The organism is Actinosynnema pretiosum, from assembly GCF_024171695.1.
Taxonomy (GTDB): domain Bacteria; phylum Actinomycetota; class Actinomycetes; order Mycobacteriales; family Pseudonocardiaceae; genus Actinosynnema; species Actinosynnema pretiosum.
The window spans coordinates 230,404-288,074 of sequence record NZ_JAMTCF010000001.1; the positions used below are offsets into that span (position 1 = coordinate 230,404).

The 57,671-nt window shown below is 73.7% G+C and carries 29 protein-coding genes and 1 riboswitch (2 of these 30 only partly in view); of the genes, 12 read left to right on the forward strand and 17 right to left on the reverse strand.

Annotated elements, in window-relative coordinates:
- A protein-coding gene (locus LV78_RS41445) for a TetR/AcrR family transcriptional regulator (protein ID WP_253842596.1) crosses the window boundary here: on the forward strand, positions 1–507 show its 3' portion. 96 nt of this gene lie to the left of the window's left edge; the window shows 507 of its 603 coding nt (coding positions 97–603); its start codon lies off the left edge, out of view; its stop codon occupies positions 505–507.
- An 18-nt stretch (positions 508–525) separates the two neighbouring features.
- Here LV78_RS41445 and LV78_RS00950 read toward each other — a convergent pair whose 3' ends face one another.
- From LV78_RS00950 to LV78_RS00960, 3 genes are read right to left on the reverse strand one after another with little or no spacing between them, the layout of a single operon-like run.
- Positions 526–1,302, reverse strand: coding sequence for an ABC transporter ATP-binding protein (locus tag LV78_RS00950; RefSeq protein ID WP_253842597.1), 777 nt, complete (start codon positions 1,300–1,302; stop codon positions 526–528).
- Positions 1,299–2,321, reverse strand: a complete 1,023-nt coding sequence (locus tag LV78_RS00955; RefSeq protein WP_253842598.1) for a FecCD family ABC transporter permease — start codon at positions 2,319–2,321, stop codon at positions 1,299–1,301. The genes LV78_RS00950 and LV78_RS00955 overlap by 4 nt, the downstream gene beginning before the upstream one ends.
- Positions 2,318–3,421 (reverse strand): ABC transporter substrate-binding protein, encoded by a 1,104-nt coding sequence (locus LV78_RS00960; protein WP_253842599.1) that lies wholly within the window; start codon positions 3,419–3,421, stop codon positions 2,318–2,320. Before LV78_RS00960 ends, LV78_RS00955 begins: the two co-directional genes overlap by 4 nt.
- Before the next feature lie 78 nt (positions 3,422–3,499).
- Positions 3,500–3,580, reverse strand: a riboswitch (cobalamin riboswitch).
- A gap of 136 nt (positions 3,581–3,716) precedes the next feature.
- On the opposite strand from LV78_RS00960, the gene LV78_RS00965 reads away from it, so the two are divergent.
- Positions 3,717–5,255, forward strand: a complete 1,539-nt coding sequence (locus LV78_RS00965; protein ID WP_253842600.1) for a hypothetical protein — start codon at positions 3,717–3,719, stop codon at positions 5,253–5,255.
- Positions 5,252–5,932, forward strand: a complete 681-nt coding sequence (locus tag LV78_RS00970) for an O-methyltransferase (protein WP_253842601.1) — start codon at positions 5,252–5,254, stop codon at positions 5,930–5,932. The genes LV78_RS00965 and LV78_RS00970 overlap by 4 nt, the downstream gene beginning before the upstream one ends.
- A 130-nt stretch (positions 5,933–6,062) precedes the next feature.
- On the opposite strand, the gene LV78_RS40475 is transcribed toward LV78_RS00970, so the two are convergent.
- The 6 genes from LV78_RS40475 to LV78_RS01010 form a co-directional block, all read right to left on the reverse strand.
- Positions 6,063–7,685: an SdrD B-like domain-containing protein gene (locus tag LV78_RS40475; protein ID WP_301305614.1), complete on the reverse strand. Its 1,623-nt coding sequence runs from the start codon at positions 7,683–7,685 to the stop codon at positions 6,063–6,065.
- 94 nt (positions 7,686–7,779) lie between these two features.
- Positions 7,780–8,835 carry a glycoside hydrolase family 43 protein gene (locus LV78_RS00990; protein ID WP_253842602.1) on the reverse strand — a complete coding sequence of 352 codons (1,056 nt, stop codon included), beginning with the start codon at positions 8,833–8,835 and terminating at the stop codon, positions 7,780–7,782.
- Positions 8,836–9,249: 414 nt separating this feature from the next.
- Positions 9,250–9,663: a hypothetical protein gene (locus LV78_RS00995; RefSeq protein ID WP_253842603.1), complete on the reverse strand. Its 414-nt coding sequence runs from the start codon at positions 9,661–9,663 to the stop codon at positions 9,250–9,252.
- 29 nt (positions 9,664–9,692) lie between these two features.
- Positions 9,693–9,830 (reverse strand): hypothetical protein, encoded by a 138-nt coding sequence (locus LV78_RS01000; RefSeq protein WP_253842604.1) that lies wholly within the window; start codon positions 9,828–9,830, stop codon positions 9,693–9,695.
- Between the two features lie 155 nt (positions 9,831–9,985).
- Complete coding sequence (locus LV78_RS01005) at positions 9,986–10,432, reverse strand: DcrB-related protein (protein WP_253842605.1); 447 nt, start codon at positions 10,430–10,432, stop codon at positions 9,986–9,988.
- The gene (locus tag LV78_RS01010) at positions 10,432–14,880 is read right to left on the reverse strand and encodes an FHIPEP family type III secretion protein (RefSeq protein ID WP_253842606.1); all 4,449 of its coding nucleotides are present in this window, start codon (positions 14,878–14,880) and stop codon (positions 10,432–10,434) included. Before LV78_RS01010 ends, LV78_RS01005 begins: the two co-directional genes overlap by 1 nt.
- Positions 14,881–15,153: 273 nt before the next feature.
- Here LV78_RS01010 and LV78_RS01015 point away from each other — a divergent pair, with 273 nt between their 5' ends.
- The 3 genes from LV78_RS01015 to LV78_RS01025 are packed head-to-tail and all read left to right on the forward strand — an operon-like array spanning position 15,154 to position 17,294.
- A complete protein-coding gene (locus LV78_RS01015) occupies positions 15,154–16,263 on the forward strand; it encodes a hypothetical protein (RefSeq protein WP_253842607.1) in 1,110 nt (369 codons plus the stop codon).
- Between the two features lie 9 nt (positions 16,264–16,272).
- A complete protein-coding gene (locus LV78_RS01020) occupies positions 16,273–16,590 on the forward strand; it encodes a WXG100 family type VII secretion target (RefSeq protein ID WP_253842608.1) in 318 nt (105 codons plus the stop codon).
- Positions 16,587–17,294: an ESX secretion-associated protein EspG gene (locus tag LV78_RS01025; protein ID WP_253842609.1), complete on the forward strand. Its 708-nt coding sequence runs from the start codon at positions 16,587–16,589 to the stop codon at positions 17,292–17,294. Before LV78_RS01020 ends, LV78_RS01025 begins: the two co-directional genes overlap by 4 nt.
- 36 nt (positions 17,295–17,330) lie before the next feature.
- Here the strand turns inward: LV78_RS01025 and LV78_RS01030 are convergent, their stop codons facing one another.
- Positions 17,331–18,383: a GDSL-type esterase/lipase family protein gene (locus LV78_RS01030; RefSeq protein ID WP_253842610.1), complete on the reverse strand. Its 1,053-nt coding sequence runs from the start codon at positions 18,381–18,383 to the stop codon at positions 17,331–17,333.
- 194 nt (positions 18,384–18,577) lie between these two features.
- Here LV78_RS01030 and LV78_RS01035 point away from each other — a divergent pair, with 194 nt between their 5' ends.
- Together LV78_RS01035 and LV78_RS01040 are read left to right on the forward strand one after the other, a co-directional pair.
- The gene (locus tag LV78_RS01035) at positions 18,578–19,879 is read left to right on the forward strand and encodes a sensor histidine kinase (RefSeq protein ID WP_253842611.1); all 1,302 of its coding nucleotides are present in this window, start codon (positions 18,578–18,580) and stop codon (positions 19,877–19,879) included.
- Positions 19,843–20,523: a response regulator transcription factor gene (locus tag LV78_RS01040; RefSeq protein WP_253842612.1), complete on the forward strand. Its 681-nt coding sequence runs from the start codon at positions 19,843–19,845 to the stop codon at positions 20,521–20,523. The genes LV78_RS01035 and LV78_RS01040 overlap by 37 nt, the downstream gene beginning before the upstream one ends.
- Positions 20,524–20,987: 464 nt before the next feature.
- Here LV78_RS01040 and LV78_RS01045 read toward each other — a convergent pair whose 3' ends face one another.
- The 6 genes from LV78_RS01045 to LV78_RS01070 all read right to left on the reverse strand — a co-directional run bounded on the left by LV78_RS01045 (position 20,988) and on the right by LV78_RS01070 (position 50,673).
- A complete protein-coding gene (locus LV78_RS01045) occupies positions 20,988–23,555 on the reverse strand; it encodes an FtsX-like permease family protein (RefSeq protein WP_253842613.1) in 2,568 nt (855 codons plus the stop codon).
- A complete protein-coding gene (locus LV78_RS01050; protein ID WP_253842614.1) occupies positions 23,555–24,394 on the reverse strand; it encodes an ABC transporter ATP-binding protein in 840 nt (279 codons plus the stop codon). The genes LV78_RS01045 and LV78_RS01050 overlap by 1 nt, the downstream gene beginning before the upstream one ends.
- A gap of 279 nt (positions 24,395–24,673) precedes the next feature.
- Positions 24,674–27,472, reverse strand: a complete 2,799-nt coding sequence (locus tag LV78_RS01055; RefSeq protein ID WP_253842615.1) for a helix-turn-helix transcriptional regulator — start codon at positions 27,470–27,472, stop codon at positions 24,674–24,676.
- Positions 27,473–27,849: 377 nt separating this feature from the next.
- On the reverse strand, positions 27,850–49,146 hold the full coding sequence (locus LV78_RS01060) for a type I polyketide synthase (RefSeq protein ID WP_253842616.1): 21,297 nt from the start codon (positions 49,144–49,146) through the stop codon (positions 27,850–27,852).
- Between the two features lie 100 nt (positions 49,147–49,246).
- The gene (locus LV78_RS01065) at positions 49,247–49,489 is read right to left on the reverse strand and encodes a ferredoxin (RefSeq protein WP_253842617.1); all 243 of its coding nucleotides are present in this window, start codon (positions 49,487–49,489) and stop codon (positions 49,247–49,249) included.
- The gene (locus tag LV78_RS01070; protein WP_253842618.1) at positions 49,486–50,673 is read right to left on the reverse strand and encodes a cytochrome P450; all 1,188 of its coding nucleotides are present in this window, start codon (positions 50,671–50,673) and stop codon (positions 49,486–49,488) included. The genes LV78_RS01065 and LV78_RS01070 overlap by 4 nt, the downstream gene beginning before the upstream one ends.
- Positions 50,674–51,231: 558 nt before the next feature.
- On the opposite strand from LV78_RS01070, the gene LV78_RS01075 reads away from it, so the two are divergent.
- The 4 genes from LV78_RS01075 to LV78_RS01090 all read left to right on the forward strand — a co-directional run bounded on the left by LV78_RS01075 (position 51,232) and on the right by LV78_RS01090 (position 56,555).
- The gene (locus LV78_RS01075) at positions 51,232–52,584 is read left to right on the forward strand and encodes a KamA family radical SAM protein (protein ID WP_253842619.1); all 1,353 of its coding nucleotides are present in this window, start codon (positions 51,232–51,234) and stop codon (positions 52,582–52,584) included.
- 100 nt (positions 52,585–52,684) lie between these two features.
- Complete coding sequence (locus LV78_RS01080; protein WP_253842620.1) at positions 52,685–53,944, forward strand: pyridoxal phosphate-dependent aminotransferase; 1,260 nt, start codon at positions 52,685–52,687, stop codon at positions 53,942–53,944.
- Between the two features lie 11 nt (positions 53,945–53,955).
- Positions 53,956–54,882, forward strand: coding sequence for an ACP S-malonyltransferase (locus tag LV78_RS01085; protein ID WP_253842621.1), 927 nt, complete (start codon positions 53,956–53,958; stop codon positions 54,880–54,882).
- 149 nt (positions 54,883–55,031) lie between these two features.
- Complete coding sequence (locus tag LV78_RS01090; RefSeq protein ID WP_253842622.1) at positions 55,032–56,555, forward strand: AMP-binding protein; 1,524 nt, start codon at positions 55,032–55,034, stop codon at positions 56,553–56,555.
- 82 nt (positions 56,556–56,637) lie between these two features.
- On the opposite strand, the gene LV78_RS01095 is transcribed toward LV78_RS01090, so the two are convergent.
- A protein-coding gene (locus LV78_RS01095; RefSeq protein WP_253842623.1) for an AMP-binding protein crosses the window boundary here: on the reverse strand, positions 56,638–57,671 show its 3' portion. Its footprint extends 556 nt past the window's final position; 1,034 of the gene's 1,590 nt are visible here — the last part of the coding sequence; the start codon falls outside the window, past its right edge; it ends in the stop codon at positions 56,638–56,640.

Consider the following 57,671-nt stretch of genomic DNA (forward strand, 5'->3'; position numbering starts at 1 on the left):
GTCGCCGAGCGGGTCGGGGTGCGGGCGCCGTCGCTCTACAAGCGCGTGCGCAACCGCGAGGAGCTCGTCGTCCTGATCACCGAGGCCACGGCGGACGAGCTCGGGGAGCTGCTCGCCTCCGCCGCCGGGGACCTCGCGGGCGCGGACGCGCTGGCCGCGATGGCGCGCGCGATCCGCGTCTTCGCGCACGAGCGGCCGGTCGGGTTCGCGCTGGTCTTCAGCTCCGGGGGCGCGATGTCACAACCGGTGCTGGCACGGGTGGCGGCGCCCGTGCTGCGGGCCTCGGCGGCGCTCGTGGGGCAGGAGCGGGCGCTGGACGCGGCGCGCACGTTCACCGCGTGGGCGCACGGGTTCCTGACCATGGAGCTGGGCGGCGGGTTCAACCTGGGCGGCGACGTCGACCGGGCCTACGAGTACGGCGTCTCCCTGCTCACCGACGCGCTGCGCGAGCGGGGCGCGGGCCCGGCCGACGGTGGACCTGCTGACGGTGGCCCGGTCGACGGTTGAGGGCCCAGGACCGAGGGCCTACCCCCGCCCGACCCCCAGGTACCGCACGTGCGGCCGCCCGTCCACGCCGGTCGGCGTCACCTCCGCGCGCACCCGGTACACCTCGCCGATCAGCTCCGCCGTCAGCACCTCCTCCGGCCGCCCCGCCGCGACCACCGACCCGGCCCGCAGCACCACCAGCCGGTCGCAGTGCATCGCCGCCAGGTTCAGGTCGTGCAGCGCGATCACCGCCGTCACCGGCAGCGACACCACCAGTCCCAGCAGCTCAAGCTGGTGCTGGATGTCCAGGTGGTTGGTCGGCTCGTCGAGCAGCAGCTCCTTCGGCTCCTGCGCCAGCGCCCGCGCGATCTGCACCCGCTGCCGCTCCCCGCCCGACAGCGTGTGCCACGACTGCCCGGCGTGCCCGGTCAGCCCGGTCCGCTCCAGCGCCTGCGCGACCGCCTCCTCGTCCCGCGCGGTCGGCCCGGCCAGCAGCTTGCGGTGCGGCACGCGCCCGAGCCGCACGACCTCGGCCACGGTCAGCTCGACCTGCGTCTCCGCCTGCTGCGCCACCACCGCGAGCCGCCGCGCCAGCTCGCGCCGGGAGCGGCCCAGCGGCTCGCCGTCGAGGGTCACCACGCCCGAGGTGGGCGCGAGGACCCCGCACAGCAGCCGCAGCAGCGTCGACTTCCCGGCGCCGTTCGGGCCGAGCAGCCCGGTCGTGGTGCCCGGTTCCAGCTCCAGGGTCACCCCGTCGACGATGACCTTGCCCCCGGTGACGCGCCGCACCGAACCGGCGGCCAGACCCGCGCTCACGACGTCCTCCCCGCGCGCGCCAGCACCACGATGAACGCGGGCACCCCGATCAGCGAGGTCAGCACCCCCACCGGCACCTCCTGCGGTTCCAGCACGGTCCGCGCCGCCGTGTCCACCCACACCAGGAACACCGCACCGGTCAGCGCCGTCACCGGCAGCAGCCGGGTGTGCGCGGAGCCGATGAGCGCGCGCGTCGCGTGCGGCAGCACCAGTCCGACGAACCCGATCGCGCCCGCGACGCTCACCAGCGCGGCGGTCAGCAGCGCGGTCACGCACAGCAGCACCACCCTGGTCCGCCCGACCCGGACGCCGAGCGAGGCGGCGGCGTCCTCGCCGAACGCGAACGCGTCGAGCGTGCGCCCGTGGCCCACGCACACCGCCAGCGAGAACGCCAGCACCACCGCGCACACCGCGACGTCGGTCCACGACGCCCCGGCCAGCGACCCGAGCAGCCAGAACAGCACGCCCTTGGTGGTCTCGGCGTCGGCGGCGGTGAGCACGATGAACGAGGTCAGCGCGGAGAACAGCTGCATCGCCGCGACCCCGCACAGCACGACCCGGTCCACCCGCCCGCCGAGCGCCTGGCTGAGCAGCAGCACCAGCGCGAACGAGCACACCGCGCCCACGAAAGCCCCGGCGGACAGCGTCACCGCGCCGCCGCCGACGCCGAGCACGACGACGACCACGGCGCCGGTGGACGCGCCCGAGGACACCCCGAGCACGAACGGGTCGGCCAGCGGGTTGCGCAGCAGCGACTGGAGCACCACCCCGCACACCGCGAGCCCGGCCCCGCAGACGGCGGCGAGCAGGGTCCTGGGCACGCGCAGGTGCCACACGATGCCGTCGCGCAGCGGCGACAGCGAGGAGGTCCCCCAGCCGAGGTGGGCGAGCACGGTGGTCCAGACGTCGGACACCCCGATGCCCGCCGGTCCGAACGTGACCGCGAGCGCGACGGACACCAGCAGCAGCGCCAGCCCGCCGACGACCGCGAGCCACAGGGGCGCGCGGCGCGCGGTCACCCGCCGAGCCCGAAGCCGCGCAGCGCCTCGGCGACGGTCTCGACCGCGCCGACGGTGCGCATGGTCGGGTTCATGGCCTGGCCGGTGAGCTGGACGTACCGCTTCTGCTTGACGGCGGTCATCTGCGCGGTGACCGGGTTCGACTCGAGGAACGCGATCTTGGCGGCGCCGGTCTCGGCGGTCTGCGAGCGGCGGGTCAGGTCGCCGATGACGAGCACGTCCGGGTCGCGCTCGGCGACGGCCTCCCAGTTGATCTGGGGCCACTCCTCGCGGGTGTCCTGGAAGGAGTTGTTCGCGCCGAGTGCCGTGACGACCACGCCGGGCGCGCCGCAGCAGCCGCCCATGTACGGGGACTCGGAGTTGGCGAACCAGAACATGAGGTCGACGCCCTGGGCCTTGAGGCCGTCGGTGGCGGCGGTCATGCGCTGCTGGAGGGAGGCGACGAGCTCGTCGCCGCGCTGGGCGACGCCGAAGACCTTCGCCAGGTCGCGGATCTCGCCGTAGACGTCGTCCATGGTGAGCGGGGTGGTGCGGACGCCGTCGCCGTCGCCGCTGTTGTCCTTCGCGCCGCAGTCGGTGGGCGAGAGGTAGGTGGGCACGCCGAGCTGCTCGAACTGCTCGCGGCTCGCGACGCCGCCGGTGCCGAGGACGGACTCGAAGGAGGCGGCGACGAAGTCGGGCTCGGCCTCCAGGACGCGCTCGAACGAGGGCGCGTTGTCGGCGAGGCGGGGGACCTTCTCGTTCGCTGCGGCGTGCTCGGGCAGGACCGGGTCGGTCCAGGTGGCGGTGCCGACCATGCGGTCCTCGAGGCCGAGGGCGTACATGATCTCGGCGCTGCCCTGGTTGAGCGCGACGGCCCGCTGCGGGGGCTTGGCGACGGTGACCTTCCGGCCGCAGTTGTCCAGGGTGACGGCGGCGTCGGCGGTGCTCGCGGCGGGGGCGTCCTGCTCGGGGGTCGAGGAGCAGGCCGTGACGGTCGCGGCGAGCGCGACGAGCAGGGCGGTCGAGCGCAGGCGGGCCCGGCTCGGGGCGCTGGAGCGCAGGGTGGTGCGGCTCGGGGTGATCGAGCGCAGGGTGGTGCGGCGGCGTGCTGGGCGCACAGCGGTTCCTCACGTCGAGGGCTCGGTCGCGGAGCCCGTCCGTACGGTGTCCCCCGCCGCTGGGGCGGGGAGCTGGTCGGGTACTCGGACTCGGCGCCGGCTCTCCCGCCGGACCACCTCACCGCTGCGCGTCAGTCCCGGATTCGCACCGGGTTCCCCCGCCCGGTCCACAGCGGACCGGCTCCAGCCGGTGGAGAAGCTAACACAACCGGGTGAAAACCGACCTTTGCAACGTTGCAGGGGAAACTGCCCGAAGTCGCGGCGCGCGAGGGGCTTGACCAGGTATCAAGGGGTCATGACCGAGGGAGTGCCGGACACCGGGGAAGCGCCGAGACCCGCGCGGGGCGGTGGTGAGTCGGAGACCACACCCCGGCGCCCGTTCGCGGACCCGATCGGGTTCGCCGCGCCGGACTACACGGTGCTCCCCCGTCGCTCGGAGGCGCCCGTGGCGGGTGGGCGCCCCGTCGCGCCCGCGGAGCCGGAACCGGTCGTGGAGTCCGGCGCGCCCGGTGGCCTCCCAGCGCCGGAACCGGTCGTGGAGTCCGGCGCGCCCGGTGGCCTCCCAGCGCCGGAACCGGTCGTGGAGTCCGGCGCGCCCGGTGGCCTCCCGGCGCCGGGAGCGGTCGTGGAGTCCGCCGCGCCGGAACCGCTCCCCCGGCCCACCCCGCCCGCCGCGCCGGACCCGCCCCGTCCACCCACCACCGCGCCGGAGGTCCCCACCGCTGCGGAGCCCCCGCCGCCCGAGCCCCCGACCTGGGCGGTCTGGGTGGCGCGGGTGATCGCGGTCGGGGTGGTCGTGCCGGTGCAGCTCGTCCGGGAGTGGCTGAGGCTGGTCCTGCGGGGCGCCCGCGCCGCCGTGCTCCGCCCGCTCGCCGCGCTGGCCCGCCTGCTCGGGCGCCACTTCGGCCGGGGCGGGCGGTTCCTGCGCGACCGCGCCCTGCGCCCGCTCGGGCGGGCCGTCGCGGTGGTGCTCCGGCAGCTGGTCGCCCGGCCGGTGCGCGCCGCGCTGCGCGGGCTGGGCAGGGTGCGGGCCGCGCTGTGGCGGGTGCTCCTGAGCTTGTTCACCGCCCTCGGCCGGGGCCTCGGGTCCGTCGGGCGGGGGTTGCTGCGCTGGGTGCTGCGCCCGGTCGGGACCGCGCTGCGGTTCGTGGCCACCGGGGTGCTCAGGGTGCTGGAGGTCGGCTTCGACGGTGCGGTGAGGGGCGTCGAGCGGGTCTGCGGTGTGCTCTACCGCCTGGCGCTGCGCCCGTTCGGTCACGGCGTCAGGTGGGGTTACCGCAGGTCGCGGGTGGTGCTGCTGGCGATCGGCCGGGGGCTGCGGTTGGTGGTGGCGCGACCGCTGGGGTGGTTGTGGGACGAGGTCGTCGTGCGACTGGCGCGGGGCGGGCGCGACGGGGTGCTGGCGCTGTTCCGGGGGCTGGGGCGGGTCGTTCGGGGGACCTGGCGGGGTGTCGCGTGGGTGTTCCGGCGGGTTGGCCTGGGGGTGCGGTGGGTGCTGCGCCGGGTGGTGCGGACCGCGCTGGTGGCGCTGGCCGACGGGGTGGTGTGGGCGTACCGGCGGGTGGCGGCGCCGGTCGTGCGCTGGCTCGGGGCGGTGGGGCGGGTGCTGGTCGTGACGCCCGCGCGGTGGGTGTACCGGGAGGTGCTGACGCCGGTCGGGCGCGGGGTGCGCGCGGTCGCGCGGGAGGTCGGGCGCGGGGTGCGGGCGGTGTGGCGGTCGGCGGTGGTCGGGCCCGCGCGGTGGGTGCGGGAGTCGGTGGTCGGGCCGGTGCGGGTGGCCGGGCGGCGGGTGCGGGCGCAGTTGCGGGCGGCCTTCGGCAGGAAGCGGGTGTGAGGGTGTACGGGTCCGAGCAGCGGTGGCGGGACGTCGACGGGTACTTCGCGGCGGAGCTGGCGGTGGAGGACGAGGTGTTGGCGCGGGCCCGCGAGGCCGGGCGGGCGGCCGGGTTGCCGGAGCACGAGGTCGCGCCGAACCAGGGGCGGTTCCTGGAGCTGGTGTGCCTGATGGCGGGGGTGCGGCGGGTGCTGGAGTTCGGGACGCTCGCCGGGTACAGCACGATCCGGTTCGCTCGGGCGGTCGGCGCGGGTGGCGCGGTGGTCACGCTGGAGGTGGACGAGCGGTGCGCCGGGGTGGCGCGGGCGAACTTCGCGGCGGCGGGGGTGGCGGACCGGGTGGAGCTGCTGCTCGGTCCGGCGGCGGACAGCGCGCGCGGGCTGGTCGAGGCCGGGGTGGCGCCGTTCGACGTGGTGTTCATCGACGCGGACAAGCCGAACAACCCGGTGTACCTGGAGGCGGCGCTGCGGTTGTCGCGGTCGGGGACGGTGATCGTCGCGGACAACGTGGTGCGCGACGGGGCGGTGGTGGACGCGGGCAGCGCGGACGCTCGGGTTCAGGGGAGCCGGGCACTGGTCGAGGCGTTGGGGCGGGACGAGCGGGTGGCGGCGGCGACGGCGTTGCAGACCGTGGGTGTGAAGGGGTGGGACGGGTTCGCGCTGGCGGTGGTGAAGTAGCGGCGGGGTTGAGTAGCGGCGGGTCCGGCCTAGTGGGGCCGGGCGTGCCGGGTTCGAGGTCTGGGCTGCCGGAGCCGAGGTCAGGGCCTGCCGGGTCCGGGGTCAGACCTGCCGGATCAGCTCTGCCAGGTCAGGCGCGGCGGCGGCCTCGCCGGAGGCCGGTGACGCCGTAGCCGACCAGGCCGAGTCCGAGCAGCGCGACGGCGACCGGCAGCAGGGCGCCCCACCTGAGGCCGGTCCAGGCCAGGTCGCCCAGGTCCGGGAGGAGGCCTCCGCCCGCTTGCGGGTCCGAGGCGGTGGGCATCGGCACGACCATCGTGGACGCGGGCGCGTCGCTGGGGGCGATCACCGGTCCGCCCGGTGCGGGGGCGGTGTCGGCCAACCCGGCGTCCAGGCCGGTCACCCGCGCGCCGGACGCGGCGCCGGTGTCCAGCACCGGGACCGTGGTCGAGCGGCTGCCCTGGTCGAACGCGCCGGAGACGAGGACCGTGCCGTCCGGCGGGGTGATCACCAGCTCGTGCTCGCCCACCGCGAGCCCGTCGAACAGGTAGCCGCCGTCCGGGCCGGTGGTGGTGCTCCCGGCGCCGACCAGGTCGACGCGCACCCCCGGCGCGCCCGGCTCACCTCGGTCGTGCTCGCCGTCCCGGTCCGCGTCGAGCCACACCACGCCGGAGGCTGACCCGAGCAGGTCGCCGAAGTCTCGGGTGGCCCCGCGCCCGGCGGTCACGGTCAGGTTCACCTGGTTGGGGGTGCTGGAGCCGTAGCCCTCGGGTTGTTCCTCCACCAGCGTGTAGTCACCGGCTGGCACCCCCACGAACAGGTAACCCCCGCTCGGGTCGGTGACGGTGCGCTGCTCACTGCCGTCGACGCCGCTGAGCAGCACCCCGACGCCGGGGGCGCGCGCCTCGTCCTGGTCGGGGACGCCGTCCGCGTCGTCGTCGTGGAACACCACCCCGCCCACCGCGTCACCGCGCTCGCCGAACCCGTTGTAGCGGCTGGTGGCCCCGGCGCCGAGCACGATCCCGGCCAGGGTGTCCGGTGGGACGGCCGCGCCGCCGGCGGTGCCTGGGGTGTCGACGCCGTCGGCGTAGTCGGGGGGCTGGCGCTCGGTGACCGCGTACGAGCCGGAGGGCAGGTCGCGGAACAGGAAGTACCCGTCCGGGTTGGTGGTGGCCACGGCGTGCGCCGCGCCGGAGAGCACCAGCGAGGTCGAGGCGACGCCGGGTTCGGCGGGGTACTCGCGCTGGCCGTTGTTGTTGTCGTCCCGGTAGACCGCCCCGTCGAGCACGCCGCCGACCTGCCCGAACGCGTACCCGGAGGCGCGGTCGCCGTCCGCGAGCACGACCCCGTCGACAGCGCCGGGGGTGGCGTCGCCGCCCGCGTCACCGGCGGTGGCGCGGGCGGGGCGGTAGCGGGAGGCGTCGACCTCCAGCCGGTAGGTCCCGGCGGGCAGCCCGGTGAACCGGAACGCGCCGGTGGCGTCGCTGGTGGTGGTGATCCGGGTGGTCGGATCGGCGGCGACGAGGGTGACGGGGACGCCGCCGAGGCCCGGTTCGCCGGGGTCGCGGACGCCGTTGGTGGTCTGGGCGGGGTCGTGCGGGTCGTACCGGTCGCTGTAGACGGCGCCGGTGAGCTCGGCGGTGGGTTCGGCGAGCGCGGGGGTGGGGGCGGGTGCGGCGGGCAGCGCGGCGCAGGCGGCGACCAGGGCGATGATCGGCAGGGTGCGGCGCGAGCGGCCGGTGCTGGCGCGCATGGGGTGTTGGGCTCTCCCTGCCGGGCAACGGGGGTCAGCACGGACTATGCGCCACGCTGACCGGGGTGACCAGGAAGTCGCCCGGATCGAGTGATCATCCGTTGGGGTGGGCCGCGCGGACCCGGCGCAGTTCGTCGGCGGTCACCGGGAGGACCGAGCCGTGCCTGCTGCCGGTGGGCAGGTCGGCTGCGGCGGAGGGCGTCCAGCGGCCGGAGGCCAGGTCGTCGGTCTCGAACGGGACGTAGCCGCGCCCGAGGAACTCGTCGACGAACATGTGCCAGCGCCCGGAGTCGTTGTCCTGGAACAGGGTCGCCCCCTCCCCCATGGCGATGTCGCCCCGGCCGAGGCAGTCGGCGACCTTGCCGTAGGGGCCGAAGAACGAGCGGCCTCGCTCCTGGAACACGAACTTCCCGCACGGCGCCTGGGACTGCTCGCGCTCGTCCTTGGTGAACCGGAAGAACTGGCCCCGGTCGGTGACGACGGTGGTGTCGATGACGGCGTGGCCGGGGTCGATCCAGACGCGCTGGGGGCTGAAGGTCCGGAAGTCGGTGGTGGTGGCGTAGAGGACGCGGTTGTAGCTGGGGCCGGTGTGCTGGGGGTCGGTGCGGGGGTAGAGGTTCGAGGCCCAGAAGACGACGTAGCGCCGGGTGGCGGGGTCGTAGAAGGCCTCGGGCGCCCAGACGTTGCCGACCGTGTCGTCCCCGACCTCGGCCAATCGGGGGGCCGACCAGGTGACGAGGTCGGGTGACTCCCAGATGACGATGTTGCGGCTGCCGTGGCGCTGGGCGTGGTCCCAGGAGGGGCCGTCGTGCATCTTGGCGTCGGTGGTGATGAGGAGGAAGCCGCCGTCGCGCTTGCGCATGAGGAACGGGTCGCGGGCGCCGGTGGTGCCGGTGGTGGAGGTGAGGACGGGGGCGCCGTTGTTGAGGGTGTCGTAGCGGACGGGGTCGTTTCCTCGGCTGGTGGCGAGGTAGACGCGTTCGCCGGTGGGGCTGCCCTCGCCGAGGAAGTAGGCGAAGAGGTAGCCGGTGTAGGTCTGGGCGGCGGAGGAGGGGGAGGCGGCGGAGGGGGCGGGGGCGGCGAGGAGGGAGAGGGCGAGGCCGACGAGCGTGGCGAGGGCGGTCCTGCGGAACGCGGGGCGGTGGGTCATCGGCATCTCCGCACGCCGGGGCCGGACGACCCCGTCGCCGCCCAGCCGGGTCCCCGAGCGTCGGGGCGGGCGGGGGCCGGTGTCAACGCCGGGCGGGGGCGCTTCACCCCTGGCGGGCGGGGCCGTTCGGGCGGGGGGCATGTTCGTGGTCATAGCCCTCAAAAGCAGCAGCGGGTGGAACTCACGACGCTGCAGTTGGAGGCACTGGTCGTCTCGGACGCCCAGTTGGGCATGCGCATGCGAGCCAGGAGGAGTTGTGCGATCCGCTCGCCGAAACCGACCGACTGCGCCAGCCGCAGGAGCCGTCCGACATGAGGTGGACCACCAGAGCTGCAACGAGGTTCAGACGATCGGGAGGTACACCTGGCAACGAATTCACTTCGACCCGTTCAGCAGTGTCACCGACAACAGGCTCTACTTGAGTCCCGCCTCGCGCAGGGCGCTAGCCAGTTTCCAGCACTGCTCGCAGTGAATTTCATCTTTTTTGAGAGGTTTGGCAGCAGCTGCGAGGAAGTGCTCCACCCGCTTGCAGACATCATGCGCCCGCAGTGGCACGAGAAAGCCTTGCAACAGGTGCAGGAGAATCAAACGCGCGCACATCACAGCACTCGATCGCTTCGGCACCCACACATCGCTCAGCCGTAGCGGGAGCAGCGGCTCCTCACGGACTCGAACGACTTCGGATTCCTGCCACTGCGCCGCGTCCAGGCTCCTCTCGACCTTCCAGCGATCATACTTCTCACGGCCAGCGTGCCAATAGGCCCCGTCGTACTCGACGACAAGCAGCACCTTGCGCGAGTAGGCGGGGATCAGGTTGTCGACCTCCAACTCGAAAGCCATATCGGCCCGAAGGCGGTTCAGCCCACTGACGACGACCCGCTCTTACCGGGACCGAGGATCATGGAGAGCACGGTGAACAGCTCCTGCTCGATCCTGGACGTGCCGGGTGGTGGCGCACCTTCATCGCCTCCCGAGTGCGTGCGCGAGATGATCACGCCCTAAAGGTAGCGACGATCACTGACAACCACGCGCTCTCACGCCTGCCACAACTTCCAGCGCAGAGGCCTGGCTCGACCTTTGACACCTCGCACACTGCGATGAGGGCACGGAGGAGCAGGGCGCTTGATCAGCCGCGTTCGCTCAGTCCGCTTCAGACCTCGAACGCGTCGGCAGGACGACCTTCGTCGACGAATCGCATGCCGCCCACGAGCTGCTCCATCGCTTGGACGTGCTCCTCGAAGCGGTCCGAGGTATCGCTGTACGTGAAGCAGTACGCCCGCTCACCCCGGAACACGAGGAACTGGCGCTGCCGGTACCGCAGACCGTCCGAGGTGAAGTCGTAGTCCAGAAGCTGTCCCTCGTGGGCGCCCAACTTCACCGGTTCCTCCAACCGCACGGAGAGGTGGGCGAAAGTGGCCGCCAGCGTTTCCAGGTGGCCCTCGACGAAGTCCTTCTCGCTGCGTCCGGACAGGTCCTCCACCACAACGAGCAGGTTGCGCCGGAACCCCTCCCCCGCGACCGCCAGGATGAGCTGGGACCGGTCCTCCCAACCCTGGGGAACGGGCAGCAGAAGACTCGGGATCCCCGCGTAGCGCATCACGTCCCCTCTCCGGCAGAGGCCTGTTCGCGCAGCAGGGCGAGGACTTCCGCAGCGGACAGCGCATCCACCTCCGGGTTGAACGCGGGCGCCGGTTCAGGGGCGGACAAGAGTGCTCGGTGGTCAGCCACCGCAGCGCGTAGCGCGACCACCACCGCACCCACGCGGTCACCCAGCAGCGCTTCGTCCGCAACACCTTCGACGACCGGTTCTCCCCACAGGTTGATCACGAACCGCGCCGTGGGCAGGTCGAGGGCTTGCGTAACGAGCACTTCCGGCACCGTCCACCCCGTTTCGGCGCGCACGTCACCCCGCACAGCTTCGACAGCGGCCAAGAACCGGCCGCCCCTTGCGGGATCGACGCACGGGGCCAAGTCAGGTGCCACCGCTATCAACAGCGGTTGTGCGCGGGCGCGGGCGCGCACGGCTTCCTCGCGCGCTCCCTCTTCGGTCGTCGCCATGTCCAGCAGCACCTGTTCCTCGTCGAGTCCGGACGGCGCGATCCTGGTGAGCCTTCGAGCCAGGAGCAGCACCTCCCCTGCGTGGTCCGGACGCAGCGCGGCGATCGCGCGCAACGTCCGGGCGGCGGCTGCACACGCCCCGACCTGGAGCCGCTGCGACGCGGCGACCCACAGGTGGTGTTCCGCCTCGTCCGCACGGCCCGCTCCCCTGGCCGCCTCGGACAGGCATTCGCGGACCTCTGCGGCGTTCTCGCGGAAACCGTGCTGCTCGTAGTGCCCCAAAGCGGTCATGAGCGCTTGGCGGGCTTCGGCGAAGCGCTCCGCCCGCAGCAGCAACACGCCGAGGCGTTTCGCGTACGGCGCCCCACCGCCACCGCTCGCACCGAGCAGTTCGAGCATCCGGCGCAGCGGGCCCTCCAGGTCGGTTTCCGGCACCTCTGCCCCGGCGCAGTGGTCGAAGTAGACCTGCCATGCCCGGAGCTCACGGTCGGGCAGGTGGACAGCAGCGGCGATCGCGGCGGCTTCGCTCGCCCTTTCGACCCTCGTCCGAACACCCACGGAGTCGAGCTCACGCGGATCGAGCAGAGCGCTGATCAGCGCCGTGGGATCTTTCAGCTCGTTCACAAGCCGTTTCTGGGCACGTCTGATCCTGTCGGCCTCCTCGCGGTCACCCATGCCTGCGAACACCCGAAGCAGACCATCCAGCGCATCGAGCTGGTGCCCCAGGTGCCCGATCTCCCGTGCTTTCTCACGCACGACCTTGAAGTGGAAGCGAGCATGAACCAGGTCGCCAGCCAGGTACGCGATCCCCCCGCGCAGGAGGTGCAGGCCTGTCTTGACACGTGGAACGGCACTGCGGGACGCCGCGTCGTCCGCCCAGCGGACAGCGAGGTCCGCTCGTCCACGCACCAGTGCCGCGTTGGCCATCGCCAGCAGTGTGATGGCCTGGTGCGCGCTGCTGCCCTTCGCCTCCTCAATGGCCAGGGCGGTGTCCAGGTCCTTGAGCGCATCGGCGACCGCACCGTTCGGGAGGTGCTGGGCGATAGCGCGGTCCACCAGCACGGCGGCGTGGTGGAGACCGTCACTCGGAACCAGGTCGAGCGCTTCGGCGATCAGCGCGGGCACCTCGGCGGTCCACCCCGGCGGGCGGGCGGCGTCGAGCGCCCTGGCCCTGCAGCGCAGGGCGAACGCCAGCACGATCGGCGCTTCGTGCTCACGAGCCAGATCAACCGCTGTCCTCAGATCGGACAACGCGTGCTCGGGCGAGTGCCCGGTGGACCAGAATCCCCTGGTCGCCAGGATCTCAGCGCGGTCGGCGCCCGCTTCCTGCGGGCACTCCTCCAACGCCCGGTCCAGGAACACGGTCGATTGGGGCTCCCCCAACTCCAGCTGGACCTGCCCCATGATCAGGTACAGCGCGTGGTGCTCCCGACCGTGTTCGTGAAGCCGGGCCAAGGTCGCCATGCAGAGGTGACGCGCCTCGGTGAACCGCTGGCGGAACAGCAGGTGGTCCGCCAGCGCGACAGCGGACTCCACCTCCAGTACCAGACTCGCGCCCAGTTGGGAAAGCCGGTGGACCTCCAGCAGCGCGGCCACGTCCACCTCGGTCAAGTCCTCCACCGCTACCGTTCGTGCCGAGCACGCCGCGAGTTCACGAGCGCAGGCCGCATATCGGGCGCGCAGTGCCTCGGGGTCGTCATCGGAGGCGTGCCGGGACCGCAGCACACCGGGGAGCACGAACCGGTCCACCTCCCCCGCCCGGTGCTCCAGCAGACCGAGGTCGGTCAACCGCCACACGACTTCCCGAGCGTCATCACCGGTCAACCTGGTCAGCACGTCGACGGGCACGGGGATGCGAAAGGGGGAAGCGGCCTCCAGCACACGTGCGTCTCCAACACCGATCCTGCTCAGCAGCATGGGCGCGAAGACGTCTTGCTCCAGGAAGTCCATCCGGTTGTCGCGCAGGACGGCGCGGAGCGCGTCCGGTTCGATCCTGGTCTCGCGCAGCGCAGTGCTCACCAACCACTCGGTCAACCGAGTGTTGCCACCCGCGATGGAGATGACAGCGTCGACCCGGTCAGCGGACAGCGCGGCGAGACCTCCCACCCGTCGTGCGACCACGCGCTCCAGGTCGAGTCGGCTGAGCGCACCGAGCCTGGTGACCTTAAGGTGCCGCGTGCACGGCAAATCGGGCGGGTAGCGGGTGGTCATGATGATCCGGTACGGCCCGTACCCGCAGTTCCGCACGGCGGTGACCAGCGCGGTCAGCACCATCGCGGCTTCCGGCGTGGTCGTCGGACGTCCGGCGGTGAGGGTGATCGCCCGCGTGCCGCCGGGTTCGACCTCGAATGAGTGCTCGAACGCGTCCAGCTCGAACAGCAGGAGCTTCACCCGCGACATCGCCCACCCGCGCAGGAACCGGGTGAGGCGGTCGACGAGGGGAAGCGCGGCGTCCACCTGCTGCAGGTGGACGTCGCGCTCGATGTCGGCGGCGATGGCGTCCACGAGCTTGCGCTTGGTCAAGTCGCCTTCAACCCGCACCACCTCGTAGTCCGCGGTGAGCCGTTGCTGGACGCGGCGGGCGAGCCGGGTCTTGCCAAGCCCTCCCATCCCGCACAGGACAAGTCCGACCGGGTCCGGTGCACCGGTGACGCCGAGCAAGCGAACGGCGTCCTGGAGTTCCCGCCTGCGGCCGACGAATCCGGTCCCTTCGGCGCTACGCCCCTCATCGCCTGGTCCGGGCAGGACTCGCGCGAGGCGGGCGCCGCCCGCTCTCGGCGCGGTGACCAGGGCGCCGGAGGGCTCGCCCGCGACGAAGACCCTCAGGCAGTGCCAGTCGCTCCCACCGTCGATGAGCATGGCGCGGTAGGTGGTGGCGAGGGCTTCGACCAGCGTTCGTCCTCTCGCCAGGACCTGGTAGAAGGCGGTCACCGCTTTGGACGCGCGGGCATCGGATCTTCGCCTGTCCCATCCGATGACGACGGGAACGCAGGTTCCCACCAGTCTCGCCGCGAGCGAGCCGGTGGGGAAGCCGTCGGCTTCGTCGCTCATGGACCTCCCGGAGAGGAACAGCACGGAAGGTCCACTGGCCCGAACGGCCTCGCGCAGCGCGGTCGCGTCGGCGTCGACCCGCTCACCACGGACTCCTTCGGTGGCGAGCACCGCCTCCCCTCGGACGAACTCGACGTGGCCGTCCAGGTGGATCACGTCGAAGTGGTGGCACTCGTACTCGCCCAACCGGTTCTCGAGGTCGACGAGGCTGCCGCTATCGTCGAAGTGCGGCTCCAGCGAGTGCGTGCGGGCCAATGAGATGATCGCGTCGTGCTCGGCGTCGTAGTCGAGCCCCGGCAAACCGCCCAACGGCGCGCAGGCCATGAAGAGCAGCCTCAGGCCACGCTTGGCCGCCGGGCGGGGACGCCCGCCGGACGCGACCACTCGGACCGGGATGACGGGGTCGGGAGCGGCGACGAGGAAGACCTCGCCATCGTGCAAGAGCTCCCAGGGCAGACGTGCGATCTCCTCCTCGGCATCGATCGCGAGCAGCAGCGTCGGCCAAGCCCCTCGAGTGCGCTCGCGGTATTCGCTCAGCACCCGCTCCGCGGTGTCGAGCAAGGCGTGAAGCCGAGCTCCGCAGTTCACGAGCATGGCTGCGCGAGCGCGCGGTGCTGCGTTCGCCGCGTCCCGGTGCAGCGCCCGGACGTGGTGGAGCGCGTCCGCCACCTCGGCCGCAGGCACAACGACCACGCGGTCCGCAGCGTTCTCGAACCGGTAGCGGACCTGCGTGCCACCCACGACCTGCCGGATCTCCACACCGATGCGGTGCCGCTGCTCCGGACCGGCCGAATCGGCGCCGTCGCCCTTGCGCAGGTGAATTCCACCGTTGATGGTTCCGGCCATCACCACCGCGCCATCGACGGACCCCTGATGGCCGTTAAGCACGTTGACGTCGACCACCTTGCCCTGTCCGCGCCAATCATCTCCTGCCACCAGCGCCACCTTCCAGGTCGCCGGTCCGCCGAGGTCGACCAGCCGGTGGGGATTCTTGCACCCGAATCCCCCAAGAACAACGAGAACAAGCGTCGAGAAAATCGCATTTTTGCGTAGACAAAGAACCCGTTCCGCGATAGATAAAAACGAAACCCTTCAGTGTTGAATAATTTTCGCATGTGAAAGAGCAAAACGAAGAGCAGCGCATCACACCATCAGGGGCAGCTTTTCGGGCATCATGAACACGAGATCGAAACGGCACAGGAGGCCGCTTTGGAAGAGCTCGAGGGCAGCGCAGCGCGCGAGGGGAAGCGAACCCCCCTCCCAGCGAGCTCGGAAACCGAGGCGCTCACGACGGACCGGTACGTCGCAGGCGGTGTGCCTTGGGAGAACTACAGCCATCGGCAGCTGTTCGACATGCTCCACGAGCACGCCGACCTGTCCGCGACGTACGAGGGCGCGATCCGGTGGAGGGACCACGGTGAGGCCATCGAGTTCCTCAGCGGCCAGTTCAACCGGCTCCTGACTTCGCTCGCACACTCGTGGACGGGCAAGAGCGCCGACAACGCGCTCGAACTGCTGGGGCAGAACGCCGCTTGGCTGGCAGACCTGGCGCACACAGCTGCGGACATGGGGACCACCGTCAGCACAGCAGCGGATCAACTCGCAGCGGCCCAGCGTGCGATGCCCGTTCCTCGCGATCAAGCGACTGGCGCTTCCTTGGGCGCGGGCTTCGGAAGCGACGCGACAGGAGGAGAGTCGGATCTCCTGGCCTCAGTGATCGGGACCGTGCTCGGTGGCACCACCAGCGTGCTGGGAGACATGCTCGATGAGAGGTCCCACAAGGACTGGGCCGTGCAGGTCATGCGCGACCACGAGCAGGGCGCCATGGAGATCGACGACAGCACGCCCCAGTTCGCTGGAACCCTGTCGACGATCACGTCCCTGGTGGCCGCGCCCACGATCGCAACTGCGCTGAACCGAACACCCTCTCAGGCCACGGCCGGTCGATCCCCGCAGGAGAGGACTCACGACACGCAGCAGGCCCAACTCGGCGATCGCTCTTCAGGGTTGGACACGACTCAACTTTCCACCGCGCCGTCCTGGTCGGCAGTGGGGCCCGAGGCCAGGTGGCAGGCGATGACCGCCGCGTCGAGCGGCCTCACGGCGGGAAACCACCCCGCAGGTAGATCGCCCGCAGCTCAGGCCGCGGTGGGCGGGCTGGCTGCCGGAGGTGACGTCACGGCGCAGGGAAGAGCCCAGGAGGAGAGCGCAGGCGCTGCGGGCAGCAGTTCAGAGACCTCCAAACGAAGGCGCTCCCCCTATGAGTACGACCTGTTCGGGGACTTGGACCGTTCAGCGCCTGCAGTGATCGGCGAGTAGGAGGGACAAGTGGTGCACGGGAACAGAAAAATTCTGAATGTCGATGTCGGGGAATTGCGGTCGACCTGCCTCGGCGTCCTGGAACTCTCCAGGGCGATCGAGGAGATGCGGGCGCACGTGGAGGCCATGTCCACCCCCTTGCCCATGGGGTCCAGCCCGCAAGCGCACGCGCTCAGCCAGAAGTTCAACGACCGGGCGGCCGAGTTCCGGGAACTTCTACACACGATGGAGTTGCAATTGGCCGCCATCGCACACGAGCTCGATTCGACCAGCGACACCTATCGTGAAATAGATTCAAAAAATCTGTCCGATTTCCTCAAGCAATGATCGGGAACCTGCTGGACGGATGGGAACTGCGCCTGCTGTGCGAGTTCGCCGAACGACCATGGCCGCTGCCGCTCACGGAACCATCGAGCGGAGCGGGCCACCTCGGGCGTCCTCTGGAGAACTACAACGCCGCCAGAGCGCTGGAGTCGCGCGGGCTGGCCGACGAACGCGGGCCGCTGGGCGCGGCAGCCGATGTGGTGGCAGCGTTGCGGGAGGGCATTCTCGCGCACTTGGTCCTGGGAGGACCGGTGCCGGTAGCCGCGTCGGTACTCCGTCATCGAGGAGCCTGCGTCGTCCTCGTGCAGCGCGCAAGCTGGATCGAGGTGCTGGGAGTGGCGCGGGACCCGTTGCCGAACACCCTGCTGTCTCTGATTCCCAAGGTGGATGCCGCATCCACTTTGCCCATGAGTTTGCCGCGCGAAGCAGTCGACGCGGTCAAGTGCCTGCGCGAGCAGCACCTCATCGAACGGGTGCTGGCGGATCACGGTGTCGGCCCAGCAGCCCAGCAGCACTGGGTCACGGCCCTGCACCCGGTGTTGTCCAATGGGCAGTTCGGCACGAGGCCGGATAACGAGGTGCGCTGGGTGGACAGCGGTCTTGGCAGGTTGCGGCTGACCGAGAGCGATGGGTGGATCAGCGCCAACCCGATGACCGAAGGGGCGCTCCGCTCCAGTTTCCGGGAAATCCTGCACCGAGCGCGGTGAGCCGATCGGCGCGTCACAGGCTGCGGGAGGCTTCGGTCAGCCTTCCGACAGGCGGAGGCCGTCGCCGTCGGGCACGCACATCGCGGTTCTGCGGGTGGTGGGTGCGAACTCCGCCACGCAGGCGGCCATGTGGGTGTAGGCCTCCGCGGTGGGGTGGAAGGACTGCTGGGCTGCTCGTAGGACCGCGTCCTCGGCGCCTTCGGTCAGCTCGCGGAGTGCTTCCGGTTCCACGGTGAGCCTGCGCTGCCACTCGCCGGTCGGGTCGTCGCCCCGGCTGCACGCCTCGCGGCCTTCGGTTGCCCTGGAGAGGTCCAGGAAGCGGGTTCCCGTGCGTTCGGCTGCGCCTCTCAGGGCTTCGGACAGCTGGGGGACCGCCTCCAGCCTGCCGTAGGCGGCGTCCTCGGGTTTGATCGGGCAGCCCTGGGCGACGCTGCGGAAGCGGTCGATCTTCTCGGTCACCGGGGAGGCGTAGGACAGGAGGATCAGGGTGTAGTCGGTCGGGGTGTAGCCGGCTTCCGACATCGCGGTTCGGATGTCGTTCAGCGCGGTTTCGACCTTGGGGGACATCGCGCGGAGGCGGGCGGGCCAGGACTCGCGGAGGGGGTCGCGGCAGCCCTTGCCGAAGGGGTTGAGCCAGGCCAGGACGCAGGAGACCACGGTTTTCGCGAACTCCGGGTCGTCGTTCGCGCCCACTTGGACGAGGACGGTGGTCACCCGGTGGGTGCGGGCCAGGTCGGTGAGCCTGCGGGACTGGGAGGACTCGGTGTTGTGGGTGGTGTCGGAGGAGGAGACGTTCGTCGAGTCCGCGCCTGAGCAGGCCAGGTTGAACGAGTGGGTGGCCAGGGCGGTGTGGTGGACCAGGGCGTGCGGTGAGCGGTGGCACCAGTTGCCGTTCTGGCCGTTGGTGTCGGGGGTGTGGTCGCCTGCTCCCTCGCCTGCCATGGCGCTGTCGCCCAGGGAGACCACTGCGGTTTCTCGGGTGTCGAGGAGGGTGGGGGTGGTGGAGGTGGTCAGGTAGGCGGTCAGGAGGGCGGTCAGCAGGAGGAGGGTCGCGGCTGCGGCTGACAGGGTGAGGGTTTTGCGGGTCACGGCGCCCCCAGGGGGTGGTGGTCCTGGGTGATGATCCCGGCGGTGGGTGGAGTGGCCAAGCCCCTGTGCCCCTAGGCAGGTTCAGGGGTCCCCCCTGAAACGGACAGCAGCCCTTCCGGGGGACTCCGGACGGTGCTCGGGTCGCTACGCTTGGCGTGTTGACCCCTTCGGCGGACGGCGGAGCGCTGGTTCGGATGGACAGCCCCTGGGACAGCCCGTGGAGTGAGCAGCCCCGCCTGGCGTCGCGCGCCACGGTGCAGGGGCTGCTGCTCGTGGCCAGCGCGTTCGCCTCGCTGGTCGTGGTGATCCTGACGGTGCTGTCGGTCGCGTTCCTGGTGCTGGGCGTGGGTGTGCTGCTGGTGCCGGTCTCGGTGACCGCGCTGCGGTGGACCGCCAACCAGAGCAGGCGGCTCGCCAGCGCGGCCGGGGTGGAGATCGTTCGGCCCTACCTGCCTCGGCCTGAGCCGCCCGAGGGCGTGCTGGACGTGGTGCACCGAACGTACTGGCTGCTCCGGGACCCGGCCACCTGGCGGGACCTCGGGTGGGCGGTCGGGAACACGTTCCTGGGGTTCCTGGCCGGGTTGTTCCCGGTCACGACGCTCGCGTACGCGGTGCAGTGCACGGTGGTGACGGGGGCCGCGTGGGCGTTCTTCGGGGAGGCCGGGGAGCGGTTCCTGGAGATCTTCATGCCGTTCGGGGGGACGGCGGGGCTCGCGCTGTCGATGACCATCGGGGGCGTGTCGCTGGCCACGTGGCTGTTCGGGTCGCACTGGGTGGTGCGGGGGCACGCGCTGCTGACGAACGCGCTGCTGTCGCCGACCCGGCGGGCGCTGCTGGCGGACCGGGTGCAGGAGTTGTCGGAGACCCGGACCGAGATCATCGACGTGCAGGCGGCGGAGCTGCGGCGGATCGAGCGGGACCTGCACGACGGGGCGCAGGCGCGGCTGGTGGCGATCGGGATGAAGCTGGGGGCGGCGGACCGGTACCTGGAGTCCGATGTGGACGCGGTGCGGACGTTGCTGCTGGAGGCGCGCGAGGCTTCGGTGAAGGCGTTGGAGGAGTTGCGGAACCTGGTCAGGGGCATCCACCCGCCGCTGTTGTCGGAGCGGGGGTTGGCGGCGGCGATCGAGGCTCTGGCGCTGGAGAGCCCGTTGGACGTTGAGCTGGCGGTGGATCTGCCGAGGCGGTTGTACGCGCCGTTGGAATCGGCGGCGTACTTCGCGGTGTCGGAGCTGTTGACCAACGCGGCCAAGCACTCGGACGCGCGGCACGTGGGGATCGTGGCCCGGTTGACCGAGGAGAAGTTGATCATCTCGGTGAGCGATGACGGGTGCGGTGGGGCGAGCGTGAACGGGGGCACCGGGCTGCGGGGGATCGCACGCCGGTGCGCGTCGTTCGACGGTAGCCTTGATGTTCGGAGTCCGGTCGGGGGACCAACTGTCGCGATCTTGGAGCTGCCGTGCGCGTCGTCCTCGCCGAGGACCTCTACCTACTGAGGCAAGGTCTGGTCCAACTGCTGGAGTCCCACGGGTTCGAGGTGGTGGCGGCGGTGGACAACGGGCCGGAGTTGTTGGCTGTGCTGGTGAAGGAGCGGCCGGACGTGGCGGTGGTGGATGTGCGGTTGCCGCCTACGTTTACCGATGAGGGTATCCAGGCCGCGTTGGAGGCTCGGAGGCAGGTTCCTGGGCTTCCGGTGCTGGTGTTGTCGCAGCACGTGGAGAGCTTGTACGCGCGGGAGTTGTTGGCGGACGGGGCTGGGGGGATCGGGTACCTGTTGAAGGACCGGGTGTTCAACAGCGATCAGTTCGTGGACGCGGTTCGGCGGGTTGCCGACGGTGGGACTTCGATGGATCCGCAGGTGATCTCGCGGTTGTTGGCGGGGAACGCTCGGCGTGGGCCGATGGCGATGTTGACGCAGCGGGAGCGGGAAGTGCTGGCGTTGATGGCCGAGGGGTTCTCGAACGCGGCGGTCGGGCAGCAGTTGGTGATCAGCCAGGGGGCTGTTGCGAAGCATACGACGAGCATTTTCACGAAGTTGGGGTTGAACCAGTCTGATGATCACAATCGGCGGGTTCGGGCGGTTTTGGCTTATTTGAACGATAAGAACCCCAGCCCGAGTGGGGAGCAGCCTCGGAGGTAGGGGGGTGCGGTGGGTTTTGGGAGGTTGGGGGAAGGTCAAGGTCAAGAGCTGAAGGGCTCGCCTCGCCGGCGGGGCAGACCTCCAAAAAAGAGGGGGACGAGCTCTGCCGGCCGGTGGCGCTTTCGGGGGTGGTGCTGTTTACCACTGCGGTGGGTGGGGTCCCTCTTCTCCGTTTGGCCTCCTTTCAGGCAAGCACACTCGTCAAGACGCCGTATGACACCCCGGTCTTCCGGGCAGTGCGGCGGCATCTTGACGAGCGCGCTCGGGCTGCGCCAGGCCAAACGGAGAAGAGGGACGCGGGATGGGGCGGCTGCGGGCTCGCTGCGCTCGCCCCGCAGCCCGCGACGCGGTTTGGCTTGCAGCTTGTGCGGTGACGTGGGTTGTGGGTTGTGGGGTGTGGCATGGGTGGGACCCGGAGCCAGGGGGAGAGGCTCCGGGTCCCTTGGGGGTGTGGAGAGTGGTCTTTAGTCGGCGGCCTTCGCTGCTTCCGCCGGGGGGATGCGGAGGAGTTTGCGGGCCGGCAGCAGGGTTGCGCCCAGGGTTAGGGCGAAGGCGCCTACTGCCACGCCCAGGAAGATGAGGATTGAGCCTGAGGGGAACGGGCTTTCCAGGACCACGATGCTGAACGGCATCAGGGTGGCGATGGAGGCCACCGTGCCCAGGATGATGCCGATGGTGGCGATCACCGAGGCTTCGATGCCGAGCATCCACATGACCTGGCGCGGGGTTGAGCCGATCAGGCGTTGGACGCCCAGTTCTCGCTTGCGGGACGCCGTTGCGGTCACCAGGGTGTTCGCCACGGAGATCAGGGCGTAGCCGCTGACCAGGCCCACCAGGAGGTAGTTGACCCAGGTCTGGGTCTTGCTGCCCTCCGCCGGGGTGATGATGGTGTCTCGGTCGCCCACCACGGCGCCGGGGACGTTGGCCACCTTTTCGGTCAGTGCCGTTGCCAGGGCATCGGTTCCGGTGCCGTCCTTCGCGGCCACCAGGATTTGGCGGATCATGCCGGTGGTGCTGTGCTTCGCGGCCAGGGTTGCCGGGACGACGATGCTCTCGTAGCCGCTCTTCGCCTCGTACAGGGCGACGATGGTGACCTCGGCGGGTTCGCGGTCGCCCATGCGGAGGGTGACCTTGTCTCCGATGCCCACGTTCATGTCCGCCGCCTGCTCGACGGGGAGGACCGCGGTGTCGCCGGTCAGCTTGGCCAGGTCGCCTTCCACCGGGGTGATCCCGGTGATCAGGGACGCGTTCTGGGCGTCCACGCCCTGGATGGGCCAGGGGCTCTCCACGTGGGAGCCGTCGTAGGGCTTGTCGATCCAGCCCGCGCTGGTGGTGTAGTGGGAGGCCGCTTCGACGCCTTCGACCTGGCGGACCTGGTCGACCACGCTCGGGTCGAAGCCGCCGGTGGTGGAGGAGACGACCGCGTCGGCGCGGAGGTCCTCCGCGTACCACTTGACGGCTGCCGCTTCCTGGGTGGTGGAGGTGTAGAAGTTCGCCAGGGCGATGCCCACCGCGAGCATCACGGGGGTGACGGCGGCGGCCATGCGGATCGAGCGGAGCTTCATGTTGTTGTTCGCCAGGTAGCCCTCGATGCCGGTGAAGGCCCTGACCGGGATGGACAGGAGCTTGCCGAGGACCTTGGTGAGGCCGGGGCTGATCAGGGCCAGGGCCAGTGCCCAGGCCATGACCGCGGGGCCTGCGGTGGCGGAGGCGACCGGGCCGGTCATGACGGTGCCGGTGACGATGAACAGGGCGATGCCCATCGCGAAGAAGATCACCGCGAAGAAGACCCTGGGGAAGGTGACCCACTTGCGCTGCACGGCCGCTTCCGCGAGGGCCTCGGCCGGGTTGACCTTGGACGCGCGGGAGCTGGTGATGCGGGCTGCCACCAGGGCGGTGACCAGTGCCACCAGGGGGCCGATGAGGTAGGCGAGGAAGCCCTGGTGGTGTTCGACGACGGGCGAGATGACGCCCGCGTCGGAGACCAGGGAGAACAGGAGCGGGCCGATGAGCCAGCCGGGGACGCAGCCGAGGAGGGCGGCGACGGTGGAGATGAAGAACGCCTCGCCGACGATCATGCGGCGGACCTGCTTGGGGGTGGCGCCGATCGCCCTGAGGGTCGCCACCTCGCGCTGGCGCTGCTGGATGGACAGGCTCAGGGTTCCGCTGACCACGAACATGGCGATGAAGACCGCCATGCCGCCGAAGACGCCGGCGAGGGGGATCAGCTGGGCTCGGCCGCCTACGGCTTCCGGATGTTCCGCGACGCCTCGGTCGCGGTCGGCGAGGACGATGTAGGGCTGGCCCGCCAGCTTGTCCTCGACGGTCTCCAGGACGGTGTCGACGTCGGCGCCGGGCTTGAGGAACAGGCCGTAGGCGCTGATGTCGCCGCCGTGCAGGCCCAGGGAGGAGATGGCGTCGGAGGAGAAGAACAGCAGGGACTGGGGGTCCTCGCGGGCGGGCGAGGTCAGGCCGGAGACGGTGAAGGTGCTCGGCTTGCCCTTGATGAGGACGTCCACCTGGTCGCCGACCTTGACGCCCGCCAGTTGGGCGGTCGCGGTGTCCAGGGCGACGTCGCGGTCGTCGGTGGGCTCGGCGCCGTCGGTGATGCGGTACGGGGCCAGCTCGGCGGAGGCCCAGTCGTGGCCGAGGGACTGGGCGCCGACCTGGACGGGCTTGCCGTCGCGGACGACGGTGGCGGCGATGTTGGTCTCGCCCACGACGCGCTCGACGCCGGTGACGGACTCCAGCTCACCGGCCAGGTCCTCGGGCAGCCACTGGCGCTCGGCCAGCGCGACGGTCTTCATGTTCTTGAGGTCGTTCGGGTCCTCGTTGGGCACGAGGTAGGCCTGCCTGCCGCTGACCACGACGGGCGCGGCGGCGGTGCGCTCCGCCGGGACGGCGATGCGGATGGCGGTCTCCATCAGGCCCGCGCTGGCGATGACCAGGCCGGAGCCGAGCATGACCGCGATGAAGGTGGCGACGAACGCGCTCTTGCGGAAGCGCAGGGTGCGCAGGGCCAGACCCCACATCAGTACTCACCCCTGGGACCGCGCTGGTTCGAGCTGGAGCTGAGGTCGAAGGAGCGGCGGGGCTGCTCGACGAGCGCGGTGAGGTGCGTCATCCGGTCGGCGACGGCCTCGGGGGTGGGGTTGTGGATGTCGCTGATGACCTGGCCGTCGATGAGGAACACGACGTTGTCGGCGTGCGAGGCGGCGACCGGGTCGTGGGTGACCATGATGATGGTCTGGCCGGTGACCATGACGGACTCGCGCAGCAGGTCCAGGACCTCCAGCGCGGTGCGGGTGTCGAGGGCGCCGGTGGGCTCGTCGGCGAACACGACGGGCGGCTCGGCCACCAGGGCGCGGGCGATCGCGACGCGCTGCTGCTGACCGCCGGACAGCTCGCTCGGCAGGTGGCCGCGGCGCTGGTCGAGGCCGACCCGGCGGATGACGTCGGCGACGCGGCCGTGGTCGATGCGGCGCCCGGCGAGCTTGAGCGGGAGCGTGATGTTCTGCTCCACGGTCAGCGCGGGCAGGAGGTTGAAGCTCTGGAAGATGAAGCCGACGCGCTCGCGGCGCAGCTCGGTCAGGGCGACCTCGTTCTTGCCGGTGAGGTCGACGCCGTCCAGGATCACCGCGCCGGTGGTGGGGACGTCGAGACCGGCAGCGCACTGCAGCAGGGTGCTCTTGCCCGAGCCGGACGGGCCCATGACGGCGGTGAAGCTGCCGTAGCCGAACGAGATGTCGACCCCGCGCAACGCCTCGACGGCGTTCTCGCCCTTGCCGTAGGTCTTGCGGACGGAGTCCAGGCGCACGGCCGCCCTGGCGCTCCCGCCGCCCTGTGGTTCCCTGCGCCTGTTGCCGAACATGGTCACTCTCCCAGCGCTCGTTTCTCTTCGATCCCGTTGTGGTGTTGCGGACAACGCTATTGGCGAGATCGTTTGTCTGCCATGGACTTAGCGGCCCGGTTGGGTGGGCCTAGGAGGGTGGGTCTAGACCCACCCCTTCGGGTGAAATCGCGGGATGACACCGTCGGGTGAACCTGCGGTTCGGGTGGTCGTGAGGGCGGCTCACGAGCCCGAGCTGCGGGCGGGGAACGGGGTGGGGCGGGGAACGGGTGGGGCGGGGAACGGGTGGGGCGGACCGCGTCACGCGCGGTGCGTGGCGCCCGGTCTGACCGCGCCGACCGCCGTCTCCGCGCCCCACGCGGAGAGCGCTTCCAAGGGCAGGCCGGTGGGCAGGTCGGCGCGGCGGCGGACCTTGAGCTTGCGGTAGACCCTGGTCAGGTGCTGCTCGACGGTGCTGATGGTGATGTAGAGCTTGCGGCCGATCTCGCGGTTGGTGTGGCCCATCGCGGCCAGCGCGGCGACCCTGCGCTCGGCGGTGCTGAGCGTGGCCAGGTCGTCGGGCTCGGTCGTGGGGGCGGTCTCGGTGGTGGTCTCGGTCTCGGGGGTGGTGGTGGGCGTGCCGTCCAGGACCAGGCCTGCGGGCAGCGCGGCGCGGCACAGGGCGCCCGCGCCGCAGGCCTCGGCGGTGCGCACGGCGCGCTTGGCCACGACCTCGGCGGCGCCGAACTCGCCCAGCGCGTGGTGCGTGGAGCCCAGGGCGGCCAGGGCCAGGGAGAGCTCCACCTGGTCGCCGCAGCCCTGGAGCAGCGCCACGGACTCGCGCAGCATGGGCAGCCGCTGCTTGAGCTCGGCGGACCGGGACAGGGCGCGCAGCGAGGCGCCGCGCACCCTCGGCAGGTCGGCGGTGGGGCGGTCGAGCTGGGCCAGGACCAGCTCGGCGGAGCGCTCGCCCCGGCCGAGCGCGAACTGGGCCAGGACGACGTCCGAGCGCCACGGCAGCAGCGCGGGCAGGTCCAGGTCCCAGTGCACGACCAGCTCGCCGCACTCCTCGAAGTCGGCGAGCGCGGCGTGCGGGCGACCGGCGGCCAGGTGGGCGTGGCCCCTGGCCCGCAGGTACACCGCCCAGTGCCAGGTGTCGCGCACGGTCACCGGGACGCTGCGCTTGAGCTGCGCCTCGGCCTCGTCGTGCTTGCCCGCCGTTGAGGTGGCGAGCACGAGGGCGGCGAGCGGGGAGGCGATGGCCTGGCCCCAGTTGCGCGGGGACAGGGTGGCCAGCGCGAGGCGGGCCTGCCGCTCCGCGCCCGCGAGGTCGCCCTCCAGCAGGGCGATGTGGGCGCGGGCGTCGGCGAGGGTGGCCTTCCAGGTGGTGTTCTGGCCGGTGCCGAGCTCCTCGCGCAGCGCGTCGTGCCAGTGCTTGGCGCGGCCGAGGGCGCCGCACGCGGCGAGGGTCATGAGGGCGTGCACGACCAGTTCCGGGGCGCTGTCGGGCATCCACCGGTTGCGCAGGACCCACTCGGCGGCGGCGAGCAGGTCCTCCTGGTGGTCGCGGGCCAGCGCGGAGCGGCGGTCGCCGGTGGCGGGCCGCACGGCGGCGGCCACGGTCGGGTGCTGCCAGCGGACCCAGTCGCGCAGGACGCGGTGCTCGGCGAGGACGGGGCTGCCGGGCCTGGCGGCGGCCTCCTCCATGCGGCGCAGGGTGGTCTCGGCCTCGGCGCGGCGGCCGTGCCAGAGCTGGTAGCGCAGCAGGGCCCCGGTGTCGCGCGGGTCGAGGTGGCCCTGCTCGGCCGCTTCGGCGAGCGCGGGCAGGTGCCTGGCGACCACGGACGGTGTTGTTCGCCACTGGACGGCGGCGAGCGCGGCGAGCAGGGCGGCCTGGCCGGGCTCGTCGTCGGCGGGGCAGGCGGTGCGGGCGAGCTTGAGGCAGTCGGTGGCGTGGTCGAGCCGCTGCTCGACCAGGGCGCTGTCGGCGGCGTCGCGGAGCACGGACACCGACCACGGGGCGGTGGCCGCGCCCGCCGCGACCAGGTGGGTGGCGATGTCGCCGCTGGGCAGGCCCTCGACGTAGAGCAGCTCGGCGGCGCGCTGGTGCAGCTCGGTCAGCTCGTCGGCGCCGATGTCGCCGAGCACGGCGGCGCGCACGGCGGGGTGCCGGAAGCGGCCGTCGTCGAGCAGGCCCGCGCTGTTGAGGGAGGTGACGGCCTCGGTGGCGGCGGTGGTGAGCTCGGGGAAGCGGCAGAGCAGCTCGGGGGTGGCGTTCTCGCCGAGGACGGCGACGGCGCGCACGACCTCCAGCAGTTCCGGGTCCCAGCGGTGCAGGCAGGCCAGGACGGCCCTGCGGAACGCCTCGCCGATGACGACGGCGTCGTCGGCGGTGTGCTCGGGGCCGCCGAGGGAGGCCGCGCGGTGGTCCTGGAGCAGGGCCTTGACCAGCAGCGGGTTGCCGCCGCTGACGGCGTGGACGGTGAGGGCGGAGGCGGTGGCGGCGGTGGCCGGGTCCAGCTCCCTGGTGATGACCTGGGCGACGCCGCGCGGGGACAGCGGGGACAGCCTCATGCCGGTGAAGCGGGACATGCGGGTGAGCTCGGCGCGGAACAGGGCGTTGACCCGGCGCGAGTGGTCGGACTCGGTGAGCACGACGATCATTCGGGCGGTGTCGATCCGGCGCAGCAGGTACAGCAGCGCCTGGAGGCTGAGCGGGTCGGCGTGCTCGACGTCGTCCACGGTGATGGCGACGGGACGGCGGCGGGCGATCTCCAGGAGTTGTTCGCAGGCCTCGCGGATCGCCTGCGGGGAGTCCTGGGCGGACGGGTCGTCGGGCTGGTCGAGGTCCAGGCGCAGGGGGCGCTCGGACTGGCCTTCGGGCAGGCCCGCGGCGAGCTGGGCGAGCACGCCGCCGCGCAGGGTCCGCTCGGCGCGCGAGCAGGTGGCGCCGAGCAGGAGCGGGTCGTCGGGGGCGCGGTCGGCGAACGCCCTGAGCAGGGTGGTCTTCCCACTGGCGCCGGGGCCGCTGATGTGCACGACCTGACCCCGACCACGAGCGCTCTCGGCTAACAGCGCGAGGGCTCGATCCAGTAGGTGCTCGCTCTCAACGAGGCTCATGGTGGTCCCCCAAGATCAGCAGTCCGCACGTGCGACCGAGGCAACGCTGCGCAATCGAATCGCCACTCATTGCAACCAGATCGAGCTATACGACTGTACAATACGTTCGTATATACACCAGGGGAAAGTGATATGAAAAACCGTCACGTTGTCCACCGTGGGCATTTACCGGCGGGTAGCTACTACTGCGTTCGTGCTAATTAGCGTCTCTTTCAGGCAAGATTTCGTCCTGGTGAAACGCGCTCGCAACGTGACGCGACCTGGGCGGACATCTTCTTGCCCTCGAACGAGCGAACGCCGCCACGGCAACCCGAAGTGACGGGAATGACGTGACGGCGTTCACACTGCTCGGTCATAACTCGGTCATGTCGAGCGGATCAATCGGTCGCTTCGAGCTCCTCGTCCAGGATGTCGAACAGCTCGTCGGCGGTCACCGCGTCGAGCACGTCGGCCGCCCCGTCCACCGCCCTACCTGCGCCTGCCCAGCGCGCCACGAGCGCGCGCAGCCTGCTCTCGACCCGGACGCGCTCCTCCTCGTCCGGCGCGGCGGACTCCAGCGCGGACTCCAACCGGGCAAGCTCCGCCTCCAGGGAGGGCGCGGACTCCTCGGCGCCGCCCAGTCCGGACAGCAGCAGCTCCGCCACGGCGGCGGGCGTCGGGTGGTCGTAGACCAGCGTCGCGGACAACCGGACACCGACCACTTCGGCCACCCGGTTGCGCAGTTCCACCGCGGCGAGCGAGTCGAACCCGAGTTCCAGGAACCCCTTCCCCGCGTCGACCGCGTGCGCCCCGTCGTGGCCGAGCACGCCCGCCACCAGGGAGCGCACCAGCTCCACGAGGTGGTCGCGCCTGCGCGCCGGGGGCAGCGCGGCGACCTGCTCGGCCACCGACGGCCCCGAGGTGGGCGCGCCGGTCCCGGCGACCCGCCTGACCGCCCCGCGCACCAGCGCCCGGAACACCGGGGGCACCGCGCCGGACGCCTGCCGCACGGCCGCCAGGTCCAGCCTGGCCGCCACGAGGTCGGCCCGGTCCGAGGCCACCGCCGCGTCGAGCAGCGCCAGGCCTTCGGCGGGCCGCAGGCCGAGCACCCCGGAGGACGCCATCCGCCTGAGGTCCCGCTCCCCCAGCTCCCCGGTCATCGCGCTGGCCACCCCGGTCCACAGGCCCCAGGCCACCGAGGTGGCGGGCAGGCCGAGGGACCGGCGGTGCGCGGCGAGCGCGTCCAGGAAGCCGTTGGCGGCGGCGTAGGCGGACTGGCCCGCGCCGCCGACGACCGAGACCAGCGAGGAGAACAGCACGAACGCGGTCAGGTCGTGGCCCCGCGTCAGCTCGTGCAGGTGCCAGGCGGCCTCGGCCTTGGGCCGCCAGACCGCCGCCACCTGCTCGGGGGTGAGCCCGGACAGCAGCGCGTCGTCCACCACGCCCGCCGAGTGCACGACCGCCGAGAGCGACCGGCCGGTGAGCAGGGCCGCGACGGCGTCCCGGTCGGCGACGTCGCACGCGGCGACCTCGACCGCCGCGCCGAGGCCGGTCAGCTCGGCCACGAGGTCGGCCGCGCCGGGCGCGTCCTGGCCTCGACGGCTGGTGAGCAGCAGATCGGTGACGCCGTGCGCGGTGACCAGGTGCCTGGCAACGGTCGCGCCGACACCGCTCAGGCCGCCGGTCACCAGGACCTGGCCGGAGCCGAAGTCGGGGCGTTCGGCGGGCAGCCCGGCCCGGACCAGCCTGGGCACGAACGCCCGGCCGCCGCGCACCGCGAGCTGCGGTTCCCCTGCGGTCAGGGCGGCGGGCAGTGCCAGGTCGGAGGCCGGGTCGCCGTCCACGTCGACCACGCTCACCAGGTCCGGGTGCTCGACCTGCGCCGAGCGCAGCAGCCCCCACAGGGCGGCGTGCGCCAGGCCCGGCGAGTCCTCGCCGTCCACCGACACCGCGCCGGTGGTGACGACCACGAGCCGCTTGCCCGCGAGCCGGTCGTCCTCGGCCCAGCGCCGCAGCAGCGGCAGCAGCCCTTCGACCGCCGCCCGTCCGGCCGTGGCCGGGTCGTCGCCGGTGGTGCGCAGGGGCACCAGGACCGAGGCCGGTCCCTGCGGGCCCGCCGCCGCCACCGCGTCCAGGTCGGGGTGGGCGACCTCGGCCGGGAAGCGGCCGGGGGCGCCGAGCACGGCGAGCCTGGCCGGGGTGTCGGCCGCGCCGAGCACCGGGGTCCAGTCGAGCCGGAACAGCGCGTCGCCGACCGAGGGGCCCTCGGCTGCGGGCAGCGGGCGCACCGCCAGCGCGCCCACCTCGGCGACCGGCGCGCCGTCCGGGTCGGCCAGCGCGACCGCGTAGGCGGTGGGTCCGGTGCGGGTCAGCCGGACCCGCAGCGCGGACGCCCCGGTGGCCCGCAGCACCACGTCCTTCCAGGCGAACGGCACGGTCAGCTCGCCGGGCCCGTCCTCCAGCAGCTCGGCGGTGTGCAGGGTGGCGTCCAGCAGGGCCGGGTGCAGGCCGTAACCGGAGGCGTCGACCTCCTCGGGCAGGGCGACCTCGGCGAACACCTCGTCGCCGCGCCGCCAGGCCGCGCGCAGGCCCTGGAACGCCGGGCCGTAGCCGTAGCCGCGCGCGGCCAGCTCCGCGTAGTGCCCGGTGAGGTCCAGCTCGGTGGCGTCCTGCGGCGCCCACCGGCCGGGCTCGCCGGTCAGGTCGGCGTCGGTGGTGGCGGTCGTGGTGTCCGGGACGAGCGAGCCGGTGGCGTGCCTGGTCCACTGCGCGCCCTCGGCGTCGGGCCGGGAGTGCGCGGTGACCGCGCGGCGACCGGACTCGTCCGCCGCGCCCACGGCGACCTGGAGCACGACGCCGCCGCGCTCGGGGAGCACGAGCGGGGACTGGAGGGTCAGCTCCTCGACCCGGCCGCAGCCGACCTGGTCGCCCGCCTGGACGGCCAGCTCCACGAACGCCGTGCCGGGCAGCAGGACCTCGCCCGAGACGGTGTGGTCGGCCAGCCAGGCGTGGGTGCGCGGCGAGATCCGGCCGGTGAGCAGGACGCCGTCGCCCTCGGCGGTGGTGAGCACGTCCCCGGCCAGCGGGTGGCCGGTGCCCGAGCCCGTGCCGCCGACGGCGGCGTCGAGCCAGTAGCGGCGGCGCTGGAACGGGTAGGTGGGCAGGTCGACCCGGCGGGCGCCCGCACCGGCGAACAGCGCGGCCCAGTCCGGGGTCGCGCCCCGGACGAAGAGCGCGCCCACGGCGGCGGCGAGCGCGGTGGTCTCCGGGTGGTCGGCGCGCTGGGTGGCGGTCAGCAGCGCGGCGGCCTCGTCGCGCAGGCAGTCGCGGCCGAGGGCGGTGAGCACCGCGTCCGGGCCGACCTCCAGGAACGTGGTGGCGCCCCTGGACTCCAGCTCGCGCACGGCGTCGTGGAAGCGCACCGCGCCGCGCACGTGCCGCACCCAGTACTCGGGGTCGGTCAGCTCGCCCGGTTCGGCGAGGCGGCCGGTGAGGGTGGAGACCACGGGGGTGGTCGGCTCGGCGTAGGCGATGGTCGTGGCGACCTCGCGGAACGCGCCCAGCACCTCGTCGGTGTGCGGGGAGTGGAAGGCGTGGGACACCGCGAGGGCGCGGGTCTTGAGGCCGTCGGCCTTCCAGGTCGCCACCAGGTCGGCCAGCGCGTCGGCGTCGCCGGAGACGACGGTCGAGGCAGGACCGTTCACGGCGGCGACGTCGACCCGGCCCTCCAGGCCCACGAGGTCGGCGCGGACGCGCTCCTCGGTGGCCAGGACCGAGACCATGCCGCCGTCGGGGCGCATGGACTGCATGAGCCTGCCGCGCGCGGCGACCAGCCTGGCCGCGTCGGCGAGGGAGAAGACCCCGGCGACGTGGGCGGCGGCCAGCTCGCCGATCGAGTGGCCGGCGAGGAGGTCCGCCCGCACGCCCCAGGACTGGAGCAGGCGGTGCAGGGCGACCTCGAAGGCGAACAGGGCGGGCTGGCTGTAGCGGGTCTGCTGCACCAGGTCCGGGTCGTCGCCGTCCAGGACCTGCGCGAGCGGGGTGTCCAGCTCGGCGTCGAGCAGCGCGCACGCCTCGTCGAACGCCTCGGCGAACACCGGCCAGGCGGCGCGCAGCTCGCGTCCCATGCCCGCGCGCTGCGCGCCCTGCCCGGTGAACAGCAGGGCGAGCGCCCCGGTGGAGCGGGCGCCGCGCACGACGCCGGGGCCGGAACCGGTGGTGGCCAGGGCTTCCAGGGACTTGAGCACCTCGGCGGGGTCGCCGGGGACGATCGCCGCGCGGTGCTCCAGTGCCGCGCGGGTGGTGGCGGTGGCGTGGGCCAGGTCGGTCCGGTCGACGCCGTCCGCGAGCAGCGCCAGCAGGTTCCCCGCCTGGGCGCGCAGGGCGCCCTCGTCGGCGGCGGCCAGCACGATCGGGGCGGGCACGGCCCTGGTCGGCGCGTCCTGGCCGGAGGTGGCCGGGGCGGGCGCGGTCGGGGCCTGCTCGACGATGACGTGCGCGTTGGTGCCGCTGATGCCGAAGGAGGAGACGCCCGCGCGGCGCGGGTGGTCGGTCTGCGGCCACGGCCGGGACTCGGTCAGCAGCTCGACCGCGCCCTCGCTCCAGTCGACCCGGTCGGTGCGCCGGTCGGCGTGCAGCGTGCGGGGCAGCACGCCCGCCCGGATCGCCATGATCATCTTGATGACGCCCGCGACGCCCGCCGCCGCCTGGGTGTGGCCGATGTTGGACTTGATCGAGCCCAGCCACAGCGGCTCGGCGCGGTCCTGGCCGTAGGTGGAGAGCACGGCCTGGGCCTCGATCGGGTCGCCGAGCACCGTGCCGGTGCCGTGCGCCTCGACGGCGTCCACCTCGGACGGTCGCAGGCCCGCGACGGACAGCGCGGCCCGCATGACCCGCTGCTGCGACGGGCCGTTGGGCGCGGTGAGGCCGTTGGACGCGCCGTCCTGGTTCACCGCGCTGCCGCGCAGCACGGCCAGCACCTCGTGCCCGTTCGCCTGGGCGTCGGAGAGGCGCTCCAGGACCAGCATCCCGACGCCCTCGGACATCGCGGTGCCGTCCGCGTCGGCGGAGAACGACTTCGCCCGCCCGCCCGGCGCCAGGCCGCGCTGGAGGCTGAAGTCGACGAACGTGTCCGGGGTGGCCATGACGCTCACGCCGCCCGCCAGCGCCAGCGAGCACTCCCCCGCCCTGAGCGCCTGCGCGGCCAGGTGGAGGGAGACCAGCGAGGAGGAGCACGCGGTGTCGACCGAGACGGCCGGGCCCTCCAGACCCAGCACGTAGGACACCCGGCCGGACGCGACGCTGCCCAGGCTGCCGTTGCCGACGTAGCCGGCCAGGTCCTCGGGCACCGACCGCAGGCGGGTCGCGTAGTCGTTGTACATCACGCCCGCGAACACGCCGGTCGCGCTGCCGCGCAGCGACACCGGGTCGATCCCGGCCCGCTCCAGGGCCTCCCAGGCGGTCTCCAGCAGCAGGCGCTGCTGCGGGTCGGTGGCCAGGGCCTCGCGCGGGCTGATGCCGAAGAACCCGGCGTCGAAGTCGGCCGCGTCGTGCAGGAAGCCGCCTTCCAGGGAGCAGGACTTGCCGACCTTGCCGGGCTCCGGGTCGAACAGGGCGTCCAGGTCCCAGCCGCGATCGGTCGGGAACGCGCTGATGGCGTCGACGCCGCCGTCGAGCAGCCGCCACAGGTCCTCGGGCGTGCTGACGTCGCCGGGGAAGCGGCAGCCGATGCCGACGACCGCGATCGGGTCGTCGTCCACCGCGCGGGCGGGCGCGGCGGGCAGCTCGGCGGCGGGCTCGGCGTCGCCGACCAGCTCGGTCTCCAGCAGGGCCGCCAGCAGCTCGGGGTTCGGGTGGTCGAACACCAGGGTCGCGGGCAGCCGCAGGCCGGTGGCCGCGACCAGGCGGTTGCGCAGCTCGACCGCCGCGAGCGAGTCGAAGCCCAGGTCGCGGAACGCGCGGCGCGGGTCGACGGACGCCGCGCCGTCGTGGCCGAGGACGGCCGCGACGTGCGAGCGCACCAGGTCCAGCACCACGCGGGTCCGGTCGGTCGGGGGCAGCGCGCGGAGCCTGCGGGCCAGCGCGGAGCCGCCGTCCTCGTCGCCGGTGACGCCGGAGCGGCGGACCTGCTTGCGCACCAGGGACTTCAGCAGCGCGGGCAGCGCGTCGCGCTCGCGCAGCGCGGCCAGGTCCAGGCGCATCGGGACCAGCAGCGGCTCGGCCGAGGCGAGGCTGGCGTCGAACAGCGCCAGGCCCTCCTCGGTGGTCAGGCCGGTGACGCCGGAGCGGCCCATGCGGGCCAAGTCGACGTCGGACAGGTGGTCGGTCATGCCGCTGCGCTGGGACCAGAAGCCCCAGGCGAGCGAGACGCCCGGCAGCCCCGCGGCGCGGCGGGCCTGCGCGAGGCCGTCGACGTAGGTGTTGGCGGCGGCGTAGTTGCCCTGGGCCGCGCCGTCGTAGACGCCCGCGGCGGAGGAGAACAGCACGAACGCCCGCAGGTCGCCGGTCAGCTCGTGCAGGTGCCGCGCGCCCTCGGCCTTGGGGTTCCAGGCCGCGTCCAGGCGCTCGGGGGTCAGGCCGGTGACCAGGCCGTCGTCGAGCACGGCTGCGGTGTGCACGACGGCGGTGAGGCCGTCGACGCCCGCGAGGAGGGCGGCGACCGAGTCGCGGTCGGCGACGTCGCAGGCGACGACGCGGGCGGTGGCGCCCAGGTCGGCCAGCTCGGCCACCAGCTCGGTCGCGCCGGGGGCGTCGGGGCCGCGACGGCTGGTGAGGACCAGCTCGCGCACGCCCCGCTCCACCAGGTGCCTGGCCAGCACCGCGCCGAGGCCGCCGGTGCCGCCGGTGACCAGGACGGTGTCCTCGGCGGTCCAGGCGAACGCGGGGCCGTCGGGGGCAGCGCGGACCAGGCGCGGGGCGAGCAGGTCGTCGCCGCGCACCGCGACCTCCGGCTCACCCGAGCCGAGGGCGGCGAGCAGGCCGTCCCAGTGCACCGGCCAGCCGTCGGTGTCCACCAGCGCGAACCGGTCGGGGTTCTCGGCGGCGGCGGCCCGGATCAGGCCGTGCGCGGCGGTGACGGCCGGGTCGACCGGCACGTCGCCGACCGCCGCGCCGCCCCTGGTGAGCACCACGAGCTTGGCGGAGGCGAACCTGGTGTCCGCCAACCACTCCTGCGCGGTGGACAGGGCCAGGTCGACGGCGGAGCGGGAGGACTCGGCCGAGCCGATCGGCAGCACGACCCACTCCGGGACGTCCGCGCCGATCGAGGCCAGGTCGGGGACCTTGGGCACGTACTTGCCCAGCGCGTCGCCGAGCACGAGCAGCTTGCCGGTGGTCGGCGCGGCCTCGATCTTGGTCCAGTCGATCCGGAACAGGGCGTCCGGCACACCGGCCGAGGGGACGACGACCTCGCGGGAGAGCAGGTCGGCGACCTGGGCGACGGGGTTGCCCGCCTGGTCCGCGACCCGGATGGCCAGGCCGTCGCCGCCGGTCGGGGTGAGCCGCACCCGCAGGGCGCGGGCGCCCTCGGCGAACAGCGACACGCCCGTCCAGGAGAACGGCAGCTGCGGCGGCTTGTCCTCGCCGGACTCCACGACCAGCACCGGGTGCAGCGCCGCGTCGAGCAGCGCGGGGTGCAGGCCGTACCCGGCCGGGTCGACGTCCTCGGGCAGCTCGACCTCGGCGAACACCTCGTCGCCGAGGCGCCAGGCGGCGCGCAGGCCCTGGAACGCGGGGCCGTAGCCGTAGCCCTGGGCGTCGAGCGCCGGGTAGGCGCCGTCCAGGTCCACCGGCTGCGCGCCGGGCGGCGGCCAGGCGACCAGGTCGAAGTCCGGGGTGGTCTCGGAGCGGACCAGGCGGCCGGTGGCGTGCCTGGTCCACGGGGCCTCGGAGCCCTCGGCGCGGGAGTGCGCGGTCAGCTCCCGGCCGCCGTCCCGGTCGGGGTCGCCGATGCGGAGCTGGACGTGCACGCCGCCGCGCTCGGGCAGCGCGAGCGGGGCCTCCAGGGTCAGCTCGTCCACGCGGTCGCAGCCGACCTGGTCGCCCGCCCGGATCGCCAGCTCCACGAACGCGGTGCCGGGGAGCAGGGTCGTGCCCGCGAAGGCGTGGTGCGCCAGCCACGGGTGGGTGTCGGCGGCGAGGCGGCCGGTGAGCAGGACCTCGTCCGCGCCCGCCACCGCGATGGTCGCGCCGAGCAGCGGGTGGGCGGTCGCGGCCAGGCCCGCCGAGGTGACGTCGCCGGTCGCCGAGGTGGCGTCGAGCCAGTAGCGGCGGTGCTGGAAGGCGTAGGTGGGCAGGGCGGTCCGGCGCGGGGTCGCCTTGGACTGGGCGACGAGCAGGCCGGTCCAGTCCACGTCGACGCCGCGCGTCCACGCCTGGGCCAGGGACAGCAGCACCCGGCGGGGGCCGCCGTCGTCGCGGCGCAGGGAGCCGATCGCGGCGACCTCGCGGCCGTCCTCCTCGGCGGTCTCCAGGACCGCCGAGGTGAGCACCGCGTGCGGGCTGCACTCGACGAACACGGCGTGCCCGGTGGCGAGCAGGGTCCGGGTGGCGCCGACGAAGTCGACCGTCTCGCGCAGGTTCGTGTACCAGTACCCGGCGTCAAGTGCGGCGGTGTCGGTGAACTCGGCGGTGACGGTGGAGCAGAACGGGGTGGTGGAGGTGCGCGGGGACAGGTCCGCGAGCACGTCGAGCAGGCGCTCGCGGATCGACTCCACGTGGGCGGAGTGCGAGGCGTAGTCCACCGGGACCCGCTTGGCCCGCGCGCCCTCGGCGCGCAGCTCGGCCTGGAGCGCGTCCAGCCCGGCCGGGTCGCCGGAGACGACCACGGAGCGGGTTCCGTTGACCACGGCGATCGACAGGCCCTCGGCGAGCCGGGGGCGGACCTCGTCCACGGGCAGCTGCACGGACAGCATCCCGCCCTTGCCCGCCAGGTCCTCGGCGATGGCGAGGCTGCGCAGCGCCACGATCGCGGCGCCGTCGCGGGTGGACAGCGCGCCGGACGCGACGGCGGCGGCGATCTCGCCCTGCGAGTGGCCGACGACCGCGTCGGGGCGCACGCCGTTCGCGCGCCACAGCTCGGCCAGCGACACCATCATCGCCCACAGCACCGGCTGCACCACGTCGACCCGCTCCAGCGAGGGGGCGTCCTCGTCGCCTCGGGCCACGGCGATCAGGTCCCAGTCCACGAACTCGGACAGGGCCCGCGCGCACTCGGCCATGCGGGCGGCGAAGACCGGGGAGGCGTCGAGCAGCTCGGCGGCCATGCCGACCCACTGCGAGCCCTGGCCGGGGAAGACGAACACGACCCTCGGGTCGGACAGCACCGCACCATCCACGATGGACGCCGCCGCTTCGCCGGAGGCCAGCGCGGACAGCCCGGCGGTGAGCCGCTCCAGGTCCTCGCCGACCACGACGGCGCGCTGCTCCAGCGCGGCGCGGGTGGTGACCAGGGAGTGCGCGACGTCGAGCGGCGCGAGGTCGGGGTGGGCGGCCAGGTGGGCGGCGAGCAGCCCGGCCTGGGCGCGCACCGCGTCCGCGCCGCGACCGGAGACCAGCAGGGGCAGCAGCGCCCCGGTGGGCTCGACCGCCTCGACCGCTTCCGGCGCGGCGGTTTCCGGCCCGGTGGTGGCTCGGGCGGCGGTCTCGGCGACCGGCTCGGGGGCCTGCTCCAGGACGATGTGCGCGTTGGTGCCGCTGATGCCGAACGACGAGACACCGGCGCGGCGCGGGCGGCCGGTCTCCGGCCAGGGCCGGGACTCGGTGATCAGCTCGACCGCGCCCTCGGTCCAGTCGACCTGGTCGGTGCGCTCGGACACGTGCAGGGTGGCCGGGACCTGGCCCGCCCGCATCGCCATGACCATCTTGATCACACCCGCGACGCCCGCGGCGGCCTGGGTGTGGCCGAAGTTGGACTTGATCGAGCCCAGCAGCAGCGGGTGCTCGCGGTCCTGGCCGTAGGTGGCCAGGAGCGCCTGGGCCTCGATCGGGTCGCCGAGCGGGGTGCCGGTGCCGTGCGCCTCGACGGCGTCGACCTCGGTGTGCGACAGGCCCGCGTTGGCCAGGGCCGCGCGGATGACGCGCTGCTGCGACGGGCCGTTCGGGGCGGTCAGGCCGTTGGACGCGCCGTCCTGGTTCACCGCGCTGCCGCGCAGCACGGCCAGCACCTCGTGCCCGTTCGCCTGGGCGTCGGAGAGCCGCTCCAGCAGGACCAGGCCGACGCCCTCGCCCCAGCCGGTGCCGTCCGCGTCCGAGGAGAACGACTTGGACCGGCCGTTGCGGGCGAGGCCGCGCTGGAGGCTGAAGTCCACGAAGGTGTCCGGCGCGGACATCACCGTGACGCCGCCCGCGAGGGCGAGCGAGCACTCCCCCGCCCTGAGCGCCTGCGCGGCCAGGTGGATGGACACCAGCGAGGAGGAGCAGGCGGTGTCCACGGAGACCGCAGGGCCTTCGAGGCCGAGCACGTAGGACACCCGGCCGGACAGGACGCTGGCGATGCTGCCGTTGCCCAGGTACCCGGCCAGGTCCTCCGGGACCTCCTTCAGCCTGCTGCCGTAGTCGTGGTACATCACGCCGGCGAACACGCCGGTCGGGGTGCCCTTGAGCGAGGTCGGGTCGATGCCCGCCCGCTCGATCACCTCCCACGCGGTCTCCAGCAGGAGGCGCTGCTGCGGGTCCATCGCCAGCGCCTCGCGCGGGCTGATGCCGAAGAACCCGGCGTCGAAGCCCAGCGCGTCGCTGAGGAACCCGCCCTCGCGCACGTAGGTGCGGCCGGGCTTGCCGGGTTCGGGGTCGTAGATGCCGTCGGTGTCCCAGCCGCGATCGGCGGGGAACCCGGAGATCGCGTCGACGCCGTGCGCGACGAGCTCCCACAGCTCCTCGGGGGTGGTGACGTCGCCGGGGTAGCGGCAGCCCATGGCGACGATGGCGATCGGGTCGCCGTCGTCCGCGCGGGTCGCGGCCACCGGGGCGGGCGCGCTGGGCGCCGCGCCGCCGAGGGACTCGGACAGGTGCGCGACCAGGGCGACCGGGGTCGGGTGGTCGAACACCAGGGTCGCGGGCAGCCGCAGGCCGGTGGCGGTGGTGAGCCGGTTGCGCAGCTCGACCGCCGCGAGCGAGTCGAAGCCCAGCTCGCCGAACGCGCGGCGCGGCTCGATCTCGGCGCCGCTGCCGTGGCCGAGGACGGCCGCGACGTGCGAGCGGACCAGGTCGAGCAGCACGCGGCCCCGGTCCTCGGCGGACAGGCCGAGCAGCTCGTCGCGCGGGGTCCGGTCGGCCCCTGCGGCGGTCGCGGCGCGGCGGGTGGGGCGGACCAGGCCGTGGAACAGCCGGGGCAGCTCCTCGCCCCTGGTGCGCAGGGCGGCCAGGTCGAGCCGGACCGGGACCAGCAGCGGGGCGTCGAGCGCGAGGGCGGCGTCGAACAGGGCGAGGCCCTCGGCGGCGGGCAGGCCGCGCACGCCGGAGCGGGCCATGCGGGCGAGGTCGCCCTCGGTGAGGTGGCCGGTCATGCCGCTGCGGTGCTCCCACAGGCCCCAGGCGATCGAGGTTCCTGGCAGACCGGTGGCGCGGCGCTGCTCCACCAGCGCGTCCAGGTAGGTGTTGGCGGCGGCGTAGTTGCCCTGGCCGGTGCCGTCGACCACGCCCGCCGCCGAGGAGAAGACGACGAACGCCCGCAGGTCCGAGGTGAGCTCGTGCAGGTTGCGCGCGCCCTCGGCCTTGGGCAGCCAGACCGCGTCGACCTGCTCGGGGGTCATGGCCGAGACGAGGCCGTCCGCGAGCGCGCCCGCCGTGTGCACGACGGCGGTGAGGCCGGGAATGCCCGCGACGAGTTCGGCGACCGAGTCGCGGTCGGCGACGTCGCAGGCGACGACCCTGGTCGTGGCGCCCAGGTCGGCGAGCGCGGCGACCAGTTCGGCCGCGCCGGGGGCGTCGGGGCCGCGACGGCTGGTGAGGACGAGCTGCCGCACGCCCTGACCGGCCAGGTGCCCGGCCAGCAGCGCGCCGAGGCCGCCGGTGCCGCCGGTGATCAGGACGGTGTCCTCGGCGGTCCAGGCGAACGGGGCCTGCGGGCGGTCGGTGGCGCGGGCCAGGCGCGGCACGAGGAGCGCGCCGTCGCGGACCGCGACCTCGGGCTCGCCGAGGCCGAGCGGGGTGGTGACGGCGCTCGCCAGGTCCTCGGGGCTGCCGGGGAGAGCGATGTCCAGGTCGAGCAGGGTGAAGCGGTCGGGGTTCTCCGCCTGCGCGGCCCTGACCAGGCCCCACACCGGGGCGACGACCGGGTCGACGGCGTGGCCCGCCGCCGGGACGCCGCCGGTGGTGACCAGCGCGAGGCGGGCGGCGGCGAACCGCTCGTCCGCGATCCACTCGCGCAGCACGGAGAGGACGTCGTCGACGGTGGAGCGGGCGGCCTGGCCGGTGACCGGCAGCACCACCCAGTCCGGGACCTGCTCCAGCGCGGACAGGTCGGGGCCGTCCAGCACGGTGGCCGCGCCGGTGACCGGGCCCGCCGCCGGGACCGGGGTCCAGTCCACGCGGTAGAGCGAGTCCTGGCCGGAGCCGCCGGTCAGCGCGGCGGCCGGGATGGGCCGGGTGACCAGCGCGTCGACCGTGGCGACCGGGTCGCCCGCCGGGTCGGTCAGCAGCAGCGACACCGCGCCGCCGCCCTCGGGGGTGAGCCGCACCCGCAGCGCGGTCGCGCCGGAGGCGTGCAGGGTGACGCCGGTCCAGGCGAACGGGAGGTCGATCAGGCCGTCCTCGGCCCCGCCCTCGCGGGCGCCGGTGGCGTGCAGGGCGGCGTCGAGCAGCGCCGGGTGCAGGCCGAAGCCCGCCGCGTCGGCGCCCTCGGGCAGCGCGACCTCGGCGAGCACCACGTCGCCCTGCCGCCAGGCGGCGCGGACGGCGCGGAACACCGGGCCGTAGGCGTAGCCGCCCGCCGCCAGCTCCGCGTAGAGGGCGTCGACGTCGATCTTGGTCGCGCCGGGCGGCGGCCACGCGGTCAGCCGCTCGGGGCTGGTGCGCGGGGCGTGGTCCAGGAAGCCGGAGGCGTGCCTGGTCCACGAGGAGTCGGCGTCCTCGGGGCGGGAGTGCACGCTCACCGCGCGCCTGCCGGTGGCGTCGGGCGCGCCGACCGCGACCTGCAGGACGGTGCCGCCGCGCGCGGGCAGCACCAGCGGGGCCTCCAGGGTCAGCTCGTCGACGCGGTCGCAGCCGACCTGGTCGCCCGCCCGGACCGCCAGCTCCACGAACGCGGTGCCGGGCAGCAGGACGACGCCGGAGGCGGCGTGGTCGGCCAGCCACGGGTGGGTGTCGAGCGCGAGGCGGCCGGTGAGCAGGACGCCGTCGTTCCCGGCGGTGGTGGTGGTCGCGCCCAGCAGCGGGTGGCCGGTGGCGCCGAGGCCCGCCGACGAGACGTCGCCGGGGCCGTCGGTGGCGTCGAGCCAGAAGCGGCGGTGCTGGAAGGCGTAGGTGGGCAGGGCGACCTTGCGCGGGGCGGTGGGGCCGGTGAGCAGGGTGGTCCAGTCCACGTCGACGCCGCGCGCCCAGGCCTGGGCCAGCGACAGCAGCAGCCTGCGGGGGCCGCCGTCGTCGCGGCGCAGGGTCGGGATCGCGGCGATCTCGCGCTCGTCCTCGTCGGCGGTCTCCTGCAGGGCCGAGGGCAGCACGGGGTGCGCGCTGCACTCGATGAAGACGGTGTGGCCGGAGCCGAGCAGGGTGCGGCTGGCGCCGACGAAGTCGACCTTCTCGCGCAGGTTCGAGTACCAGTAGTCGGCGCCGAGCGCGGTCCCGTCCAGGAAGCCGCCGGTGACGGTGGAGCAGAACGGGGTGGTGGCGGCGCGCGGGACGACGTCCGCGATGACGGCCAGCAGGCGCTCGCGGATCACCTCCACGTGCGGGGAGTGCGAGGCGTAGTCGATCTTGACGGGTCGGGCGCGCACGCCCTCGTCGTCCAACCGGGCCCGGAGCGCGGCCAGCCCCTCGGGGTGACCGGCGACGACGACCGAGCGGGCGCCGTTGAGCCCGGCGATGGTCAGGCCCTCGGTCAGGCGCGGGGTGACCTCCTCCAGCGGGAGCTGGATGGACAGCATCCCGCTCTTGCCGGACAGCTCCTCGCCGATCAGGACGCTGCGCAGCGCGACGATCGCGGCGCCGTCCCGCAAGGACAAGGCGCCGGAGACGACGGCGGCGGCGATCTCGCCCTGGGAGTGGCCGACGACCGCGTCGGGGCGCACGCCGTGGTGCTTCCACAGCTCCGCCAGGGACACGGTGATCGCCCAGAGCACCGGCTGGAGCACGTCCACCCGGTTCAGCGGCGGGACGCCGGGGGCGTCGCGCACGACGTCGACCAGGTTCCAGTCCACGTGCGGGGCCAGCGCGGCGGCGCACTCGCGCATCCGCTCGGCGAACACCGGGGACGAGTCGAGCAGCTCAACGGCCATGCCCGCCCACTGCGAGCCCTGGCCGGGGAAGACGAACACGACCCTCGGGTCGGACAGCGCCTCGCCGTCCACGACGGACGCGGCGGCCTCGCCGGAGGCCAGCGCGGACAGCGCGGCGTCGAACTGGTCGGCGTCCTCGCCGACCACGACGGCGCGGCGCTCCAGGGCGGCGCGGGTGGTGGCCAGCGACCAGGCGATCTCGCGCGGGGACGCCGAGCCGACGTGCTCGCGCAGCCTGGCGGCCTGCTCGCGCAGGGCGTCCTCGGTGCGGGCGGACAGCACCCACGGCACCAGACCGGAGGGCTGCGGTCCGGCGGCGTCGGGCTCGGCGGGCGCGGCGGGTTCGGCGGCGGGGGCCTGCTCCAGCACGACGTGCGCGTTGGTGCCGCTGATGCCGAACGACGAGACGCCCGCGCGGCGCGGGCGACCGGTCTCCGGCCACGGGCGCGCCTCGGTCAGCAGCTCGACCGCGCCCTCGGACCAGTCGACCTGCGGGGTGCGCTCGCCCACGTGCAGGGTGCGCGGCAGCACGCCCTCGCGCATGGCCATGACCATCTTGATCACGCCCGCGACCCCGGCGGCGGCCTGGGTGTGGCCGACGTTCGACTTGATCGAGCCCAGCCACAGCGGCTCGGTGCGGTCCTGGCCGTAGGTCGCCAGCAGCGCCTGCGCCTCGATCGGGTCGCCGAGGCGGGTGCCGGTGCCGTGCGCCTCGACGGCGTCGACCTCGGTGTGCGACAGGCCCGCCACGGCCAGCGCGGCGCGGATGACCCGCTGCTGCGACGGGCCGTTGGGGGCGGTCAGGCCGTTGGACGCGCCGTCCTGGTTGATCGCGGAGCCCTTGACCACGGCCAGGACCTCGTGCCCGTTGCGGCGCGCGTCGGACAGCCGCTCCAGCACGAGCACGCCGACGCCCTCGCCCCAGGCGGTGCCGTCGGCGTCGGCGGAGAACGACTTGGACCGGCCGTCGGCGGCGAGGCCGCGCTGGAGGCTGAAGTCCAGGAACGTGTCGGGCGTGGCCATGACGGTGACGCCACCGGCCAGGGCGAGCGAGCACTCGCCGCCGCGCAGGGCCTGCGCGGCGAGGTGGATGGACACCAGCGACGAGGAGCAGGCGGTGTCGACCGAGACGGCCGGGCCTTCGAGGCCGAGCACGTACGCGACGCGGCCGGACGCGACGCTCGCGAGCGAGCCGTTGCCCAGGTACCCGGCCAGGTCCTCCGGGATGTCCTTCAGCCGCAAGGCGTAGTCGTGGTACATGATGCCCGCGAACACGCCGGTCGGGCTGCCCTTGAGCGAGGTCGGGTCGATGCCCGCGCGCTCCAGGGCCTCCCAGGCGGTCTCCAGCAGCAGGCGCTGCTGCGGGTCCATCGCGGTGGCCTCGCGCGGGCTGATGCCGAAGAACTCGGCGTCGAAGTCCAGCGCGTCGGCCAGGAACCCGCCCTCGACCGAGTAGGTGCGGCCGGGCTTGCCGGGCTCGGGGTCGTAGAGCGAGTCCACGTCCCAGCCCCGGTCGTCGGGGAAGCGCGAGATGCCGTCGACGCCGTCGGCGACCAGGCGCCACAGCTCCTCGGGCGTGGTGACGCCGCCGGGGAAGCGGCAGCTCATGCCGACCACGGCGATGGGCTCGTCGTCGACGGCCGTGACGGTGGCGCGCTGGACGGGCGCGGCGGCGGCGCGGTCGCCGAGCGCCTTCTCCTTCAGGTGCCCCACCAGCGCGAGCGGGGTCGGGTAGTCGAACACCAGGGTCGCGGGCAGCCGCAGGCCGGTGGCGGTGGTGAGCCGGTTGCGCAGCTCCACGGCCGCCAGCGAGTCGAAGCCGATCTCGCTGAACGCGCGCCTGGGCTCGATGGCGTCGCCGCCGCCGTGGCCGAGGACGGCCGCGACGTGCGCGCGGACCAGGTCGAGCAGGACGCGGTCCCGGTCGGCCTCGGGCAGCTCGGCCAAGCGGACGCCCAGGCCGTCGCCGCCGGACTGGGCCGCTCCCCCGGCGGCGCGGCGCGCGGCGGTGGGGGCGAGGACGCGCAGCAGGGCGGGGACGCCGTCGGGGCGGGCGCGCAGCGCGGTCAGGTCCAGGCGGACCGGCGCGAGCACCGGCTCGGCGGTGGTGAGCGCGGCGTCGAGCAGCGCCAGGTTCTCCTCGGGGGTCAGGCCCGGCATCCCGGAGGCCTCGATGCGGTGCAGGGCGGCGGTGTCGAGCACCGAGCCCATGCCGCTCTCCCCCAGCCACAGGCCCCAGGTGAGGGCGGTGGCGGGCAGGCCGTCGGCGCGGCGGCGCTCGGCCAGGGCGTTGAGGAACAGGTTGGCGGCGGCGTAGTTGCCCTGGCCGGGGTTGTCGAGCAGCGCGGCCAGCGAGGAGTAGAGGACGAACGCGGTCAGGTCGCGGTCCTGGGTCAGCTCGTGCAGGTGCCAGGCGGCGTCGGCCTTGGGGCGCAGCACCTCGTCCACGCGCTCGGCGGTGAGGGTGCCGACCGTGCCGTCGGCGACGACGCCCGCGGTGTGCACGACGGCGGTCAGGTCGGTGATGCCGTCGAGCAGGGCGGCGACGGCGGCGCGGTCGGCCACGTCGCAGGCCACCACGCGGGCGGTCGCGCCGAGGTCGGCCAGCTCCGCGACCAGCTCGGCCGCGCCGGGCGCGTCCGGGCCGCGTCGGCTGGTGAGCACCAGCTGCCGGGCGCCCCTGGCAGCCAGGTGCTTGGCGACCAGCGCGCCGAGGCCGCCGGTGCCGCCGGTGACCAGGGTCGTGCCCTCGTCCGCCCACGGGTCGGCGGCGGGCTCCTCGACCGGGACGCGCGCCAGGCGCGGCACGGAGACCTTGCCGTCGCGCACGGACAGCTCCGGCTCGCCGGTGGCGACGGCCGGGAGCAGCTGCGCGGCGGACTCGGGGGCGTCGTCCAGGTCGACGAGGGTGAAGCGGTCCGGGTTCTCCGCCTGCGCGGCGCGCACCAGGCCCCACACCGGGGTGTGCGCGAGGTCGGCGTCGCGGACGCCTCGGGTGACCACGACCAGCCGGGACGGGCCGAAGCGCTCGTCGGCGAGCCACTGGCGGACCACGGTGAGCACGGCGTCGAGCGCGGCGCGGACGTCCACGAGCACGTCACCGGTGCCGGTCGGCACGTGGTAGACCACGGTCTCGGGCACGGTCGCGCCCGAGGTGAGGGCGGCGCCCAGCGCGGCCAGGTCGGCGTGGCCCGCGCCGAGCGCGGTGGCCGGGCGGGGCGGGCCGGACGGGACGGGCCGGGAGACCCACTCCTGGCGCAGCAGCGACTCGTGGTGCTCGCGGCGGGCGGCGGCGAGCTGCTCGGCGGTGACCGCGCGGGAGACGAACGAGCCGACCGCCGCCACGGGCGCGCCCGCCGGGTCGGTGATGGTCAGCGACACCGCGTCGGCCCCGGCGGGGCTGATGCGCACGCGCACCGCCGACGCGCCGGTGGCGTGCAGCACGACGTCGTTCCAGGCGAACGGGACGCGCACCTCGCCGGGGTCGCCGGGCGCGGTGCCCGCGACGTCCACGGCGTGCAGGGCGGCGTCGAGCAGCGCGGGGTGCAGGCCGAAGGAGGCGGCGGACGCGGCGACCGACTCGGGCAGCGCCACCTCGGCGTACACCTCGGCGGAGGGGCCGGCGCCGCGCCGCCACGCCTTGCGCAGGCCCTGGAACACCGGGCCGTAGCCGTAGCCCAGGGCGGCGAGGTCGGCGTACGCGGTGGAGGCGTCGACCGGTTCGGCGTCGCGCGGCGGCCAGGTCTCCAGGCGCTCGCCCGGTTCCGGGGCCTGCGCGGACAGCACGCCGCCCGCGTGGCGGGTCCAGCCCGCGTCCTCGGGGGCGTGCTCGGGCCGCGAGTGCACGGCCACGGTGCGCCTGCCGCCGTCGTCGGGGGCGTCCACGACGACCTGGAGCACGACGCCGCCGCGCTCGGGCAGCACCAGCGGGGCTTCCAGGGTCAGCTCTTCGAGCACGCCGCAGCCGACCTCGTCGCCCGCGCGCACGGCCAGCTCCACGAACGCGGTGCCGGGCAGCAGGACCGAGCCGGAGATGACGTGGTCGGCCAGCCACGGGTGGGTGCGCGGGGAGACCCGGCCGGTGAGCACGACCCGGTCGCCGCCCGCGAGGCCGACGACGGCGCCGACGAGCGGGTGGTCGGCGGCGAGCTGGCCCAGCTCGGCCGCGCCGCCCGCCCCGCCCGCACCGGCGGTGAGCCAGTAGCGCTCGCGCTGGAAGGCGTAGCGGGGCAGGTCGACGCGCGCGCCGGAGCCCTGCGGCAGCAGCTCGGCCCAGCGCACGGCCTGGCCTCGGGTGTGCGCGAGGGCGACGGCGGCGCGGACCTCGGCGACCTCGTCGCGGTCGCGGCGCAGCAGGGCTGCGAAGGCGAAGTCGGTGTTCTCGACCTCGGCCACGCAGTCCTGCGCCATGGCGGTGAGGACGGCGTCGGGGCCGAGTTCGAGGAAGGTGGCGACGCCGCGCGCGGCCAGCTCGGCGACCACGTCGCGGAACCGGACGGCCTGGCGGATGTGCCCGACCCAGTACTCCGGGGAGCGCAGCTGCTCGGCGGTGGCCAGCTCGCCGGTGACGTCGGAGACCACCGGGATGGTGGGCGCCGAGTAGGTCATCAGCTCGGCGACGCGGCGGAACTCGGCGAGCGCCGGTTCCATCAGCGGGGAGTGGAAGGCGTGCGAGACGGTGAGCCGCTTGGTCTTCACGCCCCGGTCGGCCAGGACCCCGGCGATCTCCAGGACGGCGGTCTCCACGCCGGAGATCACGGTGGCGGCGGGCCCGTTGACGGCGGCCACCCGCACCTCGGCCTCGCGGCCGGCCAGCAGCGGCAGCACCTCGGACTCGGGGGCGCGGACGGACACCATCGCGCCGCCCTCGGGAAGCGCCTGCATGAGCCTGCCGCGCGCGCCGACGAGCAGCGCGGCGTCCTCCAGGGACAGCACGCCCGCGACGTGCGCGGCGGTGATGCCGCCCAGCGAGTGGCCCGCGACGTAGTCGGGGCGCAGGCCCCAGGACTCGACCAGCCGGTAGAGGGCGGTCTCCAGGGCGAACAGGGCGCTCTGCGCGTAGGCGGTGCGGTCGAGCAGCGCGGCGGCCTCGGTGCCCGGCTCGGCGAACATCACCTCGCCGAGGGGGCGGTCGAGCTGGAGGTCGAGCCAGCCGCAGGCCGCGTCCAGCGCCTTGGCGAACACCGGGTGGGCGCGGTACAGCTCGCGGCCCGCCGACAGGCGCTGGCTGCCCTGGCCGGTGAACAGGAACGCGGTCGGGCCCGACGTGGCGGCGCCGCGCACCAGGCCGGGGGCGTCCTGCCCGGCGGCGAGGGCGGCAAGGCCGCGCAGGGCGTCAGCGCGGTCGGTGGCGTGCAGGACCGCGCGGTGCTCCAGGGCGGCGCGGCGCAGGGCCAGCTCGTGGGCGGTGTCGACCAGGTCGGGCGCGGTGGGGTCGGCGAGGAACTCGGCGAGCCTGGCGGCCTGGCCGCGCAGCGCGGCCTCGCCCCGGCCGGAGAGCACCAGCGGGACCGGGACGGGCGCGGCGGCCTCGGCCTTCTTGGACTTCTTGGCGGACTTGGCCGCCTTCACCGGCTTCGCGGGCGCGACCGGCGGGACCGCCGGGGGCTCCTCGATCACGACGTGCGCGTTGGTGCCGCTGACGCCGAACGACGAGATGCCCGCGCGGCGGGGCCGGTCGGGCGAGTCCCACGGGCGCTGCTCGGTCAGCAGCTCGATGTCGCCCGCCGACCAGTCCACGTGCGGGGTCGGGGCGTCCACGTGCAGGGTGCGCGGCAGGACCCGCTCGCGCATGGCGTAGACGACCTTGATGATGCCCGCGACGCCCGCCGCGGCCTGGCTGTGGCCGATGTTGGACTTGATGGAGCCCAGCCACAGCGGCTCGGTGCGGTCCTGGCCGTAGGTCGCCAGGAGCGCCTGCGCCTCGATCGGGTCGCCCAGGCGGGTGCCGGTGCCGTGCGCCTCCACCGTGTCCACGTCGGACGGTCGCAGGCCCGCGTCCGCGAGCGCCTGCCGGATGACGCGCTGCTGCGCGGGGCCGCTGGGCGCGGTCAGGCCGTTGGAGGCGCCGTCCTGGTTGACGGCGGTGCCCCGGATGACGCCGAGCACGCGGTGGCCCTCGCGCAGCGCGTCGGACAGCCGCTCCAGCACGACCACGCCGACGCCCTCGGCCCAGCCGGTGCCGTCGGCGGCGGCGGCGAAGGGCTTGCACACGCCGTCGGGCGCGAGGCCGCGCTGGGTGCTGAACGCGGTGAACGCGCCGGGGTGCACCATGACCGCGACGCCGCCCGCGAGCGCGGCGGTGCAGTCGCCGTCGCGCAGCGCCCGCACCGCCAGGTGCAGCGCCACCAGCGAGCCGGAGCAGGCGGTGTCGATCGAGACGGTGGGGCCTTCCAGGCCCAGCGAGTAGGCGAGGCGACCGGAGACGACGCTGGGCGCGTTGCCGGTGAGCAGGTAGCCGTCCAAGCCCTCGGGGGCCTGGTGCAGGCGCGGCCCGTACTCCTGGGGCTCGACGCCGATGTAGACGCCGGTGCGGCTGCCGCGCAGCGACAGCGGGTCGACGCCCGCGTGCTCCAGCGCCTCCCACGCGGTCTCCAGGACCAGGCGCTGCTGCGGGTCCATCGCCAGGGCCTCGCGCGGGCTGATGCCGAAGAACGCGGCGTCGAACTCGGCGGCCTCGGTGAGGAAGCCGCCCTTGCGCACGTAGGACTTGCCGGGCTTGCCGGGCTCGGGGTCGAACAGGGCGTCCAGGTCCCAGCCCCGGTCCTCGGGGAAGCCGGAGCTGACGTGCCTGCCGCCCGCGACGATCTCCCACAGCTTCTCGGGGGTGTCGCTGCCGCCGGGGTAGCGGCAGCCGACGCCGACGATGGCGATGGGCTCGTCGTCCCGGTCGCGCCGCGCGGGCACGGGCTCGTCCACCACGGGGACGGCGCGCTCGCCCAGCGCGAGGCGGCGCGCGAGGCGGGCCACGGCGAGCGGGGTGGGGTGGTCGAAGACCAGGGTGACCGGCAGGTCGAGACCGGTGGCCTCCGACAGCCTGCGGTGCAGGTCGACGGCGGCCAGCGAGTCGAAGCCCAGCTCCTTGAAGGGGCGCTCGGGGGCGACCCGGTCGGGGGCGTCCGGCAGGGCTGCCTTGAGCACCGCGACGACCTGCTCGTGCACGACGCCGAGCAGGACGCGTTCCTGTTCCGCTGGTGGCAGCTCGGCCAACCGCGCCAGGGGCGCTGCGGTGGTGGCGGGCTCGGCGTTCTCGGGCTGGCTCATCCGTGCTCCACTGGTCCGGCGGTCGGTCCTGGGTCCTGGACATGGCTCGTCCCCGGACCGGGAGGGTGCCCCTCCCGGCCGGGGACGGCGGTGGTCGGGCCTACTCCTCGGGTGCGAGGACCCGGCCCGTGGCCGTCTCGGTGACGGTGATGGCGGCCATGGGGCACATGTCCGCCGCGTCGAGCAGGTACTGCGCGGGACCGGTCTCGGTCGCGCGGGCGGAGACCTTGCCGTCGCGGATCTCCAGGTGCTCCGGCGAGGTGCTCACGCACACGCCGGTGCCGATGCAGGCCGCGCGGTCGACGGCGACCGTCCAGGTGGTGGCCTCGGTGGCGTTGTTCACCAGGCCACCCGCAGCTTCTTCGGGCCGCGCACCAGCAGGCCGCGCTTCCACTCCACGCCCTCGTCGCCCTCGGCCAGGCGCAGGTTCGGGAACTTCGTGGTGATGACCTCCAGCATGACCTGGAGCTCCATCCGGGCGAGCTGCGCGCCGAGGCAGTGGTGCGGGCCGTGGCCGAACGCGACGTGCGGGTTCGACTCGCGGGTGAAGTCCATCCTCTCCGGCTCGGCGAAGACCTCGGGGTCGCGGTTGGCGCCGGGGATCGACGCCAGGATCGGCTCGCCCTCGCGGATCACGACGTTGCCGAGCTTGACGTCCTCGGTGGCGTAGCGGGGGAACAGCGCGGCCGGGTTGAGCGGGATGAACCGCAGCATCTCCTCGACGGCGGCCGGGATCAGCTCCGGCTGGGCCTTGAGCTGCTCGTAGTGCTCGGGGCTGGTGAGCAGGGCGTAGAGGAAGTTGGGGATGTGCGTGGAGACCGCCTCGGAGCCGGTCAGCAGCAGGCCGACGCTCGCGATCGACAGCAGCTCCTGCTCGGTGAGCTGGTCCTCGTCGTCGCGGGCGCGCACCAGGGCGGTGAGCAGGTCGTCGGTGGGCTCCTCGCGGCGCTTGGCCACCAGGGTGGCCATGTACGCGAACAGCTCCTCGGCCTGGGACATGACAGGCTTGGCCGTGTTGGTCAGGCCGTCGGTCCAGACCCGGAACTTGCCCCGGTCCTCGAAGGGCACGCCGATCAGGTCGCAGATGACCGCGATCGGGAAGGGCAGCGCGAAGTGCTCGACCAGGTCGACCGGCGAGCCGTGGGCGATCATGTCCTCGGCGCACTTCTCGGCGATGCGCACCGCGTGCGGGCGCATGGCGTTGACGCGCCGGGCGGTGAGCGCCTTGCCCGCGAGCTTGCGCAGGCGGGTGTGGTCCGGCGGGTCGAGGCCGACGATGCCCTCGTACGCCATCTCCTCTCGCAACCGGGGCTGGTCCTGGCCCTGCGCCGCCGCCCGGCTGAAGCGCGGGTCGGTCAGCACGGTCTTGGTGTCCTCGTAGCCGAGGGTTAACCAGGAGACCTCGCCGTAGGGCATCTGCACCCGGTTGACGGGCTCCTCGCTGCGCAGCTCGGCGTAGATGGGATCGACGTGGATACCCAGTTCCTCGCTGAACGGGTAGGTCCGGACCTGCTGGGTTGCTGTCATCCGTCTTCTCCTCCGGGTGCGCGGGAGCCTGCCCGACCACCGCGCGCCGGTCCCTTTGGGCCTGTGCCCGGAAGCCGTTCCCGGCTGCCACGTGAATGGCTCTGGGAAATTCCCGCCCCCGGTCGTCGAGAAAGACTAAGCACGTCGCGGAAGTCCGCTAAACCCCGGAAGTCCCCCTACGGTCCCCCTAGCCGCCCGGCGACCGCCCCGCCCCACCCCCGACCCCGACCACCGGTCAGCGGAAGCCCCGACCTGGGAGTTCGGTCCAGGTCGGGGCGCGGGGGTGGTGCGCGCGGGTCGTGGACGCGGGGCGGTGAGGGGTCGCGCAGGGGCCGCGCTAGGGGTTGCGCGGGGGCATTTCGCGCTTAAGGTCGCTCAGCGGAACCACCCGCGAACTTCCCCTCGTGCGTTCTCCGCGCGGCGCCCTCGCCTCGCGCCCCACTCGCCGCGCGCCGATCCGGCGCGCGGTCGGACGCGCATTTCCCAGCACCGCGGTCTTTCCGCGCCGCGGCCGTTCGAGCGAAAAACCGGGAAGACCGAAACGGAAGGTGCTCGCGCATGTCCCTGCCGCTCGCCGTTCTCCCGGAGGCGCCCCGCTTCCGGTCGTTGGGGCCCCACCACGTCGACGAGGTCGCGGCCAGGTACGCGCCGCGCCCGGACCTGCTGGAGGCGGTGCGGGTCATCTCGCAGGTGCTGCCGTTCCGGGTCAACGAGTACGTGCTCTCGCACCTGGTCGACTGGGCGCGGGTGCCGGACGACCCGATCTTCCAGCTGGTGTTCCCGCAGCGCGGGATGCTGGCCGAGGAGGACGAGCGCGAGCTGGCCGACCTGATGCGGGCCAAGGACAAGCGCGGGCTGCGGTCAGCGGTCGAGCGGGTGCGCGGCGGGTTGAACCCGCACCCGGCCGGGCAGAAGGAGCTCAACGTCCCGATGCTGGACGGGGAGGTGCTGCCGGGCGTGCAGCACAAGTACCGGGAGACGGCGCTGTACTTCCCGCAGCAGGGGCAGACCTGCCACGCGTACTGCACCTACTGCTTCCGCTGGGCGCAGTTCGTGGGCGACGCGGACCTGCGGTTCGCCGCGCCCGGCCCGGAGCTGCTGGTGCGCTACCTGCGCGAGCACCCGGCGGTGACGGACGTGCTGGTCACCGGCGGCGACCCGATGATCATGAGCACCGAGCGGCTGCGCACGCACCTGGAGCCGCTGCTGGCGGTGGACACCGTGCGCACGATCCGGATCGGCACGAAGTCGGTGGCCTACTGGCCGCACCGCTTCACCACCGACCCGGACGCGGACGAGGTGCTGCGCCTGTTCGAGCGCGTGGTGGCCTCCGGCCGCTCGCTGGCGGTGATGGCGCACTTCAGCCACCCGCGCGAGCTGGAGACGGACCTGGCCCGCGCGGCGCTGTCCCGGATCAGGGGCACCGGCGCGGTGGTGTACTGCCAGGCGCCGCTGATCAAGCACGTCAACGACGACTCGCGGGTGTGGGCCGACATGTGGCGCGGCGAGCTGTCGGCGGGCCTGGTGCCGTACTACATGTTCGTCGAGCGGGACACCGGTCCCCGCGAGTACTTCAAGGTGCCGCTGGCGCGCGCGGTCGAGATCTTCCAGGGCGCGTACCGGACGCTGCCGGGCCTGGCGCGCACGGTGCGCGGCCCGAGCATGTCGGCCACGCCGGGCAAGGTGCTGGTCGACGGGATCGAGGACGCGCCGGACGGCAGGCACTTCCGGCTGCGGATGGTGCAGGCGCGCGTCCCCGAGCTGGTGGGCCGCCCGTTCCGGGCCCGGTTCTCGGAGACCGCGTCGTGGCTGGACGAGCTGGAGATCGACCCGTCGACGCCCGCCGACCTGCTGGCCGCCGTGACCAGCTCGGTCCCGAAGAGCGCGCCGCAGACCGCGGCGCTCGGCTGAGCGCCCCTTCTCCGCGCTCGGCCGGGCGCCGCTCCCGGTCCCTCCCCCTCCCCCCTCCCGCGCTCCCGTTCCCCACTCCCCCACGACGAAAGGGCTCGGTGTGGCCGTCCGGAAGATCTCGCCCAACCTGGCGCTGGACCACCTGGTCTCGCTGCGCCAGGCCGCAGGCGAGCCGATCGTGCACCTGGGGTTCGGCGAATCGCGCCTGCCCGTGTTCCCCGGACTGGTGGAGCGGCTCGCCGAGGGCGCGGACCGCAACTCCTACGGTCCGGTGCCCGGCGCGCCCGGCGTGCTGCGGGCGTTCGCCGAGTACTGCGCGCGGCGGTCGCTGCCGACCGACCCCGACCAGGTGGTCGTCGCCCCCGGCAGCAAGGCGCTGCTGCTGGCGCTGCAGCTGGTCGTGCCCGGTGACGTGCTGCTGGCGCAGCCGTGCTGGGTGACCTACGCGCCGCAGGCGGTGCTGGCGGGCAAGCGGGTGTTCGGGGTTCCGGTGCCCGCCGAGTGCGGCGGCGTCCCGGACCCGGACGCGCTGCGCGAGCGGGTGCGGCAGGCCCGCGCCGAGGGCGGTGACCCGCGCATCGTCGTGCTGACCTCGCCGGACAACCCGACCGGCACCACCGCGACCCCGGACCTGGTGCGGCGGATCTGCGCCGTGGCCGAGGACGAGGACCTGCTGCTGGTGTCGGACGAGATCTACCGGGACGTGATCCACGACCCGGACTTCGAGTACCTGAGCCCGGCCGAGGTGTCGCCCTCGCGCACGGTCGTGATCACCGGGCTGAGCAAGAGCCTGGCGCTGGGCGGCTGGCGGATCGGCGCGGCCCGCTTCCCCGCCGACGAGGCGGGGCGGCGGATGCGCGCGGACGTGGCGTCGGTGGCCAGCGAGGTGTGGTCGACGCTGGCCGGTCCGATGCAGGCGGTGGCCGAGTACGCGTTCGACGAGCCCGTCGAGCTGGTGGCCAGGCGGGACGCGGACGCGCGGCTGCACGGCGCGGTGGCGAGGGCGGTGTGGCGGCTGGCCGAGGGCGCTGGCGCGCTGACCCGGCCGCCGACGGGCGGGTTCTACGTGTACCCGGACTTCGAGCCGCTGCGCGAGCCGCTCGCCCGGCGCGGCGTGGTGGACGGTGAGACGCTCCAGGCGCACCTGCTCGGCGAGTCCGGGGTGGCCGTGCTGGCGGGCGTGCACTTCGGCGACGACGCGCGGGCGCTGCGGTTCCGGGCCGCCACGAGCGTGCTGTACGGCGGCACCCGCGAGGAGCAGCACGCGGCGATGGCGGCGGCGGACCCGACGACCGTGCCGCACGTGGCCGAGGCGCTGGCCGCGATCGAGCAGGCGTTCACCAAGCTGAGCGCGGGCTGAGGGGGTTGGGGATGGGCGTGCCGACCGCGATCGCGTTCCCCGGCATGGGGCCGGTGCAGTTCGCCGACGTCGCGAAGTTCACGCTGCTCAACCCGTTCGGGCGGGAGCTGCTGGGCGTCGCGGACGAGGTGCTGGGCGGCGACCTGTTCACCGCGCTGCGGGAGAGCGGGTCGGACTACTCGGCGGCGGCGCAGGTGGGGTTCCTGGTGAACTGCCTGGCGCTGGCCCGGTGGGCCGAGCACGAGCACGGGTTCGCGCCGGAGCTGGTGGCCGGGGCGAGCTTCGGCGGGAAGGCCGCGGCGATCCACTCCGGGGCGCTCAGCGCCGAGGAGGGGATCTGGCTGACCGCCGAGCTGGTGCGGGTGGAGACGGAGTACTTCGCCGCCGAGCACGGCGACGTGGTGACGCTGTCGTTCGCCCGCACCGCGCCGGACGTGCTGGAGGCGGCGCTGGCGGAGCTGGACGACTGGCACGAGCTGTCGTGCCGGGTGGACGTGGACTTCGCGATGGTCTCGCTCAAGCGCGACAGGGTGGCGTGGTTCTCCGACCGGTTGCGGGCGGCGGGCGGGCTGCCGCTGTACGAGATGGACCCGCCGCTGCACGTGAGCCTGTTCACCGGGTTGCGCGACCGGATCGAGCGGGAGCTGCTGTCCCAGGTGACGTTCCGCGACCCGGTGGTGCCCGTGGTGGCCGACCAGGACGGGACGGTGCGCACCACGGCCGAGGGCGTGCGGGCGGTCCTGCTGGACGGCGTGGTGCGGACGGTGCGGTGGCCGTCGGTGGTGGCGACGCTGCGCGAGCGCGGTGTGGAGCGGCTGTGCGTGGCGGGGCAGGACTCGCTGTTCGGGCGGGTGGCGGTCACGCGGGACAACTTCGAGGTGCTGGCGGCGACGCCGAGGCTGGCGATGCGGCCCCGCAAGCGGCCCGCGCTGGTGTGAGGGAGCTGGCGGGCCCGGCGCGGTGACGCGTCGGGCCCGCCCGCCGTCGGACCGCTGATCCGGAACCACGGGCGCGAGAACACAGGCGCGGGAACACGGCGCGAGAGCGCGGGCGTGAGACCACAGGCGCGAGACGATCAGGAGGACACATGGCCCTGCGCGAGACCGATCCCGTGCTGCACGCGCGTTTCCTGCGCGGGCTGGCCGCCAACCCGGACGGGGTGGCGCTGCGCCTGCCGGACGGGCGGGCGGTCGGCTACCGGGAGCTGCACGAGCTGGCCCTGTCCTGGGCCGGGGCGCTGTGGGCGGCGGGGAGCCCGCCGGTGGTGGGGGTGCTGGCGGACAAGACCCTGGAGTCGTACGCGGGCCTGCTCGCGGTGCTCTACTCCGGGGCGACCGCCGTGCCGCTGCACCCGGAGTTCCCCGCGTCCCGCACCCGGCGGATGCTCGACGCGGCCGGGGTGTCCGCGCTGCTGGTGGACGAGGCCGGGCTGACCGCGCTGGAGGCGCTGGGCCCGGAGTCGGCGATCCCGGTGTACGCGCCGCTGGCCGCGCAGGTCGGCGACCACAAGTTCCTGCCCGGCGCCGACCCGCTGGACGCGCCGGTCGACGTGCGGCCCGAGGCCACCGCCTACGTGCTGTTCACCTCCGGCTCGACCGGGCGCCCCAAGGGCGTGCCGACCACCCACGCGAGCGCCGACCACTACTTCTCCGTGATCGAGGAGCGGTTCGACTTCACCTCGGCGGACCGGTTCTCCCAGTCGTTCGACCTGAACTTCGACTGCGCGGTGTTCGACCTGTTCTGCGCGTGGGGCGCGGGCGCGCAGCTGCACCCGATCCCCGGAACCGCCTACCGGGACCTGCCCGCGTTCGTGGCCGAGCGCGGGTTGACGGTGTGGTTCTCCACCCCGTCGGCGATCACGCTGGTGCGCCGCATGGGCGGGCTGGGCGCGGGGTCGATGCCGGGGCTGCGGTGGAGCCTGTTCGCCGGTGAGGCGCTGCGCCAGGCCGACGCGCAGGACTGGCTGGCGGCGGCGTCCGGGTCGGGGCTGGAGAACATCTACGGCCCGACCGAGCTGACCATCACGATCACCGGCCACCGCTGGGGCCCGGACTCGCCGTCGTTGTGCCTGAACGGGTTGACGCCGATCGGCGAGGTGCACGCGGGCCACGACTGGCTGCTGCTGGGCGAGGACGGCGAGCCGGACGGGGTGGAGGGCGAGCTGTGCGTGACCGGCGCGCAGCTCACCTCGGGCTACCTGGACGCGTCCGACGACGTCGGCCGGTTCCTGGAGCACGACGGGCGCCGCTGGTACCGGACCGGCGACCGGGTGCGCAGGCACCCGGACGGCGCGCTGGTGTACCTGGGCAGGCTGGACTCGCAGGTGCAGCTGGCCGGGTGGCGGGTGGAGCTGGCCGAGGTGGAGCACGCGCTGCGCGGGTGCGACGGGGTGCTGGACGCGGTCGCGGTGACCAGGCAGGCCGGGGACGGGCTGGAGCTGGTGGTGTACTACACCGGGTCGCCGACGCCCGCGCGGCTGCTGTCGCGGGAGCTGCGGGACGTGCTGCCCAAGGGCATGGTGCCGCGCGACTACCGGCACGTGGCGGAGTTTCCGCTCAACTCCAACCGCAAGGTGGACCGGGGCGAGCTGACCAGGATGGCCGCGAGCTGACGGAACCTCTGTCGCGCAACGACTCCACCACCGCGAAGGCCCCGACTCCCTGCGGAGTCGGGGCCTTCGCCGTTGTCCGTGGTCAGCGCTTGCCGCTCCTGGCGAGCAGCGCGGCCCGGTCGACCTTGCCGTTGGCCGTGGTGGGCAGCTCGTCGAGCACCTGGACCTTCTGCGGCACCATGTAGTCCGGCAGCGCCTCCATGCAGAACGCCTTGAGCTCCAGCTCCTCCAGCTCCGCGACACCGGCCGACAGGGTCACGTAGAGCACCAGCACCGGTTCCCGCTCGGCGAGGGGCAGCAGCACGGCGGTGGCCGCGGCGACGCCGGGGAAGTCGGTGGCGCGGCGCTCGATCTCGCCCAGCTCCACCCGGTTGCCCCGGATCTTGACCTGCGAGTCGGCGCGCCCGACGAAGTACAGCTCGCCGTCCTCGCCGAGGCGGCCGAGGTCGCCGGTGCGGAACACGACCTGGCCGGAGCGCGGGTTGAGCGGGTCGGGCACCAGGGCGCGGGCGGTGGCCTCGGGGTCGTCCCAGTAGGCGGTGAACAGGGCGCCGCTGCGCAGGTGGATGTGGCCGACCGCGCCGACCTCGGAGACCGCGCCGCCGTCCTCGTCGTCGATGAGGGTCATCTCGGCGCCGGGGTGGGCGTGCCCGATGGACAGCTCCTCCACGTCGGGGCCGAGCGGGTCGGGGACGTCGGTGAAGGAGGCGGCGACGGACTCGGAGCTGCCGAAGCAGTTGACGATCCGCAGGCCGGGCAGCACCTCGCGCAGGGTCCGCAGCTCGGGCAGCGGGAACTTCTCGCCGGAGTAGAGGATGCCCTTGATGCCGCCGCCCAGCTCGGCGAGGAGCTCGGTCTCGTGCTTGAGGACGGGGCGCCAGATCGACGGGACGCCGTCGACCTGGGTGGCGCGCGAGTCGTGCAGGAACTGGAGGAACCGGCGCGGCCAGCGCAGCAGGTCGCGCGGGACCGGGACGACGGACGCGCCGCTGCCCAGGGCGAGGCCGATGTCCAGCAGGGAGAAGTCGAACTGGAGCGGCGGGGTGGTGGCGACCCGGTCCTCGGCGGAGACGATGCCGTGGGCGAGCATCCCCCGGAAGAACGCGAGGATCGCGC

Coding starts and splice junctions, on each gene's coding strand:
- LV78_RS01045 (WP_253842613.1), bottom strand. CDS start 23,555: ATGTGGGGTCTGGCCCTGCGCACCCTGCGCTTCCGCAAGAGCGCGTTC.
- LV78_RS01070 (WP_253842618.1), bottom strand. CDS start 50,673: ATGACAGCAACCCAGCAGGTCCGGACCTACCCGTTCAGCGAGGAACTG.
- LV78_RS00965 (WP_253842600.1), top strand. CDS start 3,717: ATGACCGAGGGAGTGCCGGACACCGGGGAAGCGCCGAGACCCGCGCGG.
- LV78_RS01025 (WP_253842609.1), top strand. CDS start 16,587: ATGATCGGGAACCTGCTGGACGGATGGGAACTGCGCCTGCTGTGCGAG.
- LV78_RS01085 (WP_253842621.1), top strand. CDS start 53,956: ATGGGCGTGCCGACCGCGATCGCGTTCCCCGGCATGGGGCCGGTGCAG.
- LV78_RS01060 (WP_253842616.1), bottom strand. CDS start 49,146: ATGAGCCAGCCCGAGAACGCCGAGCCCGCCACCACCGCAGCGCCCCTG.
- LV78_RS00990 (WP_253842602.1), bottom strand. CDS start 8,835: ATGACCCACCGCCCCGCGTTCCGCAGGACCGCCCTCGCCACGCTCGTC.
- LV78_RS01090 (WP_253842622.1), top strand. CDS start 55,032: ATGGCCCTGCGCGAGACCGATCCCGTGCTGCACGCGCGTTTCCTGCGC.
- LV78_RS01075 (WP_253842619.1), top strand. CDS start 51,232: ATGTCCCTGCCGCTCGCCGTTCTCCCGGAGGCGCCCCGCTTCCGGTCG.
- LV78_RS01035 (WP_253842611.1), top strand. CDS start 18,578: ATGGACAGCCCCTGGGACAGCCCGTGGAGTGAGCAGCCCCGCCTGGCG.
- LV78_RS01050 (WP_253842614.1), bottom strand. CDS start 24,394: ATGTTCGGCAACAGGCGCAGGGAACCACAGGGCGGCGGGAGCGCCAGG.
- LV78_RS01055 (WP_253842615.1), bottom strand. CDS start 27,472: ATGAGCCTCGTTGAGAGCGAGCACCTACTGGATCGAGCCCTCGCGCTG.
- LV78_RS40475 (WP_301305614.1), bottom strand. CDS start 7,685: ATGCGCGCCAGCACCGGCCGCTCGCGCCGCACCCTGCCGATCATCGCC.
- LV78_RS01005 (WP_253842605.1), bottom strand. CDS start 10,432: ATGCGCTACGCGGGGATCCCGAGTCTTCTGCTGCCCGTTCCCCAGGGT.